Genomic DNA, 57,671 nt, shown 5'->3' with positions numbered 1-57,671 from the left:
CGGCTTAGCTGCATCACATGGCGGGTAATGGAGGCTGTGACGTTCGGGTTACCGTCGCGGTCGCCACCCATCCATGAGGTGAACTGAACCGGCACGAAATCAACCGGCAGCTTAATGCCAAAGGCCTCTTCGACCTGCTCATTCAGCTCACGCAGGAAGGCGGGAACGCCTTCCCACAGGCTGTTTTCCACGACGGCGAAGCCCCATTTGGCTTCGTCGACGGGGGTCGGACGATATTTGCGGATCTCATCGGTGTGCCACGCCTGTGCCACCAGCTGACGCAGACGGCGCATAATCTGGTTACGCTCGTAGTCGGAGACGTCGCTGTGGTCGAGCTGTTTCAGACAGCTGTTCACTTCAACCAGCTTGTGAATCAGCGTACGACGGGTGATTTCGGTCGGGTGCGCAGTCAGCACCAGCTCCAGCGACAGCGACTCAATGGCCGCCAGAATGTCGGTTTCGCTGATATCTTTCTGCTGCTTCAGGGTATTAAAGGTCTTTTTCAGCAGTTCAGGATGGTTTTCACCTTCGCCGCTCTGCGAGATGGTCTGATACTGCTCCGCCACGTTGGTGAGGTTCAGAAACTGACTGAATGCGCGTGCAACCGGCAGAAGCTCCTCGTTGGAGAGGTTCTGCAGCGTATTGAGCAGCTCTTTACGATGAGTATCATTGCCTGCACGGGATGACTTGGAGAGCTTACGGATGGTTTCCACCTGGTCGAGGATATTCTCTCCCAGTGCATCCTTAATCGTATCCCCGAGCAGTTTGCCGAGCATACTGACATTACTTCGCATTGCGGAATATTGTTCGTTCATTGGACCCTGACACCCTTATCGTCTTTAAAAACTTCTACACCCGACCTTTCAGGCAGCAAAAAATCAGCAACATCGTGTTCCCGATAATCTACAGGGAACCGCCTCCGTTGCCGCCTGTCCGCATTCTGAAACGTTCTGGATAATCACCCGGTGGGCATAACATCGTCTTTTATCTAGCCACGTAATGTTGCGTTCGTCAAATGCGTTAAAGTGTGCTGAAGATGGCGCTAACTAACGGAAATTCACAGAATTTATCGGGAAGGAAGCGGGATAAGTTATTCTTATTGTTAAATCCCGCAGAATGAGGGGGCATTTTGCTGTTAATACAGTGAAATGCCCCATTTACTGTCAATCAGTGACAAAAATGCTGCACAACCTGACTGATAAGTGCCCGCGTCGGCTTAATAAATGCCGTATCGATAAATTCATCTGGCTGGTGTGCCTGATTAATCGAACCCGGACCCAGGACCAGCGTCGGGCAGAGCTGCTGAATAAACGGCGCTTCGGTGCAGTAGTTCACTATCTCCGTTGGCGTACCCAGCAATTTCTCTACCACGCTCACCAGCTCATGATTAGCCGGACACTCATAGCCTGGAATCGGCGGATGCAGTTCGGCCACCGTGACACGGCCCGGCCAGCGGGCGCTCACTGGTGCCAGCGCCTCGTTCAGTAACCCATCCAGCTCGCTCAGCGACAGGCCCGGCAGCGGTCGGATATCCATATGCAGTTCACAACAGGCGCAGATACGGTTAGCAGCGTCGCCGCCATGAATATGACCGAAATTCATGGTGGGATAGGGGATGGCAAAGCCGTCATGGTGATAACGTTCCTGCAGCGTGTTGCGCAGTTGCATCAGGTGGGTGATCGACTCATGCATGAGTTCAATGGCGTTGACGCCACGCGCCGGATCGCTGGAATGGCCCGATTTCCCTTCAATACGAATCACATTCGACAGATGGCCTTTATGTGCACGCACCGGTTTCAGCGAGGTCGGTTCACCGATGATGGCGCAGTCGGGACGCAGTTGCGTTGATTCCGAGAAATATTTGGCACCCGCCATGGTGGTTTCTTCATCGGCCGTGGCGAGGATATAGAGCGGCTTACTCAGCGTACTGACATCCACATCGCGCAGCGTATCGAGAATAAAGGCGAAAAAGCCTTTCATGTCTGCCGTGCCCAGACCATAGAGCTTGTTGTCGTGCTCGGTCAGGGTAAAGGGATCGCGCGTCCAGCGGCCATCGTCAAAGGGAACGGTATCCGTATGACCCGCTAACAGCAGGCCGCCCGCTCCACTGCCGGTTCGCGCCAGCATGTTAAATTTATTGCGGGTGCCGGGCACCGGCTGCACTTCAACGCTAAAGCCAAGGTCGCGGAACCAGCCGGCCAGCAAATTGATTAAAGTTTCATTACTCTGATCCAGCGCGGCATCGGTTGCACTGATCGACGGTGTGGCGATTAACTGGCTGTACAGTTCAATAAAAGGCGGTAATTTTGTCTTCACTGTTGGCGGTCCTTGGGTTAGGATGTATCCATATTCATGCAGTAATAGTGAATAAAAATACATTAACGTCCTCTGCAAGGGAACCTTAAATCACTGCAGATGACAGGGTGGGTAACGGGGCAAGGCCGCGACCCGGAACGTGCGACTGTAAAAAGGGTTACAGCCTGATGTTGAATACGCTGATCGTTGGTGCCAGTGGTTACGCTGGTGTTGAGCTTGCCACCTTCCTGAATCGCCATCCACATATCAACATAACCGCTTTGGCGGTTTCGGCGCAAAGCCCTGATGCCGGCAAGCGCCTGTCCGATCTCCATCCGCAGCTGAAAGGCGTGGTGGATTTACCGCTGCAGCCGCTGAGCAGCGCGGCGGAGTGGGCAGACAAAGTGGATGTCGTGTTCCTGGCGACGGCCCACGAAGTCAGCCACGATCTGGCCCCGGAATTTCTCAAGGCTGGCTGTGTGGTATTCGACCTGTCGGGTGCGTTCCGCGTGAACGACGCTGATTTTTACACCCGTTTCTACGGTTTCACGCATCAGCATGGCGACTGGCTCGATAAAGCCGTTTACGGCCTGGCGGAATATCAGCATGAGAAAATTCAGCAGGCGCAACTGGTGGCGGTACCCGGTTGCTACCCGACCGCTGCTCAGCTGGCTCTGAAACCTCTGGTGGATGCAGGACTGTTAAACGATGCGCAGTGGCCGGTTATCAACGCCACCAGCGGCGTGAGCGGTGCCGGACGTAAAGCGAATGTCGGCACCAGCTTCTGCGAAGTGAGCCTGCAGCCTTACGGGCTGTTCAATCATCGTCACCACCCGGAAATTGTCGCGCACCTCGGTACGCCAGTAATCTTCACTCCGCACCTGGGGAGCTTCCCGCGCGGTATCCTGGCCACCATCACCTGCCGTCTGAAAGCGGGTGTCAGCCGCGAAGATATCGCTGCCGTCTTCCATCGTGCCTATGACGACAAGCCGCTGGTACGCCTCTACGATAAGGGCGTACCGGCGCTGAAAGCCGTTGTCGGCCTGCCTTACTGCGATATCGGTTTTGAAGTGCAGGACGAGCATCTGATTGTTGTAGCAGCCGAAGATAATCTGCTGAAAGGGGCGGCATCGCAGGCAGTACAGTGCCTGAACATCCGGTTCGGCTTCCCTGAAACGCAGTCACTGATTTAACGGATAACTAAACCATGACCAATCCATTGATTATTAAGCTGGGCGGTGTGCTGTTAGACAGCGAAGAAGCGCTGTCGCGCTTGTTTGAAGCATTGCTTAACTATCGTAGCGCTCATCAGCGTCCGCTGATCATCGTCCACGGCGGCGGCTGCCTGGTTGATGAACTGATGAAAAAGCTGGCGCTGCCGGTGATGAAGAAAAATGGCCTGCGCGTCACCCCGGCCGATCAGATCGACATCATCACGGGTGCGCTGGCGGGAACCGCGAATAAAACGCTGCTGGCCTGGGCAAAAAAATCGGGCATTAACGCGGTAGGCCTTTGCCTGGGCGATGCAGGCATCGTCAATGTCGCCCCGTTTGATGAAGAACTCGGCCATGTTGGCCACGCAACGCCGGGCGATCCGGCGCTGCTGAACGCCCTGCTGGCGGCCGGTTATATGCCAGTAGTCAGCTCGATTGGTATTACTGACAGCGGCGACCTGATGAACGTCAACGCGGATCAGGCAGCGACCGCACTGGCCTCGACGCTGGGCGCTGATCTGGTTCTGTTGTCAGACGTTAGTGGTATTCTCGACGGCAAAGGTCAGCGCATCGAAGAGATGACCGCCGATAAAGCCGAGCAGCTGATTACCCAGGGCATTATTACCGACGGCATGATTGTGAAAGTACACGCTGCGCTGGATGCGGCACGTACGCTGGGCCGCCCGGTGGATATTGCCAGCTGGCGTCACGCTGAGCGGCTGCCTGACCTGTTTAACGGCGTGTCGATTGGCACCCGGATTCTCGCTTAACGACTCTGATTCAAGGATTACGAAATGCAAACGCAAAACATCAAAAAAATCGTTCTGGCTTACTCCGGTGGTCTTGATACGTCAGCCATCATTCCATGGCTGAAAGAGAACTACGGCGGCTGTGAAGTGGTCGCTTTCGTGGCAGACATCGGTCAGGAGCGTGGCGATCTGGAAGGTGTGGAGAAGAAAGCGCTGCAGTCTGGCGCATCTGAATGTCACGTGGTTGACCTGCGTGAAGAGTTCATCAGCGACTACGTTTATCCGGTGCTGCAGACCGGTGCGCTGTATGAAGGCACCTATCTGCTGGGCACCTCAATGGCGCGTCCTATCATCGCTAAAGCGCAGGTTGAGCTGGCGCTGAAAGTGGGCGCGGATGCGCTGTGTCATGGCGCAACCGGTAAAGGGAATGACCAGGTGCGTTTCGAAACTACCTACACCGCGCTGGCACCGCAGCTGAAAGTGGTGGCACCGTGGCGTGAATGGAACCTGCGTTCACGTGAAGCACTGCTGGACTACCTGAAAGAGCGCAACATTCCGACCACTGCGTCGCTGGAAAAAATCTACAGCCGCGACGAAAACGCCTGGCACATCTCCACCGAAGGCGGCGTGCTGGAAAGCCCGGCCAACGCACCGAACAAAGATTGCTGGGTCTGGACTGTCGATCCGCTGGAAGCACCTGACCAGCCGGAAGAAGTGACCGTGACCGTTGAGAAAGGTCGGGTTGTGGCGGTTAACGGTGAAAAACTGAGTCCGTTCCAGTGTCTGGAAAAACTCAACGTGCTGGGCGCAAAACATGGCGTTGGCCGTATCGATATTGTTGAAAACCGTCTGGTGGGCATTAAATCCCGTGGCTGCTACGAAACCCCGGGCGGCACCATCATGGTGAATGCACTGCGTGCGGTTGAACAGCTGGTACTGGATCGCGATAGCTTCAAATGGCGTGAGCAGCTGGGCCACGAGATGTCTTACGTGGTTTATGACGGCCGCTGGTTCGCCCCGCTGCGTAAGTCGATTCAGGCTGCTGCCGAATCGCTGGCGGAAGAGGTTAACGGTGAAGTGGTGCTGCAGCTTTACAAAGGTCAGGCGACAGCCACCCAGAAGCGTTCCGCGAACAGCCTTTACTCAGAAGAGTTCGCTACCTTCGGTGAAGATGAAGTCTACGATCACCGTCACGCGGGCGGCTTTATCCGTCTGTTCTCGCTCTCTTCACGCATTCGCGCCCTGAACGAGCAGAAGAAGTAATTTTCAGGCGGGGTGCGCCTCGCCTCACCGTTTTAATTCAGAGGCGGCATTTATGCCGCCTCTTGTTTAACGATTCAGAGGAGTTTTCACATGGCACTTTGGGGTGGACGGTTTACTCAGGCAGCGGATCAGCGTTTTAAACAGTTCAATGACTCGCTGCGCTTCGATTACCGCCTGGCAGAGCAGGACATTATTGGCTCTGTTGCCTGGTCCAAAGCGCTGGTGACGGTCAACGTTCTGACTCAGGATGAGCAGCAGCAGCTGGAAGCCGCGCTGAATGCGTTACTGGATGACGTGCGTGAGAATCCTGAGCAGATCCTGCAGAGCGACGCCGAAGATATCCACAGCTGGGTTGAAGGCAAGCTGATCGACAAAGTCGGTGCGCTGGGCAAAAAACTGCACACTGGTCGTAGCCGTAACGATCAGGTCGCGACCGATCTGAAACTGTGGTGCAAGGTGCAGATTGAGGCGTTACTGGGTGCGACCCGCGAACTGCAGCAGGCGCTGGTGGTGACGGCAGAAGCGAATCAGGATGCGGTGATGCCGGGCTACACCCACCTGCAACGCGCGCAGCCGGTGACGTTTGCGCACTGGTGTCTGGCCTACGTTGAAATGCTGGCGCGTGACGAGAGCCGACTGCAGGATACCCTGAAGCGGCTTGATGTCAGCCCGCTGGGCTGTGGCGCTCTGGCTGGTACCGCTTACGAGATCGATCGCCAGCAGCTGGCTGGCTGGCTGGGCTTTGCTTCTGCCACACGTAACAGTCTGGATACCGTATCAGATCGCGATCACGTGCTGGAGCTGCTCTCTGATGCGGCCATTGGCATGGTGCATCTGTCGCGCTTTGCCGAAGATATGATCTTCTTCAATACCGGCGAAGCGGGCTTTATTGAGCTGTCAGATAAAGTCACCTCTGGCTCCTCGCTGATGCCGCAGAAGAAAAACCCGGATGCGCTGGAGCTGATTCGCGGCAAGTGTGGTCGGGTGCAGGGCGCACTGACCGGCATGATGATGACGCTGAAAGGTCTGCCGCTGGCCTACAACAAAGATATGCAGGAAGACAAAGAGGGGCTGTTTGACGCGCTCGACACCTGGCTCGACTGTCTGCATATGTCCGTACTGGTGCTGGATGGCCTGCAGGTTAAACGTCCGCGCTGCCAGGAAGCCGCTGAACAGGGTTACGCAAACTCCACCGAACTGGCTGACTATCTGGTCGCTAAAGGCGTGCCGTTCCGTGAAGCACACCATATCGTCGGGGAAGTGGTGGTGGCTGCCATCGGGCAGGGCGTGGCGCTGGAAGCGCTGTCGCTGGCGCAGTTGCAGCAGTTCAGTACGGTAATTGGCGAGGATGTTTATCCGATCCTGGCGCTGCAATCCTGTTTGGATAAGCGTAATGCGCAGGGCGGTGTTTCGCCGCAGCAGGTTGCGCGTGCCATTGGTGACGCAAAGCAACGTCTGGCGTGATTGAGAAGCGGGCAGAGTTAATGCTTTGCCCGTTATTTTAATGTCAGGTAAAAGGCATTACTTTTGCGAAATTATTAACAGCTGGGTGCGCTGATTATTCAACCGCACTAAGATTTTGGGCGAAAACCAACATCAGTTGCTATTACCGGTAGTCTTTATTTTTTTGAAAAAAAATTAATCCGTGCCAAACTTTTCCCGATAATCATTCAGTAACAGCCCTGTCGCCTCGTAACCTATCGTAATGCTGGATACCATGCCCAATATGCCGCCCATTATTGCGGGGACAATAAGACCAACCAGTTGAGATATAGCGCCAAATATGATGCCACCTGCGCCACCCCATTTTCCACCAATCGCCATGCCAGTAGATGCCCCATCTAAGGTATTACTCAGCACCTGATCCATATAAGCCCAGGTTTCAGTATTAATAACGGACGCACCACTGACATATTGAAATTCATTGATCGATAATGCTCTCATGCACGATACCTTTTTATTTTTCAATAGGAAACAAAAAAGGGCGAAGAAATAAATTAATCAGACCCGGCTTCGCCCTGAAGAGTTAACAGGCGCGCGGATTAGCCGATCGTGCCGCCGTGATCAACGTTACCTGGACCGAAAGTGGAACGATAATCTGCAAGCAGGCTTTGCACTGAAGCGGTATCGGTGGCAGCGCCGATAACTAAGCCTGCGACACCACCCATGATGGTTGGAATAATCAGACCAAAAAGCTGTGATATACCACCAACGATGAAGCCACCTGCACCACCCCATTTACCCCCAATTGCCATACCTGTTGCTGCGCCATCTACCATGCCGATAACTGCACCTTGCAGGTCAGCACCACTCACTGCATTTGTTTCTTCATAAGACAAAGTACGCATAATTATATCCCTCAAAAAGTTATTTCTAAATAGAATAGGGTTTATGTCCGAACATATAAAGTTGTCCGACGAAGTCAAAAATAACCGAATGATGGATGGTGGTATATAGCATAATTTCCATTTTACGCACTGGCGGTATTTTATCTTTATTTTAGTGGTTTTCAGTCTGAATAAGTGAAAATTATATTCACTGTGCGTATTTTTACATGAGTTGCAGTATGGTAATTTTAGTGAGTCAACTTTATTTATATTATTTCGTGGGTGAGGTTTTTTCTAAAGGGAATTTCCCAGAGATTTGGGTACGTGTAAGTTGCGGGTTCTTACCTATTATCTGGCATTATTATGGAGCATCCAGTTAATCTGACTATTTTCCGTGTGATAATTGCGGGATCTGAAAAAGTGCATGTCAGCTGCTAAGCAGGTAAAAAAAGCGGGCACATTAAATGCCCGCCAACCTCTAGCTTCAGAATTACTACTTTTTTTATAGGCACATCATCAAAGCGCCTGCTCTCCCGGCCGACGCTCAGATTCTTTACGCTGACAGCAGGTAGTGTTGCAGCTCCTCACTGCCGCCAATATGACGACCACCCATGAAGATCTGCGGCACCGTCGCCCGGCCTGAAACGGCACGCAGACTCACGGTTGTCGCATCCTGCCCCAGCACAATCTCTTCGTACTGAATACCATGATCCATCAGCATCTGTTTTGCCTGAGTGCAGAAGGTGCAGCCAGGTTTAGTAAAGATGGAGACCGACTCCTGGGCTTTACACTCCGGCGCCAGATAGCGCAGCATGGTGTCAGCATCGGAGACCTCAAACGGGTCGCCAGGTTTGTTCGGCTCGACAAACATTTTCTCTACCACGCCGTTACGCACCAGCATCGAGTAGCGCCATGACCGCGGACCAAAACCGAGATCGGCTTTCTCAACCAGCATCTCCATGCCACGCGTGAACTCGCCGTTGCCATCAGGAATAAAAGTAATGTTGTCTGCGCGCTGTTCGGCTTTCCAGGCGTTCATCACAAAGGTGTCATTCACCGAGACGCACAGAATGCTGTCCACGCCCTGTTGGGCAAACAGACCCGCTAATTCGTTATAACGCGGCAGATGGCTGGAGGAGCAGGTCGGTGTAAATGCACCCGGCAGTGAAAAAACGATTACCGTTTTGTCTTTAAACAACGCTTCTGTGGTGACATCTACCCAGCGATCGCCCTGACGCGTGTGAAAAGTGACTGATGGAATCGCTTTACCTTCCTGACTTGCAAACATTTTTTGCTCCTGACCTGCCGTGTTCCATTTGATGCGCGCATTATTCCTAACCACCCTTGATAGGGCCAATCGTTCATTGCTATTCTATCTATCGCCACGGGCTATCGTGGTTTGGAGGGTAATAATGAATATTCGTGATCTTGAATATCTGGTTTCGCTTGCTGAACACCGTCATTTCCGCCGTGCCGCGGATGCGTGTCATGTCAGTCAGCCAACATTAAGCGGGCAGATCCGTAAGCTGGAAGATGAGCTGGGTGTGATGCTGCTGGAGCGCACCAGCCGTAAAGTGCTGTTCACACAGGCAGGTCTGCTGCTGGTGGATCAGGCGCGAACGGTGCTGCGTGAAGTGAAAGTGCTGAAAGAGATGGCCAGTCAGCAAGGGGAAGCGATGTCAGGTCCGCTGCATATCGGCCTCATCCCGACCACCGCGCCTTACTTATTGCCACAGATTATCCCGACGCTGCACCAGACATTCCCGAAACTGGAGATGTACCTGCACGAAGCGCAGACGCAGCAGCTGCTGTCTCAGCTCGACAGCGGCAAGCTGGACTGCGCGATTATCGCGCTGGTCAAAGAGAGTCAGGCCTTTATCGAAGTGCCGCTGTTTGATGAGCCGATGAAGCTGGCCGTCTATGCCGATCATCCGTGGTGCGATCGCGATCGCGTACCGATGTCCGATCTGGCTGGCGAGAAGTTGCTGATGCTGGAAGACGGGCACTGTCTGCGTGACCAGGCGATGGGTTTCTGCTTTGAGGCGGGTGCGGATGAAGATACCCACTTCCGCGCGACCAGTCTTGAGACGCTGCGTAATATGGTGGCGGCTGGCAGCGGAATTACGCTGTTACCAGCGCTGGCAGTCCCGCCGGAACGCGTCCGCGATGGCGTCTGCTATCTTCCCTGCTACAAACCGGTGCCACAGCGTACGATTGCGCTGGTCTATCGTCCGGGGTCACCTCTGCGCAGCCGTTATGAACAGCTGGCAGAGGCGATTAAAACCCACATGGCCCACTATTTCGACGCTACGTTAAAACAGGCGGTTTAAGCCGTTTAACGCGGCAACGCGATAAGCTTCAGCCATGGTCGGATAGTTAAAGGTGGTATTCACGAAGTACTCAATCGTGTTGCCACCATTTTTCTGCTCCATGATCGCCTGACCGATGTGAATAATCTCGGCGGCACGCTCACCAAAACAGTGGATCCCCAGAATCTCTTTCGTTTCGCGATGGAACAGAATCTTCAGGCTGCCCACGTTCATGCCGACGATCTGCGCACGCGCCAGATGTTTGAACTGCGCGCGACCCACTTCGTAAGGCACCTTCATCGCCGTCAGCTGCTGCTCGGTTTTACCTACAGAGCTGATTTCCGGAATGGTGTAGATGCCGGTCGGGATATCTTCAATCAGGTGCGCTGACGCTTCTCCTTTGATAATTGCCTGCGCGGCAATACGGCCCTGATCGTAGGCGGCAGAGGCCAGGCTTGGATAGCCAATCACGTCACCCACGGCATAGATGTGCGGCTGAGCCGTCTGATACATGCTGTTTACTTTCAACAGGCCACGCCCATCCGCTTCCAGACCGACATTTTCCAGCGACAGTGAATCGGTGTTACCGGTACGGCCGTTGGCGTAAAGCAGGCAGTCTGCTTTCACTTTCTTGCCGGACTTCAGATGCATGATCACGCCATCTTCCACGCCTTCGATCTTCTCAAACTCTTCGTTGTGACGAATGACTACGCCGCTGTTCCAGAAGTGATAAGAAAGGGAGTCAGACATCTCCTGATCGAGAAACGCCAGCAGGCGATCGCGGGTGTTAATCAGGTCAACTTTGACGTTCAGGCCACGGAAAATAGACGCATATTCACAGCCAATTACACCCGCACCATAAATAATGACGTGGCCCGGTTCATGGTGCAGGTTGAGGATAGAGTCAGAGTCATAAACGCGGGGATGGGTAAAGTCGACATCGTCAGGATGATAAGGTCGTGAACCGCAGGCGATAACAAACTTCTCTGCCGTCAGCGTCTCACGCGTGCCATCGGGTTGCTCAATCTCAATGGTATTGGCATCAACAAAATGCGCATCACCCTGATAAAGTTCACAGCGGTTACGCTCGTAGAAGCCCTGACGCATGGCTGTCTGCTGGCTGATCACATTTTCAGTGTGATTGAGAATGTCGGCGAAAGAGGAGCGAAGCAGTCGGGTATGGTCGCTGTAGAGCGGGTTCTGGTTGAATTCAATAATGCGACTGACGGCATGGCGAAGGGCTTTAGAAGGGATAGTGCCCCAGTGCGTACAACCGCCGCCGATGTTGTGGTAGCGTTCGATCACGGCGATGCGCGCTCCCTGTTTTACCAGCCCCATCGCCGCCCCTTCACCGCCGGGCCCTGAGCCAATCACAATGGCATCGTAATCGTAAGACTTTTGCATACCGATACGTCCTATTATTTATACATTTTTACAACGAGATTCTAACATCTCGTCGCGCACTTCTGAATTCTATCAGTGATTTTCACCACATTTTGACAAAGAGTGAGGTTCACAGGCGGTGACAAAGATTGCCAATCTGTACGCTGAAAATTTTGTTATAGTGCCCACTCAATACCGCTAAAGGCAGAGAGCATGGGCGTCAGAGCGCAACAAAAAGAACGTACACGACGTACACTGATTGAAGCAGCTTTCAGTCAGCTCAGCGCCGAACGCAGTTTTACCAGTCTGAGTTTGCGGGAAGTTGCCCGTGAAGCGGGAATAGCACCTACCTCTTTTTATCGTCATTTTAAGGATGTTGATGAGCTTGGTCTGACGATGGTGGATGAAAGCGGGCTGATGCTGCGACAGCTGATGCGTCAGGCGCGCCAGCGTATCGCCAAAGGTGGCAGCATCATTAAAACGTCGGTGGCGACCTTTATGGAGTTCATCGGCAACAACCCCAACGCTTTTCGCCTGTTACTGCGTGAACGTTCCGGTACCTCTGCCGCTTTTCGTGCCGCCGTGGCGCGTGAAATTCAGCACTTTATCGCTGAACTGGCCGATTATCTTGAGGTCGAAAATCGCATGCCGCGTAGTTTTACCGAAGCGCAGGCTGAAGCGATGGTGACCATTGTTTTCAGCGCCGGTGCAGAAGCACTGGATGTTGATGCTGAGCAGCGACGTAAGCTTGAGGATCGGTTGGTGCTGCAGCTGCGTATGATCGCCAAAGGTGCTTATTACTGGTATCGCCGTGAGCAGGAACGACTGGCGGTCACCCTGGAAAAACCCGAAGAGCAATGAGTAAGGATCCGTCCATGACCCACCCAGGTATCCGCGATAAAAGCACTCTGGCACTGGCTTTTATTACCGGTTTAGCGATTAACGGCTCGTTTTCTGTGCTGTTCAGCGCTTTTGTTCCCTTTTCGATTTTTCCGCTGATTGCGCTGGGTCTGGCGGCCTGGTGTCTGCATCAGCGTTATCTCAACACCAACATGCCGGACGGCATGCCAGGTCTGGCGGCGGCGTTTTTCCTGCTGGGGATTCTGGTGTATAGCGCGCTGGTGCGGGCGGAATACCCGGACATTGGCTCCAACTTTGTCCCTACCGTTCTGATGGTTGCGCTGGTGTTCTGGATTGCGACGCGATTTAAGCGCAAGCGTAATCAGTAGGGATATCATCAGGAATATATGAAAACGGGAACCTCAGGGTTCCCGTTTTTGTTTACGCTTTACGCGTCAGCAGAACGCCGCATTCCATATGGTGGGTATAGGGGAACTGATCAAACAGCGCCAGCCGCGTTACCTCATGCGTTTCTGACAGCGTCTGCAGATTGTCGCTCAGGGTTTGCGGATTGCAGGAGATGTAAAGGATGCGCGGATAGGCCTGCACCATTTTCACCGTCTCTTCATCCAGGCCGCTGCGCGGCGGATCGACAAAAATCGTCTCGCATTCGTAGCTGGTCAGGTCAATCCCTTCCAGACGATTAAAGCTGCGTACGCCATTCATCGCCTGCGTAAACTCTTCCGCTGCCATGCGAATGATCTGCACGTTATCAATCTGGTTCACGGCAATGTTGTATTGCGCCGACGCAACAGAGGGTTTGGCAATTTCTGTCGCCAGCACGCGGCGGAAATTACGCGCCAGCGCCAGCGAGAAGTTACCATTGCCGCAATAAAGCTCCAGCAGGTCGCCCTGTGAATCCTGCGTCACATCCAGCGCCCACTCCAGCATCTGAATATTCATCGCCGCATTAGGCTGGGTAAAACTGTTCTCGACCTGACGATAGATAATCTCACGACCCGCCACGGGCAGACATTCGTCTACAAAGTCGCGATCCAGACAGATTTTGGTTTTGGTCGCACGGCCAATCAGCTGCACATCCAGCCCTTCCGCGCGCAGCTGGTCACGCAGCGCCGCAGCTGCCTGCTGCCACTCATCATCCAGCTTGCGGTGATAGAGCAAGGAAATCACAATCTGATTGCTCATGGTCGACAGATAATCGATCTGGAAGAGTTTATGACGCAGGGTCCGGTTATCACGGATCGCGGCGATCATCTTTGGCATCAGCTGGTTGATCAACTGGCTGGCCGCCGGGAACTGATCAACCCGGATTCGCTCCCGTGTCTGCTGGTCAAAGATGATGTGATAGATATCATCGCCGTCGTGCCACAGGCGAAATTCAGCGCGCATCCGATAGTGGCTGACCGGCGAACGGAACACCTCCACGTCGGGCGCAGCAAACGGCGTCATCATCGTCTCTAAACGACTGACTTTTTCCGCCAGCTGTGCGTCATACTCTTCAATGGGGAGATGTTCGGGTGTCATGAGCAATCCTGATTAATAGCTTACCAGCGGGCGATTGTAGGCATTCACTTGCTGATGTCCAGTCCTGCAGCGAGAAGATATTTAGCAGTCTGGACTTCCGTATCTCCACTCCGTAGACTGCAAGCGCCGGCCTCAAGCCCGAGTTACCAGGGAATCCAGTGTGAATCTGGAGCTGACGCGCAGCGGTAAGGAATGTCGTGATGTGTGCAAGTGCAGACACTGTCCTGCGGGATGGGAAGTCATCATCACCTATGGTTCCCAGCCCGAAGACCTGCCGGTGTAACGTCGCTACTCGTTCAATCATCGCGTTCTATTGATTGTCGGCCCGCGGCATCCTGCTTCGTCTTATGGATGCGATTAAAAATGACTAAAAAAACCGCATCGCTGTTCGCGCTGAGCGCAACGGCGATTTCCCTCTGGGCGCAAAACGGTTTTGCGCAGGGCAATGATGATACGCAAATCGTCACTGCCAACCGTTTTGCTGAACCCGTTTCAGGTGTGCTGGCACCGACCACCGTCGTCACGCGTGATGAGATTGATCGCTGGCAGGCCAAAAGCCTGACGGATGTGATGCGGCGTCTGCCGGGTGTCGATGTCGCACAGTATGGCGGACTGGGGCAGCAGAGTTCACTGTTTATTCGGGGAACCGAGTCCCGACATGTGCTGATCCTGATTGATGGTATCCGGCTTAATCAGGCGGGTATCAGCGGTTCATCTGACCTCAGCCAGATCCCTCTGTCGCTGGTGCAGCGCATCGAATATGTTCGCGGCGCGCGGTCTGCGGTTTACGGTTCTGATGCGATTGGCGGCGTGGTGAATATCATTACAGGTCGATCGCAACCGGGCACCACGCTGACGGCGGGCATGGGGTCAAATGGTTATCAGACATACGATGGTTCCACCCAGCAGAAACTGAGTGATGCGACAAAGCTGACCCTGGCTGGCAACTACACCTATACCAAAGGGTATGACGTGGTGGCGGGCTATCCCAATGACTATGGTCCGGCGCAGCACGATCGCGACGGCTTCATGAGCAAAACGTTGTATGGCAACCTTGAGCATCAGTTCAGCAATGAACTCAGCGGTTTTGTGCGCGGCTATGGGTTTGATAACCGTACCGCCTACGACGGATCATACACTTATAATGACAGCTTCACTAATATCATCGGTCTGGCGGATACCCGTCAGCTCTATAGCCAGACCTGGGATACCGGGTTACGCTTCAACCGTGACATTTACTCTACCCAGCTCATCGCCAGTTACGGCCATACTAAAGATATTAACTACGATCCGCGCAATGGCCGCTATGGCGCTGCATCCACCTTTGATGATGTCACCCAGTACAACCTGCAGTGGGGCAACACGGTGCAGGTGGGGCAGGGCGCCGTCAGCGCCGGTGTTGACTGGCAGAAAGAGACGACTGAGCCGGGCACGAACACTTTGTCAGAGGGCTATGAGCAGCGTAACACCGGCCTCTACCTGACCGGCCAGCAGCAGGTTGGCAGTGTCACCCTTGAAGGTGCGGTACGCGGTGACGATAACAATCAGTTCGGCTGGCATAACACCTGGCAGACGGCGGCGTCATGGGAGTTCATCTCTGGTTACCGCGCATTCGCCTCTTATGGCACGGCTTTTAAAGCACCGAATCTGTCGCAGGTTTACAGTCCGTTTTATGGTAATCGCGACCTCGACCCGGAAAAAAGTAAGCAGTGGGAAGGCGGTTTTGAAGGCCTTAGCGGGCCGGTGAACTGGCGCGTGTCGGGCTATCGCAATGACATTGATAATCTGATTGAAGGCGATCCGCAGACCTTCCGCTACTACAACGTTGAGCAGGCGCGTATTAAAGGCGTTGAAGCCACCGCCGGATTTGATACCGGGCCGCTGACGCATCAGTTCTCTTATGATTATGTTGATGCGCGGGATGGCAGCACCGATCAGCCCCTCATTCGCCGGGCTAAGCAGCAGGTGAAGTATCAGCTCGACTGGACGCTGTATGAGTTTGACTGGTCAGTCACCTACCATTATCTGGGCGACCGTTATGATACCGACTTTAACAGTTCACCCAGCCGACGCGTGAAGGTAGGAGGAGTGAGCCTGTGGGATCTCGCCGTCTCATATCCGGTCACTTCACAACTCACGGTTCGTGGTAGAATTGCCAACCTGTTCGATAAAGATTACGAGACAGTGTATGGCTATCAGACCCCAGGACGAGAGTATTACCTCAGCGGCAGCTACAACTTCTGATTTGCGCCCTACCGTGCTGGTGTTTGATTCCGGCGTCGGTGGGCTTTCTGTCTATGACGAGGTCCGTCAGCTATTGCCGGACCTGCATTATCTCTATGCCTTCGATAACGCGGGCTTCCCCTACGGTGAGAAAAGCGAGACCTTCATCGTGGAGCGGGTGGTCGCTATCGTTGAGGCTATTACGCAGCGCTACCCTCTCTCATTGGTCATCATCGCCTGTAATACGGCCAGCACAGTTTCATTACCCGCTTTACGTGAACGTTTTGCATTTCCTGTGGTGGGAGTGGTGCCGGCAATTAAACCGGCCGCGCGCCTGACGCGTAATGGCGTGGTGGGATTACTGGCAACGCGTGCTACGGTGCGCCGTCCTTATACCCATGAGCTGGTGTCGCAGTTTGCCGGTTCCTGCAACATTGAGATGCTGGGATCGGCAGAGCTGGTGGAACTTGCCGAAGCGAAGCTCCACGGTGCGGAGGTTGCACTGGATGAAGTGCGCCGTATTGTTCAGCCGTGGCTGAGGATGGCTGAGCCACCGGACACGGTCGTCTTAGGCTGTACGCATTTTCCTTTACTGCGCGAAGAGCTGCAGCAGGTGTTGCCTGAAGGAACGCGTCTGATTGATTCCGGTGCGGCAATCGCCCGACGTACCGTCTGGCTGCTGGAGCATGAAGCGCCAGAAGTGCACTCCTCGCAGCAGAATGTCGCATTCTGTACGGCGCTGGATGGCGAAGCGGGTCAGTTATCACCCGTTTTGCAGCGTTATGGCTTCCCGTTGCTCGAAAAACTGGCGCTTTAGCGACTTTTAGCTGAAAAAATCAGCACTCGGAATTTTATTTGAAATTAGCACTTGTCAGCCTCCGAGAACTCCCTATAATGCGCCTCCACTGACACGGCACAACGGCTTACGAAGCGCCGGGTTGAGTAGGTTCGAAATCATACGAACCAGTGAGTTAAGCGAAAATAAATGCTTGACTGACAATGCGGAAAGCGTAATATACGCAGCCCGCGCCGCAGTAAATCGCGGCATGCTCTTTAACAATTTATCAGACAATCTGTGTGGGCACTCGCAGGATTGATATCAGCGTCTTAGGACGCATCAAAATATCAAAGCCTCACGAGTGAACACATAATGAAATTCATTATGACGTTTTACAGATGAGCACCGCTTAACTTGTTTAAGCAAATCAAACTTAAATTGAAGAGTTTGATCATGGCTCAGATTGAACGCTGGCGGCAGGCCTAACACATGCAAGTCGGACGGTAGCACAGAGAGCTTGCTCTCGGGTGACGAGTGGCGGACGGGTGAGTAATGTCTGGGGATCTGCCCGATAGAGGGGGATAACCACTGGAAACGGTGGCTAATACCGCATAACGTCGCAAGACCAAAGAGGGGGACCTTCGGGCCTCTCACTATCGGATGAACCCAGATGGGATTAGCTAGTAGGCGGGGTAATGGCCCACCTAGGCGACGATCCCTAGCTGGTCTGAGAGGATGACCAGCCACACTGGAACTGAGACACGGTCCAGACTCCTACGGGAGGCAGCAGTGGGGAATATTGCACAATGGGCGCAAGCCTGATGCAGCCATGCCGCGTGTATGAAGAAGGCCTTCGGGTTGTAAAGTACTTTCAGCGGGGAGGAAGGCGGTGCGGTTAATAACCGCGTCGATTGACGTTACCCGCAGAAGAAGCACCGGCTAACTCCGTGCCAGCAGCCGCGGTAATACGGAGGGTGCAAGCGTTAATCGGAATTACTGGGCGTAAAGCGCACGCAGGCGGTCTGTTAAGTCAGATGTGAAATCCCCGGGCTTAACCTGGGAACTGCATTTGAAACTGGCAGGCTTGAGTCTTGTAGAGGGGGGTAGAATTCCAGGTGTAGCGGTGAAATGCGTAGAGATCTGGAGGAATACCGGTGGCGAAGGCGGCCCCCTGGACAAAGACTGACGCTCAGGTGCGAAAGCGTGGGGAGCAAACAGGATTAGATACCCTGGTAGTCCACGCCGTAAACGATGTCGACTTGGAGGTTGTTCCCTTGAGGAGTGGCTTCCGGAGCTAACGCGTTAAGTCGACCGCCTGGGGAGTACGGCCGCAAGGTTAAAACTCAAATGAATTGACGGGGGCCCGCACAAGCGGTGGAGCATGTGGTTTAATTCGATGCAACGCGAAGAACCTTACCTACTCTTGACATCCACGGAATTCGGCAGAGATGCCTTAGTGCCTTCGGGAACCGTGAGACAGGTGCTGCATGGCTGTCGTCAGCTCGTGTTGTGAAATGTTGGGTTAAGTCCCGCAACGAGCGCAACCCTTATCCTTTGTTGCCAGCGATTCGGTCGGGAACTCAAAGGAGACTGCCGGTGATAAACCGGAGGAAGGTGGGGATGACGTCAAGTCATCATGGCCCTTACGAGTAGGGCTACACACGTGCTACAATGGCGCATACAAAGAGAAGCGACCTCGCGAGAGCAAGCGGACCTCACAAAGTGCGTCGTAGTCCGGATCGGAGTCTGCAACTCGACTCCGTGAAGTCGGAATCGCTAGTAATCGTGGATCAGAATGCCACGGTGAATACGTTCCCGGGCCTTGTACACACCGCCCGTCACACCATGGGAGTGGGTTGCAAAAGAAGTAGGTAGCTTAACCTTCGGGAGGGCGCTTACCACTTTGTGATTCATGACTGGGGTGAAGTCGTAACAAGGTAACCGTAGGGGAACCTGCGGTTGGATCACCTCCTTACCTGAAGATACCTTCCCGCGCAGTGCTCACACAGATTGTCTGATAAAAAGTAACGAGCAGAAAAAACCTCTACAGGCTTGTAGCTCAGGTGGTTAGAGCGCACCCCTGATAAGGGTGAGGTCGGTGGTTCAAGTCCACTCAGGCCTACCAAATTCGCACTCACGCTGCGTTATGTTCCCGGCTCGCATAGTTCACTATGCTTCGCGGAAACATGCCTTGCCTGAGCACGAATTGCATTTCTCACGAAGTGTACTCGGTTGAGTGGTAGTAGTGGTCTCTGCAGTAACTGTATGGGGCTATAGCTCAGCTGGGAGAGCGCCTGCCTTGCACGCAGGAGGTCAGCGGTTCGATCCCGCTTAGCTCCACCATACCGTTTTAACTGTTTTTCTGAATACTTCAGAGCGTACCGGCAACGGTGTGCTGCGAAGTATTATGCTCTTTAACAATCCGGAACAAGCTGAAAATTGAAACGACGTGTCGTTTTCATTCTCCGTAATAAGAATGAAAAATACGACACGTTCGAGTCTCTCAAATGCTTGCAGTCTGCAGCGTTGAAAAACGCCTGTGGGTTGTGAGGTTAAGCGACTAAGCGTACACGGTGGATGCCCAGGCAGTCAGAGGCGATGAAGGACGTGCTAATCTGCGTAAAGCGACGGTAAGGTGATATGAACCGCTACAGCCGTCGATGTCCGAATGGGGAAACCCGGTGCACTCTGTGCATCATTGCAGCATGAATACATAGTGCTGCAAGGCGAACCGGGGGAACTGAAACATCTAAGTACCCCGAGGAAAAGAAATCAACCGAGATTCCCCCAGTAGCGGCGAGCGAACGGGGAGCAGCCCAGAGCCTGAATCAGCATGTGTGTTAGTGGAAGCGTCTGGAAAGTCGCAGGGTACAGGGTGATACTCCCGTACACAAAAGCACATGTGCTGTGAGCTCGATGAGTAAGGCGGGACACGTGGTATCCTGTCTGAATATGGGGGGACCATCCTCCAAGGCTAAATACTCCTGACTGACCGATAGTGAACCAGTACCGTGAGGGAAAGGCGAAAAGAACCCCGGCGAGGGGAGTGAAACAGAACCTGAAACCGTGTACGTACAAGCAGTGGGAGCCTTCTTTATGGGGGTGACTGCGTACCTTTTGTATAATGGGTCAGCGACTTATATTCTGTAGCAAGGTTAACCGTATAGGGGAGCCGCAGGGAAACCGAGTCTTAACTGGGCGTTAAGTTGCAGGGTATAGACCCGAAACCCGGTGATCTAGCCATGGGCAGGTTGAAGGTTGGGTAACACTAACTGGAGGACCGAACCGACTAATGTTGAAAAATTAGCGGATGACCTGTGGCTGGGGGTGAAAGGCCAATCAAACCGGGAGATAGCTGGTTCTCCCCGAAAGCTATTTAGGTAGCGCCTCGTGAACTCATCTTCGGGGGTAGAGCACTGTTTCGGCTAGGGGGCCATCCCGGCTTACCAACCCGATGCAAACTGCGAATACCGAAGAATGTTATCACGGGAGACACACGGCGGGTGCTAACGTCCGTCGTGAAGAGGGAAACAACCCAGACCGCCAGCTAAGGTCCCAAAGTCATGGTTAAGTGGGAAACGATGTGGGAAGGCACAGACAGCCAGGATGTTGGCTTAGAAGCAGCCATCATTTAAAGAAAGCGTAATAGCTCACTGGTCGAGTCGGCCTGCGCGGAAGATGTAACGGGGCTAAACCATGCACCGAAGCTGCGGCAGCGACACTATGTGTTGTTGGGTAGGGGAGCGTTCTGTAAGCCGTTGAAGGTGTGCTGTGAGGCATGCTGGAGGTATCAGAAGTGCGAATGCTGACATAAGTAACGATAAAGCGGGTGAAAAGCCCGCTCGCCGGAAGACCAAGGGTTCCTGTTCAACGTTAATCGGAGCAGGGTGAGTCGACCCCTAAGGCGAGGCCGAAAGGCGTAGTCGATGGGAAACAGGTTAATATTCCTGTACTCGGTGTTACTGCGAAGGGGGGACGGAGAAGGCTATATCAGCCGGGCGACGGTTGTCCCGGTTTAAGCGTGTAGGCGGAGGGTCCAGGTAAATCCGGTCCCTTATTAACGCTGAGGCGTGACGACGAGGCACTACGGTGCTGAAGTGATAAATGCCCTGCTTCCAGGAAAAGCCTCTAAGCATCAGGTAACACAGAATCGTACCCCAAACCGACACAGGTGGTCAGGTAGAGAATACCAAGGCGCTTGAGAGAACTCGGGTGAAGGAACTAGGCAAAATGGTGCCGTAACTTCGGGAGAAGGCACGCTGGCGCGTAGGTGGAGGGATTTACTCCCCGAGCCGAAGCCAGTCGAAGATACCAGCTGGCTGCAACTGTTTATTAAAAACACAGCACTGTGCAAACACGAAAGTGGACGTATACGGTGTGACGCCTGCCCGGTGCCGGAAGGTTAATTGATGGGGTTATCCGCAAGGAGAAGCTCTTGATCGAAGCCCCGGTAAACGGCGGCCGTAACTATAACGGTCCTAAGGTAGCGAAATTCCTTGTCGGGTAAGTTCCGACCTGCACGAATGGCGTAATGATGGCCAGGCTGTCTCCACCCGAGACTCAGTGAAATTGAACTCGCTGTGAAGATGCAGTGTACCCGCGGCAAGACGGAAAGACCCCGTGAACCTTTACTACAGCTTGACACTGAACATTGAGCCTTGATGTGTAGGATAGGTGGGAGGCTTTGAAGCGCGGACGCCAGTCTGCGTGGAGCCAACCTTGAAATACCACCCTTTAATGTTTGATGTTCTAACGTAGGCCCGTGATCCGGGCTGCGGACAGTGTCTGGTGGGTAGTTTGACTGGGGCGGTCTCCTCCTAAAGAGTAACGGAGGAGCACGAAGGTCAGCTAATCACGGTCGGACATCGTGAGGTTAGTGCAATGGCATAAGCTGGCTTGACTGCGAGAGTGACGGCTCGAGCAGGTGCGAAAGCAGGTCATAGTGATCCGGTGGTTCTGAATGGAAGGGCCATCGCTCAACGGATAAAAGGTACTCCGGGGATAACAGGCTGATACCGCCCAAGAGTTCATATCGACGGCGGTGTTTGGCACCTCGATGTCGGCTCATCACATCCTGGGGCTGAAGTAGGTCCCAAGGGTACGGCTGTTCGCCGTTTAAAGTGGTACGCGAGCTGGGTTTAGAACGTCGTGAGACAGTTCGGTCCCTATCTGCCGTGGGCGCTGGAGAATTGAGGGGGGTTGCTCCTAGTACGAGAGGACCGGAGTGAACGCACCACTGGTGTTCGGGTTGTCATGCCAATGGCATTGCCCGGTAGCTAAGTGCGGAAAAGATAAGTGCTGAAAGCATCTAAGCACGAAACTTGCCCCGAGATGAGTTCTCCCTGACCCCTTGAGGGTCCTGAAGGGACGTTGAAGACTACGACGTTGATAGGCCGGGTGTGTAAGCGCAGCGATGCGTTGAGCTAACCGGTACTAATGACCCGTGAGGCTTAACCTTACAACGCCAGAGGCGTTTTTGAGAGACACGATTTTCAGCCTTGTACCGGATATTCTGCGCGGCCCCCGGCGGCGGCGCGGAGACAGAATTTGCCTGGCGGCTTTAGCGCGGTGGTCCCACCTGACCCCATGCCGAACTCAGAAGTGAAACGCCGTAGCGCCGATGGTAGTGTGGGGTCTCCCCATGCGAGAGTAGGGAACTGCCAGGCATCAAATTTGTTCCTTTTCCTCTGACAGGGAAAATAACGGGAACAGACGGTTATCAGCCGGTTGCTGATAAGCGTGAAAGAATCGGTGGAGCGGTAGTTCAGTTGGTTAGAATACCTGCCTGTCACGCAGGGGGTCGCGGGTTCGAGCCCCGTCCGTTCCGCCACCCTATTAGGGGCGTAGTTCAATTGGTAGAGCACCGGTCTCCAAAACCGGGTGTTGGGGGTTCGAGTCCCTCCGCCCCTGCCAGAAAACGATCCTTTGCTTCGGCAAAGGATTTTTTTTTTGCCTTCAGAAAGGCAAAAAAGAAGAACCAGCTAAATCTAACTGGTCTCATCTCTTCCCTGCTTGCTTCTCTACCTGCCGATCTTTAGCTGTTTTGCCTGACCAGAATCGGGAATTTAAGCAACTGCCGGATATGCGCCTGCTGATCGCTGTTCTGCAACCAGACAGCATAGAGCGGACGAACGGCGACGGGCGTATCCGGGATCACCATCAACTCACTGTAAACGCTTTGCCAGAAGTCAGGCAGGAACGCGCACGCGCCGGTGGTATGCAGCAGTTCACGGGTAACATGCGCCGACGTTGTGGTCAGTACTGGCACATCATCCGCCCCGGAAAGGTAGCTCTGATGCTGATGAAAATCTGCTCCCCATTCCAGTTTAATGTAATCATATTTTTCGCGTTTCTCGCTCTGCCGGGCGCAGAACAGCGCCAGCGAGATATGACCAATCTGCTGACTGGTTAACTCATCCATTTTAGGCGCTTCAGTGGTGATCAACAGATCCAGCTGGCGTTCATGGAGCTGCTTAACCAGCAGGTGTCGTTGTGCCACGCGCGCTTCTAAATGCAGGCTTTCACGATTCTCATACAGCGTCTGTAGCCACGGCGTCAGATAAGCCTCCCATAGCGATGCACTGGCACCGATCGAAAGCTCATGGTGCTGCTGAGTGTGGGAAACCTCCTTCTTTGCCATCATCCAGGTGCTCATCAGGCTTTCAGCATAGGGAAGCAGGCGCTCTCCGGCCGCTGTCAGACGTATGTTATTGCGATGCCGTGTAAAAAGGTTAACGCCAAGTTGATTCTCTAACTGGCGGATGCGAAAACTGACAGCAGATTGCGTAAGGTAAAGTGCTTCTGCAGCACGCCCGAAATGGCGTGTTCTGCTCACTTCCAGGAAAGTTTTCAGTAATTCCGTATCCACAGCGTTCTCCCAAAAAATGTTTGTCGTATAGATTTAAATGTTTTGTTTTACACTCTGTCAAGCCTATCTAATACTCCGCGCCATTAACAGCACGGCATTAGAAAATCAGGAGCGTGTAACATGGCGGAAAGCTTCTCAACAGAGAATCGTTTCTTTGATAACAAACATTACCCGCGTGGTTTCTCACGCCACGGTGACTTTACTATTAAAGAAGCTCAGCTTCTTGAACGCCACGGTTTCGCCTTTAATGAGCTGGATTTATCAAAGCGTGAGCCTGCAACAGAAGAAGAACGTCTGTTTATTGAAGTATGTCGTGGCGTGCGTGAGCCGCAAACGGAAGCCGAACGTGTATGGTCTAAATATATGACCCGCATTAAGCGTCCTAAGCGTTTTCATACGCTTTCCGGCGGTAAACCGCAGATGGACACCGTCGAAGACTTTACCGACAGCGACGATTAACAGAGAAGGGGCGAAAGCCCCTTTTTTATTGCAGGCTGTTATGCAGATGAATCATTAAACGATCAATCGTGCGATAACTGACAGCTTCCTGCAGATGATGCCGGCTGATCTCTGCCTCTCCCGCCAGATCGGCCACGGTACGCGCCACCTTCAAAATCCGCTGCCATGCCCGTACAGATAAACCCAGTTTCTCCAGTACTGACTCCAGCCACTCCGCATCCTCCTTAGCCGGCTGACACCAGCGCATAATCTCCGCATTGTTTAAATGCGCATTAATTTTTCCTGCACGGGTCAGCTGAATCTCCCGCGCCGCGACCACCCGATGACGAACCCGTTCAGACGTTTCTGCTGCAGGGCGTTGACCGCTAAGCATTCCACCTGGAAGTAGCGGCACCTCCAGCGAAAGATCAAAACGATCGAGAAAAGGGCCGGACAGCTTGCTGAGATAACGCAGCACCTGCTGAGGTGAGGTGCGGTTATGCTGTCCCTGATAATGTCCGGTTGGACTTGGGTTCATAGCAGCAATCAGCTGAAATCGTGCCGGATAGGTGACTTTTGCGCGGGCACGCGAAATAGCGATGACACCCGACTCTAATGGCTCGCGCAGAGAGTCCAGCACCTTGCGATCAAATTCCGGCAACTCATCCAGAAATAGCACGCCGTTATGCGCCAGTGAGATCTCGCCGGGGCGTGGCAGCGATCCACCACCAATCAAAGCATAGAGAGATGCGCTATGGTGAGGCGACCTGAAAGGCCGGGTACGCCATTGTCGGTGCAGAGTACTGCTATTGTTCACCAGGCTGGCGATTGCCGCGCATTCCAGTGCTTCCTGGTCGGTTAAAGAAGGCATGATGCCGGGCAGCCGGGTGGCAAGCATGGTTTTACCGGTGCCAGGCGGGCCAATCAGTAACAGGTTATGCCCGCCAGCCGCCGTGATCTCCAGCGCTCTGCGTCCCTGTTCCTGACCAATAATATCTGCGAGGTCGTCAGCAGGTGGATTGCCCTGATGCTCAGGAGACTGCGCTGTCGGTAACGTGAGTTCATTGCGCAGAAAAGTGCATACGTCGCTGAGGTTAGAGGCGACCAGCGATGATCCCTGACGGATAAGTCCGGCATCCGCCTGATTTTCAGCAGAGAGAACCAGCTGTCGTCCAGCCTGAATTGCTACCATGGCTGCCGGAATCGCGCCCTGAACACCGCACAGCGCGCCGTCGAGTGCCAGTTCACCCAGAAACTCATAGTGCATCAGCTTGTCGGCAGGAAGCTGCTCAGAGGCGACCAGAATGGCGATTGCCATAGGTAAGTCATACCTTCCGCCCTCTTTGGGTAAGTCCGCTGGAGCCAGATTGATGGTGACCCGCTTTGCCGGAAAGGTGAAACCGCTGTTGATAATGGCGCTGCGTACCCGCTCACGCGCTTCTTTGACCGTGGTTTCCGGCAGGCCTACCAGGGTCAAGGCAGGCAGGCCGTTACTGATATGTGCCTCAATGGTCACCAGCGGGGCTTCCACCCCCAGTGCTGCCCGGGTCAGAACTTTTGACAATGACATACTCGCTCCTTGTTGCCGTCAGTCTGGTGACTGCATCAAAGAAAAGCGAGCACAGCATCAGCACAGTTCGGGACATCGCACACCCCATCGAAAGTTGTTTCATGGCGTTTTAAAACGCTGCGCGACAGTACGCAAATTCATCGAAATATTATTACGTCCCTGAAGTGATGAATAATTATCATTATATAATTATTTCTTGTATTACAGATTGATAGGCCTTGATTCTGCGCAACAAGCTAAAATAAATCTGTAAAAAAAGTTGTGTCATGCCCCCTGACTATGATAACTCTGTAGGCATTACTTCGAACACGAAAAAGAATTGAACAACACATGAAAGCCCTTCTACAAGTGATTAGCCTGGTCGTGATTAGCGTGGTGGTGGTTATTAACCTACCGTGCGGGGCAACGCTTGGAGAAAGAAAGGCTTAAAAATCAAGCCTCGAATCCGAAAAACCCCCGCACCGAAAGGTCCGGGGGTTTTTTTTCGACCCGAGGAAATATCAGTAAATCCACAAGGAACAAACAATGAACAGTAGCATAAAATTCTGTTGTTCCGGTCAGGACACAGGAGAATAGCGATGACAGGTGCACAGTGGGTAGTTCAGGCTTTACGCGCGCAGGGTGTTGATACCGTATTTGGTTACCCGGGCGGCGCCATCATGCCGGTATACGACGCGCTCTATGATGGCGGCGTGGAACACCTACTGTGTCGTCACGAGCAGGGCGCTGTGATGGCGGCAATCGGCTATGCCCGTTCAACCGGCAAAACCGGCGTCTGTATCGCCACTTCCGGCCCCGGCGCGACAAACCTGATCACCGGTCTGGCGGATGCCATGATGGATTCAGTGCCGGTTGTGGCGGTAACGGGTCAGGTCACCTCGGCCTTCATCGGCACCGATGCCTTTCAGGAGATTGACGTACTGGGACTCTCTCTGGCCTGCACCAAGCACAGCTTCCTGGTGGAATCGCTGGATGAGCTGCCCGCCATCATGGCGGAAGCTTTTGCGCTGGCGCAGTCAGGCCGTCCTGGCCCGGTACTGATTGATATCCCGAAAGACATTCAGATTGCACAGGGTGAACCCGCGCCGCATCTGGTTCCGGTTGAAGAAGGAAATGCGCTGCCGCATCAGGCGATTGACCAGGCACGTGCACTGATGGCGCAGGCCAGAAAGCCCATGCTCTACGTTGGCGGCGGTGTTGGTCTGGCGCAGGCGGTTCCGGCACTGCGTGCGCTGGCAGAAGAGACCGGCATTCCGGCGGTCGCTACCCTGAAGGGACTGGGCAGTGTGGACCCACACAGTGACGTTTACCTTGGCATGCTGGGGATGCATGGTACCAAAGCCGCTAACCTGGCCGTACAGGCGTGTGACCTGCTGATCGCGGTCGGTGCCCGTTTCGACGACCGCGTCACCGGCAAGCTGGATACCTTCGCACCGCACGCCAGCGTCATTCATCTCGATATCGACCCCGCTGAATTAAACAAATTACGTCGCGCTCATGTCTCTCTGCAGGGCGATCTTAACGAACTGCTGCCCGCCCTGAGTCAGCCTTTATCTATCAACGCCTGGCGCGATGAGGTGCAGGCACTGAAAGCCAGCCATACATGGCGCTATGACCATCCGGGCGACGCGATCTATGCGCCGCTGCTGCTGAAGCAGCTTTCCGATCGCAAACCGGCGAATGCCGTCGTCACCACTGATGTTGGTCAGCACCAGATGTGGACAGCGCAACATATGGATTTCAGCGCGCCGGAGAACTTCATCACCTCCAGCGGCTTAGGCACTATGGGCTTTGGCTTACCGGCTGCCATCGGTGCGCAGGTTGCACGTCCGGACGATACAGTGATCTGTGTCTCGGGCGATGGCTCCATCATGATGAACATCCAGGAGCTGGGCACCATCAAGCGCGGCAGGCTGCCGGTCAAAATCGTACTGATGGATAACCAGCGTCTGGGCATGGTGCGCCAGTGGCAGCAGCTGTTTTTCGATGGTCGCTACAGTGAAACTAACCTGTCCGACAATCCCGACTTCCTCACGCTGGCCAGCGCGTTCAACATTCCCGGCCAGCGCATTACCCGTAAAGATCAGGTCGACGCCGCCCTTGATGCTCTGCTGAACAGCGAAGGTCCTTACTTCCTGCATGTTGCAATAGATGAGCATGAAAACGTCTGGCCACTGGTACCGCCGGGTGCCAGCAATGCAAACATGATGGAGAAAACCGTATGAACCAGCATCAATTGTCTATCGAAGCCCGTTTCCGCCCTGAAATATTAGAGCGCATTTTACGCGTCGTGCGTCACCGCGGTTTTCAGGTCTGTTCTATGAACATGGCCTCAGTCGCCAACGCAGAAAACATTAATATTGAAATGACCGTTGCCAGCCAGCGCTCCGTCGATTTACTGTCTTCGCAGTTAAGTAAATTGATCGACGTTGCATGCGTTCAGATTCAACAACAGACAACACAACAAATCCGCGCGTAGCCGCGAGAGGGAATAACAATGAGCACGAAGAAAGCAGACTTTATTTGGTTCAATGGCGAGATGGTTAAGTGGGAAGAAGCGAAGGTCAGCGTCATGTCCCACGCCTTGCACTACGGTACGTCGGTATTTGAAGGCGTCCGCTGCTACGACTCTCACAAAGGACCGGTTGTGTTCCGTCATCGTGAACACATGCAACGTCTGCACGACTCCGCCAAAATCTACCGTTTCCCGATTAAAAGCAGCGTTGATGAGCTGATGGAAGCGTGCCGCGAAGTCATCCGCGTAAACAAACTGAAAAGTGCTTATATCCGTCCGCTGGCCTTCGTCGGCGATGTGGGCCTGGGCGTCAACCCGCCAGATGGCTTCACGACTGACGTGATCATTGCCGCCTTCCCGTGGGGCGCTTACCTGGGCGCTGAAGCGCTGGAAAACGGCATCGATGCCATGGTCTCTTCATGGAACCGCGTGGCGCCAAACACTCTGCCAACCGCCGCTAAAGCGGGTGGTAACTACCTCTCCTCACTGCTGGTGGGCAGCGAAGCCCGTCGTCATGGCTATCAGGAAGGCATTGCGCTGGATACTAATGGCCTGATCTCAGAAGGTGCTGGCGAAAACCTGTTTGAAGTTAAAGATGGCGTGCTCTATACCCCGCCATTTACCTCTTCGGCACTGCCGGGCATTACCCGCGATGCGATCATTACGCTGGCACGTGATATGGGCATTGAAGTGCGTGAGCAGACTCTGTCGCGTGAATCCCTCTATCTGGCTGATGAAGTCTTTATGTCTGGCACCGCGGCAGAAATCACACCGGTGCGCAGCGTTGACCGCATTCAGGTGGGCGAAGGCAAATGTGGTCCGGTCACCAAACGTGTCCAGCAGGCCTTCTTTGGTCTGTTCACGGGCGAAACAGAAGACAAATGGGGCTGGTTAGATCCGGTTAACCCATAATCAGATACAGCGCGGGCGTCATCTGACGTCCGCGAGCTAATTCTTACTGGAGTAAATAGAGCATGCCTAAGTACCGTTCCGCCACTACCACCCATGGCCGCAATATGGCGGGTGCCCGTGCCTTATGGCGCGCGACAGGAATGACCGACGACGATTTCGGCAAGCCGATTATCGCTGTGGTTAACTCATTCACCCAATTTGTCCCTGGCCACGTTCACCTCCGCGACCTGGGTAAACTCGTCGCTGAGCAGATCGAAGCGGCGGGCGGTGTGGCTAAAGAGTTCAACACCATCGCGGTGGATGACGGTATTGCCATGGGTCATGGCGGCATGCTGTATTCACTGCCTTCGCGTGAGCTGATTGCTGACTCGGTCGAGTACATGGTTAACGCGCACTGCGCCGACGCCATGGTCTGTATTTCTAACTGCGACAAAATCACCCCAGGTATGCTGATGGCGTCTCTGCGCCTCAATATTCCGGTGATTTTCGTTTCAGGCGGCCCGATGGAAGCGGGTAAAACTAAGCTTTCTGACCAGATCATCAAGCTGGACCTGGTTGATGCGATGATTCAGGGTGCCAACCCGAACGTCAGCGATGCCGACAGCGATCAGATCGAACGCTCTGCCTGTCCGACCTGCGGCTCCTGTTCCGGTATGTTCACCGCCAACTCGATGAACTGCCTGACCGAAGCACTCGGCCTGTCGCAGCCTGGTAATGGTTCACTGCTGGCCACGCACGCCGATCGCAAAGAGCTGTTCATTAATGCCGGTAAGCGTATCGTCAGCCTGACTAAGCGCTACTATGAGCAGGATGACGTCAACATGCTGCCGCGTAACATCGCGAACAAGGCCGCTTTCGAGAACGCTATGATGCTGGATATCGCCATGGGCGGCTCCACCAACACTGTGCTGCACCTGCTGGCGGCGGCACAGGAAGGCGACATCGACTTCAACATCTCCGACATCGATCGCCTGTCACGTAAAGTGCCTCAGCTTTGTAAAGTCGCACCAAGTACCCCGAAATACCACATGGAAGACGTGCATCGCGCAGGTGGCGTTTTCGCGATTCTGGGCGAGCTGGATCGCGCAGGTCTGTTCGACAGCAGCGCGCGCAACATCCTGCAGCAGACGATGCGTGAAACGCTGGATCAGTACGACATCATGCTGACCAAAGATCAGGCGGTAAAAGATATGTTCCGCGCGGGCCCGGCGGGCATACGTACTACCCAGGCATTCTCGCAGAACTGCCGCTGGGACACGCTGGATGATGACCGTGCCGAAGGCTGTATCCGCACCCGCGAAAACGCTTACTCTCAGGATGGCGGTCTGGCCGTGCTCTACGGCAACATTGCCGAAGATGGCTGTATCGTTAAAACCGCGGGCGTAGACAAAGAGATCCTGACCTTCACCGGTCCGGCCAAAGTCTATGAAAGCCAGGATGACGCGGTAGAAGCGATTCTGGGCGGCAAAGTAGTCGCAGGCGACGTGGTCGTCATCCGCTACGAAGGGCCAAAAGGCGGGCCGGGCATGCAGGAAATGCTCTATCCGACCACCTATCTGAAATCGATGGGCCTGGGCAAAAGCTGCGCACTGATCACCGACGGTCGTTTCTCCGGTGGTACATCAGGCCTCTCTATCGGCCACGCTTCGCCTGAAGCGGCCAACGGCGGCACTATTGCGCTGGTCAAAGATGGCGACATCATTGAAATTGATATCCCTAACCGCGGCATCAAACTCGCTGTGCCGGATAACGAACTGCACGCCCGCCGTGAAGAGCAGCAGGCACGTGGCGATGCGGCGTATACGCCGGTCAATCGTCAGCGTGAAGTCTCCTTTGCGCTGCGTGCTTACGCATTACTCGCGACCAGTGCTGACAAAGGCGCCGTCCGCGATAAGAGCAAGCTGGGAGGCTAACCATGGCCGAGTCTCAACCGCTACCCGACGCGCCATGCGGCGCGGAGTATCTGCGCGCAGTGCTGCGTTCACCGGTGTATGAAGTGGCACAGGTGACGCCGCTGCAGGTTATGGAAAAAATTTCATCGCGTCTTGGCAATACCATTCTGGTGAAGCGGGAGGATCGCCAGCCGGTACACAGTTTCAAGCTGCGCGGTGCCTACGCGATGATTGCCGGTCTGAACGAAGAGCAGAAAGCGCGCGGCGTGGTGACAGCATCAGCCGGTAATCATGCGCAGGGCGTGGCGCTCTCCGCGACGAAGCTGGGCATCAAGTCACTGATTGTGATGCCGCTGGCGACCGCAGACATCAAGGTTGATGCGGTGCGCGCATTTGGCGGTGAGGCTTTTCTGTTTGGGGCCAATTTTGACGAGGCGAAAGCCAAAGCGATAGAACTCGCTGAACAGCGTGGCTATACCTTCGTGCCGCCGTTTGACCATCCGGCTGTGATTGCCGGACAGGGCACGCTGGCGATGGAGTTGTTGCAGCAGGATGCGCACCTCGACCGGGTCTTTGTCCCGGTGGGTGGCGGCGGTCTGGCTGCGGGCGTTGCGGTGCTGATCAAGCAGCTGATGCCGCAGATTAAAGTCATCGCGGTGGAGTCAGAAGATTCAGCCTGCCTTAAAGCGGCGCTGGACGCCGGTCATCCGGTCGATCTGCCACGCGTCGGGCTGTTTGCCGAAGGCGTCGCGGTTAAGCGGATTGGCAGTGAAACCTTCCGGCTCTGTCAGGCCTACATTGATGACATCATCACCGTCGACAGCGATGCCATTTGCGCTGCGATGAAAGACCTGTTCGAAGATGTTCGTGCCGTGGCGGAGCCGTCTGGCGCGCTGGCGCTGGCGGGCATGAAGAAGTATATCCAGCAGCACGAGATCAAAGGCGAGCGGCTGGCGCACGTCTTGTCCGGGGCCAACGTTAACTTCCACGGTCTGCGTTACGTCTCCGAGCGTTGCGAGCTGGGTGAACAGCGTGAAGCGCTGCTGGCCGTCACCATCCCGGAACAGCAGGGCAGCTTCCTGCGTTTCTGCCAGACGCTGGGCGGACGTTCAATCACCGAGTTCAACTACCGCTACGCGGACGCGGACAAAGCCTGCATCTTTGTTGGTGTACGTCTGACGCGTGGCGTGGAAGAGCGCAGCGAGATCATCAGTGAACTCACCCGCGGTGGTTATCAGGTGGTCGATCTGTCAGATGATGAGATGGCAAAACTGCATGTGCGTTACATGGTGGGCGGACGCCCTTCCAAGCCGCTGCGTGAACGGCTCTTCAGCTTTGAATTCCCGGAGGCACCTGGCGCGTTGCTGAAGTTCCTGCAAACGCTGGGCACCCACTGGAATATCTCGCTGTTTCATTACCGCAGCCATGGCACCGACTACGGTCGTGTGCTGGCGGCTTTTGAACTCGGCAGCGATGAGCCACGTTTCGAGGAGCATCTCACCGACCTGGGTTACGACTTTCATGACGAAAGCCAGAACCCGGCGTTCCGCTTCTTCCTGTCAGGCCACTGATTACAGCTGGCTCCAGAAAGCACTAATCAGCGGCTCTCCGAGCCGCTTTTTTTGCACGCAGATGCCGAGTTCGAACGGCGCAACCGAGTCAATATTCTCCAGCAACAGCACGCGGTTCCGCACCGGATCCGGACTGTTCTCCAGCACCACATCCGGCAACAGTGTAATACCGCAACCCAGCGCCACCATCGAGACAATCGCTTCATGGCCCGATACCGTGGCGTAAATCACCGGATTCGGGATGCGCTGGCGGCGAAACCAGAGATCGATACGCCGCCGTGCCGGTCCCTGCACCGGCAGGATAAACGGAATTTTTGACCAGTCGGGCTGCGGCTGGGTGGCCTGGGTGCGGACGGCACAGGGCAGTGCGGGCGCAATCAGCACCAGCGGGATCAGCCCCAGTGGCATAAAATCAATGCTGGCGGGCAGGGTTTCAGGCCGTCCGGCAATCGCCAGATCGGCATCGCCGGAGTGCACTTTTTCTACCGCATCCGCAGCATCGCCAGTATCCAGTTTGATTTCGACCTGCGGATGTTCCGCGCGAAAGCGATCGAGAATCGGCGGCAGATGACTGTAGGCCGCCGTCACAGAACAGAACAGTCGCAGTTCGCCGCTAAGTGACGGGCCGTTAAGATCCATCACATGGCGCAGTTGCTGATACTGCAACAGCGTCTGCTGGGCAAACTGGCGCAGGCGTTCGCCCGCTTCCGTTAACGTCACGGTGCGGTTATCACGCAGAAAGAGCGCATGGCCGACATCGTCTTCAAGCCGCTGGATCTGGCGTGACAGTGTGGAAGGGCTGACGTGCATCGCACGCGCCGTGCGCCCGAAGTGGCAGCTTTCTGCCAGATGAAGAAACAGTTTCAGATCCCGTAAATCCATGCGCGCGTCGCCTCTGTTTAGTGTTGCATTTATTGCAATGTGACGTTGTTAATATATCAATTTAAGCAACAGAATTCCTGTCATATGATGGGGTCATTCGCGGCGTTGCATGACACGCCGTTCCTGAACAAAAAAAGCAAACACAACCTTATCGGAGTACCCATGGCTAACTATTTCAACACATTGAACCTGCGCAACCAGCTGGCGCAATTAGGCAAATGTCGTTTCATGGCGCGTGATGAATTCGCGGATGGTGCCAGTTTCCTGAAAGGCAAAAAAGTCGTTATCGTTGGCTGTGGCGCGCAGGGCCTGAACCAGGGTCTGAACATGCGTGATTCAGGTCTGGATGTCGCCTATGCACTGCGTGCCGAAGCGATTGCTGAGAAACGCCCTTCATGGCGCAAAGCGACCGATAACGGTTTCAAAGTGGGTACTTACGAAGATCTGATCCCGCAGGCGGACCTGGTGGTTAACCTGACGCCAGACAAGCAGCACTCTGCTGTCGTTCAGGCTGTTCAGCCGCTGATGAAAGATGGCGCTGCGCTGGGTTACTCGCACGGTTTCAACATCGTTGAAGTGGGCGAAAGCATCCGTAAAGACATCACCGTAGTCATGGTGGCACCGAAGTGCCCGGGTACAGAAGTCCGTGAAGAGTACAAACGCGGCTTTGGTGTTCCGACGCTGATCGCGGTTCACCCGGAAAACGATCCAAAAGGCGAAGGCATGGCGATTGCTAAAGCCTGGGCAGCAGCGACCGGCGGCGATCGTGCTGGCGTTCTGGAGTCCTCCTTCGTTGCAGAAGTGAAATCTGACCTGATGGGTGAGCAGACCATCCTGTGCGGCATGCTGCAGGCGGGTTCACTGCTCTGCTTCGACAAGCTGGTGGCTGAAGGTACGGACCCGGCTTACGCAGAAAAACTGATTCAGTTCGGCTGGGAAACCATTACCGAGTCACTGAAGTTTGGTGGCATCACCCTGATGATGGATCGTCTCTCTAACCCGGCGAAACTGCGCGCTTATGCGCTGTCAGAGCAGCTGAAAACCATCATGGCGCCGCTGTTCCAGAAGCACATGGATGACATCATCTCCGGCGAATTCTCTTCCGGCATGATGGCTGACTGGGCTAACGATGATAAAAACCTGCTGACCTGGCGTGAAGAGACCGGCCAGACCGCATTCGAAACTGCCTCACAGTATGAAGGCAAAATCGAAGAGCAGGAGTACTACGACAAAGGCGTAGTGATGGTTGCAATGGTTAAAGCGGGCGTTGAGCTGGCGTTTGAAACCATGGTCGATGCCGGCATCATCGAAGAGTCTGCTTACTACGAATCACTGCATGAGCTGCCGCTGATTGCGAACACCATCGCACGTAAGCGTCTTTATGAAATGAACGTAGTTATCTCTGATACCGCCGAATATGGTAACTACCTGTTCTCCTTCGCTGCGGTGCCGCTGCTGAAAGAGTTCATGACCACGCTGCAGCCAGGCGATCTGGGTAAAGCGGTTGAAGGCACGCAGGTCGACAACGCGCAACTGCGTGATGTCAACGAATCGGTTCGCCAGCATCCGATTGAAACTGTTGGCCGCAAACTGCGTGGCTACATGACCGATATGAAGCGTATCGCTGTCGCGGGCTAATAACCGGCAACACAGTATTCAGCAAAACAAACCCCGGCTCGTCGGGGTTTTTTGTTTGTGAACACTGCCTGCATTGCTATAAGACCGTGCCTGTGTCCTTAAGCTTCTTCATTGCTGCCAATATCACTACGCCTTTAAACGCGATTCAGCTTTTTCGAACAGACAACTAATCCACTTCAAGCGATGGGAGCATACGCCTGTAGCAAAGCATCGCGGGCCAGGGACAAAAACGCCGGGAGCGTTTTTGAACAACGCAAAGCGTTGGCCCGTTTACGGGCGCACCTCAGGGATGAGGTGCGTAATCGCCCGCGCTGAGCCCGCCAGGGATGGCGTCTTTTGCGTCTTTGCGAAAGGCGTATGCTCCCTGAGCCTGTCACCTGACCATAAGGCGATGCTTTTTTTAGCCCTTCAGAGCAGTTGTACTCTGTGAGCCCGCTCCATAAAAAAACCCGGCGGCTGCCGGGTTTCACTGACCTTCATCCAACAGGATTAAACGTCATACAATGTCTGGTGACGCGTCTCTTTACAGGCCAGCAACGCTATCAGCGTCAGCACCGCCATCGACGCCAGATACAGCCCCACTGCCTGCAGACCATAATTGGCATTCAGCCAGGTCGCGATGTACGGCGCAACCGAGGCACCCAGAATCGAGGAGAGATTATAGGAGAACGAGGCACCGGTATAACGCACTTCGGTCGGGAACAGCTCCGGCAGCAGCGCGCCCATCGGGCCAAACGTCAGCCCCATAATGCTCAGACCCAGCAGCAGAAACGCCATCACCAGCGCCTGTGAACCGGAACCCAGCATTGCCGGGAACAGGAACGAAAACGCGATAATCATCAGCGTAATGGTAATCATCGTCTTGCGACGACCAAAACGGTCGGCCAGCAAACCGGCAATCGGCACCATCACACCAAAACCAATCACCGCCAGCATCAGCATCCACAGCATACTGTTACGCGGAATGCCCAGACCCGCTGGTGCTGGCGTGGTGCCATAGCTCATCGAATAGACGGTCATGATATAGAACAGCGTATAGGTCGCCAGCATGATAAAGGTGCCGAGAATGGTGGCAGTCAGATGCTTGCCCAGCAGCGCCGCAATCGGCACGCGAACCTGCTTCTTCTCTTTCTGCACTTTGGCAAACACCGGGCTCTCATGCAGCGACACGCGCACATACAGGCCAATCAGCACTAGTACAGCGGAGAGAATAAACGGCACACGCCAGCCCCACTGCATAAACTGTTCATCGGTCAGCAGCCAGGAGAGCAGCAGGAAAGTCCCGTTCGCGAAGAAAAAGCCAATCGGCGCACCCAGTTGAGGGAAAGAGCCATAAAGCGCACGCTTCTTCGCCGGGGCGTTTTCCGTCGCCAGCAGCGCCGCGCCGCCCCATTCACCGCCCAGCCCCAGCCCCTGACCAAAACGCGCCAGCGCCAGCAGCAGCGGCGCCAGCACACCGATGGTTTCATAGCTCGGCAACAGGCCGATCACCACGGTAGAGATCCCCATGGTCAGCAGCGAGGCAACCAGCGTGGCTTTACGCCCGACGCGATCGCCAAAGTGACCAAACACCGCAGAGCCAATCGGGCGCGCGATAAAGGCGATAGCAAAAGTGGCCAGCGACTGTAGCGTCGCGACCGTGGCATCACCCTGCGGGAAGAAAATGTGCGGGAAAACAATGACCGCAGCAGTGGCATAAATATAGAAGTCAAAGAACTCGATGGCCGTGCCGACCAGCGAGGCAATCACCACTTTACTGCGTGAGTTAACCGGTGTGGGATCCTGCTGTTTGTCGAGTGTATCTGTGAGGGAGGCTTGCATAACTGTTTCTTATTTGTAAATACAGACAAAGAATCTTACGCATCTGCCAGAGCGCATTCAATGATGAAAACCCGCGCCGCGTCTGGCTTCAGAGGGCAAAAAGAGGATAATTTCTGTGGTGTGACGAATGCCGGGCGATACCGGGGTAAACCGGACGATATCTGGCGGGATACTCTAAGAAAGGGCTAAATAAAAGTGACCCCTTAGCTATTCATCCTGTTATCTGGTGAAAAAATAGCCGAAGGGTGACATTTTCCGCTGTTGTTAACGGATTACGATGCTTTGCGGCGGGATGCGCTGCCCGCTTCCGGCATCTGAGGGTCGTCTTTATATTTGGCCGTCGCGATCCACGCTGCACAGAACAGCGTCAGACGGGCGAAGAAATAGAAGAACGCCATCAGACCGAGTACAGAACCAAAGGCTGCACCGGAAGGTGAGGTCGCCAGCTTCGGCAGCGTCAGCGTCATCACAAACTTAATCACCTCAAAGCCGATTGCCGCTAGCAGGGTGCCGCGGAACAGTGCTTTCTTGCGCGGCTTATGACGCGGCAGGATCCAGAAAATCCAGAGGAACAACAGATAGTTCGCCAGAACGGAAATCGACGTGGCGATAATGGTCAGGGCAGGCCGTAACCACTCAATGCCATCCAGCCCCAGCGCACTCACAATGGTCGCCTGGGCAGAACCGGCCACCGAGGTCAGCGACAGCGTAATCACCAGCGCCAGCATCAGACCCGTCAGCGACAGGAAGTCGCGAATATAACGCTTCCAGATCTTCTCTTTGTCATCCGGTTTACGTTCCCACACGTCGCGCGACTGGGCGCGGATCGCTTCACGCAGATTACCCATCCAGTTAAGACCGGAGTAGAGCGCCAGCAGTAAACCGGTGATACCCACGGTGGCACGCTGCTGAATGGCGGTATTCACCGTATTCTTCAGCGTGGTTGCCAGCGTCGGGTCACTGATGCTGCTGACGATTTTGTTGATGATATCGGTCAGCAGATCCTGATTCGATGCCAGCACAAAACCCACGGCGGCAAACGACACCATCAGAATGGGGATCAGCGATAAAAATGAAAAATAAGTAATGGCTGCGCCAAACTGACTGCCGAGTCGGTCATTAAAGCGGTCGAGAGCGCGAATAAAATGCGCTACCGCCGGAATAGACTGGAACCAGGTGGCGAAGCGCGACACGCGAACAATCGACTCATCCACGGTGTGATTGCCGGTTTTAATATCGATAAGCGGCTTTTCTGGCTGCATATCCTGCGGGTTTTCCTGCTTGTCTGTCATAGACCTTCACTGTCCTGTTTATCATTAAAATCAAAGTATAGCCGCTCAGGTGACGTACTCCTGTAACACCTGACTCAGCCACTCCATAAATACCCTTACGCGGCGTGCCACATTGCGCCGGTGCGGATAGAGCAGATGGATCGGCATCGGTCTGGCGGGAAAGCGATGCAGCACTTCCACCAGCTCGCCCCTTTCCAGTAATGTCTGAATCCCGGCGGCGGGCACCTGAATAATCCCCAGCCCTGCCAGACAGGCGGCGCGGTAGGTTTCCGTGCTGTTCACCGTCACCACGCCACCGGTATGAACGTAATGGCACTGCCTGCCATCAAAATATTCAAAGCCGGGTGAGGCCTGGCCGAGCTGCTGGCTGTAATGCACCATCGCATGCTGCGACAGCTCTTCCAGCCGGATTGGCATGCCGAACCGCGAAAGGTAGCCAGGGCTGGCGCAGTTGATCAAGGTATGAGTACCAATTTTTCGCGCAATCAGCCCCGAATCCTTCAGCTCACCGACCCGGATGACGCAGTCAAATCCTTCCCGGATCACATCCACCTGTCGGTCGCTGCTGCTCAGCTCAATTTCCACGCCCGGGTAGTGCTGCAAAAATTCCGGCAGCCTTGGCAGGATAAAGCCGGTGGCCATCGCCACTGACATATCGACCCGAAGTTTACCGCTGAGCGAAGCGGGCTCGTGCTGAAACAGGCTGTCCATATCGTCAATCATCGACAACAGATCCAGGCAGCGGTCGTAATAGACCAGGCCATCCTGGGTTAGTTGCACCCGGCGCGTGGTGCGATGCAGCAAACGTGTTGCCATTTGATTCTCCAGCGCCTGAATCTGTCGCGATACGCTGCCTTTAGGTATGCCCAAACTCTCTGCCGCGCGGGTAAAACTGCCCATTTCGGCCACCCGCACAAACACCTGCATTGCGTGAATTTTGTCCATGTTGTTCACCGATTGTTGTTTTTATTGAAACAGTGATGCGCGTTTAACCCTGTTTATAGATCAATAATTCGCGAATATCCTTAAACCGTGTTCAATTTTTCAACAGGTGTGTGAGATGAATCAGAAAGTGGCGTTAATTACCGGTGCAAACCGCGGTTTAGGCCGCAATGGAGCCTTAAAACTGGCTGCCAGAGGCACAGATATTATTCTGACTTACCGCAGCCATGCCGATGAGGCGCAGTCGGTTGTAAAGGAAATTGAAGCGCTGGGACAGCGCGCCGTGGCGCTGGCGCTGGATGTCGGCGAAACCGGGCAGTTTGATCGCTTTGTCGGCGAGGTGAAAGCGGTACTGCAACAGCAGTGGCAGCGTGAGCGCTTTGACTATTTAGTGAACAACGCCGGTCACGGACACTACAAGCCGTTTACCGACACCACCGAGGCGGAATTTGATGCACTGGTGAATGTGCATTTCAAAGGGCCTTACTTCCTGACCCAGAAGCTGCTGTCGCTGATTAACGACGGGGGTCGCATCCTGAATATCTCCAGCGGTCTGACCCGCCTGGTCTATCCTGGCTCCGCGACCTATGCGTCGATGAAAGGGGCGATGGAAGTCCTGACGCGTTATCAGGCGAAAGAGCTGGGTGAACGCCGCATTCGCGTCAATATTCTGGCACCTGGCGCGATAGAGACAGACTTTGGCGGAGGACGTGTGCGTGATACCCGCGAGATTAACGACCAGATTGCCGGGCTGACGGCGCTGGGTCGGGTCGGACTGCCGGATGATATCGGCGACGCTATCAGCGCGATCCTCAGTGACGAAACCGGCTGGATCACCGCCCAGCGCATTGAAGCGTCCGGCGGGCAGGGAATTTAACCCCGGGCGGCGTCGCGGAAAACACGACGCCGCCGCCTTTCACAGCGTAATGGTGCCATCGATGACGGTCACGGTATTGCCGCCAATCCAGATGGTCTCACCGGCAAAGGTCACATTCACCCGCCCCGCGCGCTGCAGGGCCGTGCCCTGGCGAACGCGATAGGGGGTGGTTTGCCCCGCCGCGGCAAAGTAACGCGCCAGACAGGCGTTGGCGCTGCCGGTCACCGGATCTTCGGTCAGGCTGCCATTCTCCACCAGCAGACCGCGCACTTCATACTGTTCAGGCTCGCCAGTGGGCAGGCGGCCAAAGGGCATGATGCCCGAGACACCCGCATGCTGAATCAGATGCTGCAATTCACTGACATCGGGCTGCAGCGCCAGTACCGCTTCAGCGCTGATCATCGGTATGAGCAGCCAGCGAATCCCCATGTCCACTACCGTCGGACTTTGCGTCAGATCGAACGCATCGCTGTTTAAGGCGTTACTCATCCGCGCATCCTGCCAGGGCATCAGCGTGGCAGCCGGCGCGGCAAATGCCAGGCCCGCGTCACCAATCTTCACCGTCACGTTACCGACGCCGCACTCCTGCACGATTTCACCCGGCGTGCGGGTTGGCCATCCCGCCTCCAGCAGCGCATGGGCGGTGCCCAGCGTCGGATGACCGGCAAATGGCAGTTCCCCTTCAACGGTAAAAATCCGCACCCGATAGTCCGCCTCTTCATGCTGAGGCGGCAGGACAAAGGTGGTTTCCGACAGGTTTGTCCAGCGGGCAATCGCCGCCAGCTGGCTGTCGCTTAACCCCTGAGCATCCATGATCACCGCCAGCGGATTGCCGTTAAAGGCTGATGAGGTAAACACATCGACTTGCTTAAACGCGACCTTCATTGTGACTCCTTGCTCTGGGCTCAGTGTGGCCTTTTCTCTGCCGGATGATTGCTTATAACAGCTAACAGCGTTATCAATAAGTTAAAGATTTTACCGGAGACTGTGAATGCTGACGATCCTGGGACGCGCCTCCTCAATCAACGTGCGCAAAGTATTATGGCTGTGTGACGAGCTGGACCTTGATTACCAGCGCGAAGAGTGGGGCGACGGCTTCCGTTCAACGCACCTGCCCGAATTTATGGCACTCAACCCGAATGCGATGGTGCCGGTACTGAAAGATGATGACTTTGTGATGTGGGAATCCAACGCCATTCTGCGCTATCTGGCGAACGCCTATGGCGGTGAATGGCTTTATCCTCTGCATCCGCAGACGCGTGCGCCTGTTGATCAGTGGATGGACTGGCAATCCACCGAACTCAACACCTCATGGCGCTACGCCTTTATGTCGCTGGTTCGAAACTCACCGGCCCATCAGGACCCGCGACTGCTGGCTGCAGCCAGCAAAGGCTGGGCGCACACCATGAGCATTCTCAATCAGCAACTGGAAAAAACCGGCCGCTACGTCGCCGGACGCAATTTTACCCTGGCAGACATTCCGATTGGCCTGGCAGTGAACCGCTGGTTTGAAACCCCGCTCGATCATCCCGACTATCCGGCGGTGCGCACCTATTATGAGCGTCTGACTGAACGTCGCGGCTATACCGTCTGGGGTCGCAACGGTACACCCTGAGCTTCGCCGCACGGCACGCCCGCCAGTTCACAGGCGATTTCGCCCGCGTGCTGAATCGCCCGGGTGTAGCGGGCATCAAACGGATAGCAGCAGGAGAGACGCAGCGCATGGTTGTAGCGCTCACTCAATGAATAGAGCGCGCCAGGCGTGACGCAAATCTGCTCCTGCAGCAGCCGATCAAACATCTCGGTGGTATTCACGCCGCCCGGTAACTCGACCCAGAAAACAAATCCACCGCGCGGCAGCGTCGCGCGGGTTCCTACCGGAAAGTAGCGTGCGATCAGACCGCGCGCCTCATCCAGATTGGCCGCATAGCGACGACGCAGCGTGCGCAGATGATGGTCGTAACCGCCGGACGCAAGAAACTCCGCCAGCGTTTCCGAGAGCAGGGCGGATTCGGCCATCGACGATACTGCTTTCAGTCGGGCAATCGCGTCATGAAAACGGCCTGCGGCGGTCCAGCCAAGTCGAAAGTCGGGTGCCACGGTTTTGGTAAAGCTGGTGCAGTAAATCACCCAGCCATCGCGATCAAAGGCTTTCACGGCGGGCGAGAGTGGCCAGTCGAACTGCAACTCGTCATACAGCCCGTCTTCTATCAGCGGAACGTGGTAAGTATTCACTAACTTCGCCAGCCGCTTCTTATTCTCCAGCGACATGCCACAGCCCAGCGGGTTCTGCACGCTGGGCATTGCAATCAGTGCCTTAATACGCTGCTCCTGCAGCAGCATCTCAAGCGCATCCAGCGACAGGCCATGTTGCGGATCGGTAGGGATTTCCAGCGCCTTCAGGCCCAGCGACGCCAGCAGCGGGAAGAGGAAGAAGTAAGTCGGCGACTCCAGCCCGACACAGTCGCCGGGCTGCGTCACCGCCCGCAGCGCCAGCTGTAATGCCTCCATGCAGCCGTGGGTCAGGGTGATCTCATCGGCGGTGAGCGTTTGCCCGGCGTGTAGCGCCCGTCGCGCAATCTCCTCCCGTAAGCGCTCACTACCGGGCGGAAGTGCATAGCGCCCGATAATGTTGGGATGACGGCGCAGCAGTGAGGCGGTAATCCGGGCGATGCGCGCCGCCGGAAACAGCTCGCTGTCCTGCGGGCAGGCCAGCGAGATATTGGTGTAGTCGGGATGGTTCTGCGCTGCAAACACCTTATCAATCAGGTCGAGCTTGCCGCTGCTGGGGTCGCGTACCCGGGCTTTATGCTGACCGTGACGGGTGACGGCGGGCAATACGCCACGCACGTAATAGCCCGACTGCGGACGCGCCTCAATCAGCCCGCGATCTTCCAGCAGCTGCCAGGCATTCAGCACCGTGTTGACGCTGACCTGGTGTGACTGAGAGACGCGGCGAATCGCCGGCAGGCGTTTACCGGGTTTCAGCGTGCCCTGATGGATGGCCTCAGCGAAGCTGTCTGCGAGCTGCTGATAGAGTGGCTGATCGGAAGTGGGAGCAAGGGACACAGAAGCCTCCGGCGTAGATGGGTACAATTGCTGTTAACGGGAACTGTAACCATAACAATAGTAATTTTGTGTCACTGTTACCATCTCTTTCTCCGTCGTAGCATAGAACTCTGTCCACTTTCAGGAGAGCCACTATGCTCGATCCCTCTTTCTTCAGTTACGTCACCGTGATGTCCATTACGCCAGGCCCGAACAATCTGTTGCTGGCGACCTCCGGCGTCAATTTTGGCATGCGGCGGACCCTGCCGATGGTGTTTGGCATTTTAGTGGGCTGCGCGTTACAGACGGTGATTGCCGGGATGGCGCTGGAAATATTGCTGCACTGGATGGCGGCGATTCGCCTGCCGCTGACGCTGGCAGGCTGTACCTATCTGATGTGGTTATCCTGGAAAATTTTTCGCGCCGGTGCACCGGAAGCGCGAACCCGACCACAGCCGATGACGCTGGTGGGCGGTGCCTGCTTCCAGGCGATCAACCCCAAAGCCTGGCTGATGGCCACTAACGTCGCGCTGCTCTACACCGGCAGCAGCGGCGTGCTGACGGTGATGATCGGCTTTATGCTGCTCAATCTGCCCTGCATCCTGATCTGGGCTGCGCTGGGCGATCGCCTGCGCAGCCATCTGCAGATTGCCTGGAAGCGTCAGCTGTTTAACAGCCTGATGGCGCTGTCATTGGTGGCGACCACCGTCTGGATGCTGACCGACGCGCTGCTGGCCGCTTAATCGGGCGCACCGGGTGCGGTGGCCGACGGCCATTTCCAGTTCTGCACCTCCGGCAAATCTTCGCCATGTTCACGGACATAGCGGTGATGTTCCGCCAGACGCTGCTGTAAATCCTCCAGCAGCTCGGGATGGGCGTCGGCCAGACCCGGCACCCGCAGAATCACCTCCTGCGCCAGATGATAACGGTCAAGCTCGTTCAGCACCGTCATATCAAATGGCGTGGTGGTGGTTCCCTCTTCATTGAAGCCGCGCACATGGAAGTTGCGATGATTGGTACGCGCATAGGTCAGCCGATGTATCAGCGCCGGATAGCCGTGGAAGGCAAAAATCACCGGCTTATCCTGGGTAAACAGGGCGTCGAATTCCGCATCAGATTTGCCATGCGGATGCTTATCCTGTGGCTGCAGCGCCAGTAAATCGACCACGTTCACCACCCGGATGCGCAGTTCGGGCAGCATCTCGCGCAGCAGATCCACCGCCGCCATTGTCTCCATGGTCGGCACATCACCGGCACAGGCCATCACCACATCCGGCTGTTCATTCTCCGGCATGGTGCCTGCCCAGCGCCACTCACCCATCCCCGCTTCGCAATGCGTCACGGCGCTGGCCATATCCAGCCACTGCGGTGCTGGCTGTTTGCCCGCGACAATCACATTGATCCGGTTCCAGGTGCGCAGGCAGTGATCGCCAACCCACAGCAGCGTATTGGCATCGGGCGGCAGATAGATGCGCACGATATCCGCTTTCTTGTTGGCGACGTGATCCATAAAGCCCGGATCCTGATGGCTGTAGCCGTTGTGGTCCTGTCGCCATACATGGGAAGAGAGCAGGTAGTTCAGCGATGAAATCGGCTTACGCCAGCCCAGCTTACGCGACACTTTCAGCCACTTGGCATGCTGGTTAAACATCGAATCGACAATGTGGATAAAGGCTTCATAGCAGTTGAACAGCCCGTGACGGCCGGTCAGCAGATAACCTTCCAGCCAGCCCTGACACTGATGCTCACTGAGGATTTCCATCACCCGGCCATCCCGCGCCAGCTGCTCATCATAAGGCTCGGTTCGTTCCAGCCAGGTGCGGCTGGTCACGTCGAACACTGGCGTCAGGCGGTTAGAGGCGGTTTCATCCGGGCCAAACAGTCGGAAATTATCGCGGTTGCGCTGGAACAGCACGCTGAGATAGCGGCCCAGATGCTCCGTGGCCTGCGCCATCTCTGTGCCTGGCTCGCTGACATCGCAGGCAAACTCCGCCAGCGCAGGCGTATCCAGCTCGCGGCGCAGCAGGCCGCCATTGGCATAGGGTGATGCGCCCATGCGTTTATCGCCTTCCGGTGCCAGCGCCTGCAGTTCCGGTTTTAAGCGACCCTGTTCATCAAACAGGTCATCGGGCTGGTAGCGGCGCATCCACGTCTCAAGGATTTGACGATGACCGTCATCTTCACGACAGGCCGCAACCGGCACCTGATGCGCCCGCCAGAAGTCCTCCACTTTCTTACCGTCGACCGTTTTGGGGCCGGTCCAGCCTTTGGGACTGCGCAGAATAATCATCGGCCAGCGCGGCACATCGTCACTGGCGTTGCCGCTGCGGGCTTCACGCTGATACGCGGCGATTTTACTGAAGGCGTTATCCAGCGCCTCCGCCATCAGCGGATGCATTTTTTCCGGGTCATGCCCGCTGACAAACAGCGGTTCATAACCGTAGCCGCTGAATAGCTGGTGGAGATCGTCGTCGCTGCTGCGACCCAGCAATGTCGGGTTGGCAATCTTATAACCGTTGAGATGCAGAATCGGCAGCACCGCGCCGTCACGTTCAGGATTGAGGAATTTGATGCCGTGCCAGCTGGAGGCCAGCGGGCCGGTCTCGGCTTCACCGTCGCCAATCACGCACGGCACCACCAGATCGGGATTATCGAAAGCGGCACCAAAGGCATGGGAGAGCGAATAGCCCAGCTCACCGCCTTCATTAATCGAGCCGGGGGTTTCCGGTGCTGCGTGGCTGGGAATGCCGCCCGGAAACGAGAACTGCTTAAACAGGCGCTGCATGCCCGCTGCATCCGGGGAGATGTGCGGATAAATTTCGCTGTAGCTGCCCTCCAGCCAGGTATTTGCCACCATGCCGGGGCCGCCGTGTCCGGGCCCGCAGATGTAGATCATATTCAGGTTCTGTTTGCGGATAACACGGTTGAGATGGGCATAGATAAAATTCAGCCCTGGCGTGGTGCCCCAGTGGCCCAGCAGACGCGGTTTGATGTGCTCCGGTTTGAGCGGTTCGCGTAACAGTGGGTTATCCATCAGGTAAATCTGTCCGACGGAGAGGTAATTTGCTGCCCGCCAGTAGCGGTCGATCAGCGTGAATTCCGGTAACGCAGGGGAGTAAGACATGCCGGTTCCTCTTGAGCGTTCAGCTAAAAGATGCCTTAACCCTAATAGAGAATACCCGGTACGACCAGGCAACCGGCCAATAAAAAAGGCCCCGCAGTGCGGAGCCTCTTTATCAATGGCGCTGAATTACTTGCCGACGACGAATGCGGTTTCCCGTCCTTCATCGTTGGCCGCCATCGGGGTGACCGGCGAGTAATCGAGATGCAGAATGCGGCTGGTTTCAGCTAACACTTTCTCTGTCAGCGCCACGTCACCGTTCAGTTTGCGACCCCAGGAAGGGATCACCGCACGGATTTTGTTCTGCCATTCCGGCGAAGCCATCTGCTCAGGACAGACCTTGTGCAGCAGCTCCAGCATGATCGGTGCCGCGGTAGAGGCACCTGGCGACGCACCCAGCAGCGCTGAAATCGTACCATCCTGTGAGGCAACCACTTCGGTGCCCAGACGCAATACCGCGCCTTCTTTCTCATCTTTCTTGATGATCTGCACACGCTGACCGGCAGTGACTAAACGCCAGTCCTCCTGCTTCGCCTGCGGCACATAGGCGCGCAGGGCGTCCATCCGGTCGCGATCGCTTTGCAGCACCTGATCCATCAGGTATTTCACCAGGTCAAAACTTTTCAGCCCCACTTTCACCATCGGCAGCATATTGCTGCTGTTCAGCGAGGTGAACATATCCATCAGCGAACCCTGCTTCAGGAACTTGGTTGAGAAGGTGGCGAACGGGCCAAACAGCAATACCTGCTTGCCATCCAGCACGCGGGTGTCGACGTGCGGTACGGACATCGGCGGTGCGCCGACGCTGGCTTTACCGTAGACCTTCGCCATGTGCTGCGCGACGACCTGCGGATTTTCAGTGACCAGGAACGAACCGCCCACCGGGAAGCCGGCGTAGCCGTTGGCTTCCGGGATACCGGCTTTCTGCAACAGCGGTAACGCCGCGCCGCCCGCACCGATAAAGATTTTACCTGCCGTCAGTGTACGACGCGTGCCGCTGTTCAGACACTGCAGGGTGACCTGCCAGCGACCATCAGCGAGCTGCTTCAGCTCACGCACTTCCTGGCGCAGACGCAGCTGGAAATTCGCTTTCTTCTCTAATGCGGCGATCAGCTGACGGGTGATTTCACCGAAGTTCACATCGGTGCCCATCTCTGTCCAGGTCGCGGCCACTTTCTGGCTGCGGTCGCGGCCATTCATTACCAGCGGGATCCAGCGGGCAATCTGCTTCGGATCTTCGGAGTAGGCCATGCCACGGAACAGGGTGCTTTTCTGCAACGCACTGAAACGCTTGCGCAGGAACTCGACATTGTCGTCGCCCCAGACGAAGCTCATGTGTGGCGTGCTGTGAATAAAGCTTTCAGGGTTGCGCAGGTTGCCTTTCTGGACCTGATAAGCCCAGAACTGGCGGGAAATCTGGAACGATTCGTTGATCGTTACCGCTTTGGAGATGTCGATGCTGCCATCCGCCTGCTGAGGCGTATAGTTCAGCTCCGCCAGCGCCGCATGACCGGTGCCCGCGTTATTCCAGCCGTTGGACGACTCTTCGGCCACGCTGTCGAGCCGCTCCACCATTTCGATGGACCAGTCCGGCTCTAAGTCCTGCAGCCATGCACCGAGGGTAGCGCTCATCACACCTGCGCCAATCAGCAGCACGTCAACGTCTTTGCGCTCCTGCGCGGTAGTAGTGGTGTCCTTTGCCATGGCACTCATCGCGAGCGCAAGGTTTATAGCTGAATTGCACATGAGGCGACATATCCTCTTCTGTTGACCTGAAGCCCAACAGTTTCGCAGGCGAAATAGTCACGCTTCTTTCGAGCGCGTTGCGCTATTTCTCAAAGGTTAAGTCTCAGGTATAGGGTTAAAGCGGTGATAACGCGTTAACTGCACGTTATGCTTTGTCATCCGAATATAACATTCTCGCATCTGAATTAAACATTTGTTTATTTTTTAAATGCAGAAATGATTCAGCATAAGAATTAATCATCACGGGCAGTGGCGTATTAGCGGTTTTTTAGAGTGAAGTCAGTAGGTTAACTGAAAAGAGTTGTTGCGTAAAAGCCCTATGCTGGTGCAACGCAGAAATGGGTGCAAACGGTGCGGAATTATTTAATTCGCTGAAATTTAGCGATTTATTATGCAATAAGGAATAACAGGAATCAGGTGAAGAGAGCCTGAATAGCTGCTTGTGTAAAAATAATGTTACATTTTTGTGAGTCTGAAAATGCGTGCACGCCGGTGCACGCATCGGATTCACTTATGACTGATTCGCACTGGCAGGCAGCTTTTTCAGACTTATCGCCATGCGGTTATAGGTGTTCATCAGGCCAATGGCGATGTTCAGATCGACAATCTCTTTCTCGCTAAACTGCGCTTTTAATGTGTCATAGCAGGCATCCGGCGCGCCCTGTTGAGCAATCAGCGTCAGGCATTCAGCCCAGTGCAGGGCCGCCTTCTCTTTATCGCTGAACAGCGTGCCGGATTCGTGCCAGACCTGGGTCAATACGATCTTATCCCAGCCCATACCCGATTTATTCAGCGCTTTAGTATGTAAATCAATGCAGTAAGCGCAGCCGTTAATCTGCGATATGCGCAGGAACAGCAGTTCCAGTAAAGTGAGCGGCAGATCGGTTTGCGCCAGATAACTATACACGCCGCCCAGCGCTTTCATGCCTGCTGGTGCCGCACTGTGAAAATCGATACGTTCGCTCATCTTATTGCCTCCTGGGGTTGATGGGGCGATTCTCGGCCTTTCAATGGAGCAGATAAAGTGCCAAAAAATGAGAGTCTGACTGGTCCATCGCCGCTTTCGACGCTGACGCTCCAGCGCGGCACGTCACGTGGCTTCAGCGAACAGCTACGCCAGCTGATTGAGCAGGCGATTGGGGAAGGACGCTTGCCGCCCGGTGCGCGTCTGCCTTCCTGTCGCGATCTGGCGGCACAGCTCGGCGTGGCGCGCGGCACCGTTCGCGCCAGCTATGACATGCTGGTCGATGGTCAGTTTCTGCAGGCCAGAGGTGCGGCGGGCACCTTCGTCAGCGCACTACCGCCGTTAAAACCGGCCATCGCCAGTCCTGAACGCCAGCTGCTGGCGGGCACAGAAGCGGCTGAAGCGCCTCCGCTGACCTTTCAGATGGGCATTCCGGCCAGTGATGCGTTCCCGGTTAAAGTCTGGCTGCGCATTCTGCAGCGTCAGGCGCGCATGCAGGTCAGCAGACCGGCCTGTTATCCCGATCCACGCGGCAGCTTAACGCTGCGCCAGGCGCTGGTGGCCTATCTGGCAGTGGCGCGTGGCCTGCGCTGTCAGGCGGACCAGATCATTATTACCAGCGGCTATGCGGGTGCGATGGGCCTGATTGGCCTGGCGATGGATTTTCAGGGCAAAACGGCCTGGCTGGAAGATCCCGGATTCTGGGTGGCGCGTCGTGCGGTTGACGCGCTGCGCGTTACGCCGGTTGCTGTGCCGGTGGATGCTGAAGGGTTACAGGTGGAGGCGGGGATGGCCCGCGCGCCGGATGCCGCTTTCGCGCTGGTCACGCCGGGACAGCAGGCGCCGCTTGGCATAACGATGAGTCTGGCGCGCCGCCATGCATTACTGAACTGGGCCAGCCGCGAGCAGCGCTGGATTATCGAAGATGACTATCTCGGCGAGCTTCAGCCCGGCAATCGCGCGGCACCGGCACTGGCTGCGCTCGACAGCGAAGGGCGGGTATTGCACATCGGCACCTTCAGTAAGACGCTGACGCCGCAACTGAGGCTCGGTTTTATCGTGGTTCCGCCGGCGCTGACGACCCGGTTCGGCGAAGTGTGTGCATTGCTTGCGCCAGCCTCTTCGGGATTGCTGCACAATGCGGTAGCGGAGTTTCTGCGTGAAGGTCACTTTATGCGGCATCTGCGGCGCATGAAGCGCGTCTATCAGGAGCGGCTGGAGCAGATGATCGCGGCGCTCCATCCTTACTTTCCCGACCTGCAACGCGCCGGGCTGGCGGTGATTGTCCGCTTACCCGCCGGTACGCCGGATGAGGTGATTGCGCAGCAGGCAGCAGAGTGGGGCATGGCCCCGTCGCCGCTGTCGATCTGGTATCAGCAGGCCGATCAACACGCTGCGGGCCTGATACTGGGTGCGGCACATCTGCCGCGTGAGGGTTATGCGCGTAGCGCCGAACGGCTAAAAGCGCTGGTCGATGCGCAGGCGGTCAGCTCCTGAACCAGCGACGCCAGACAAAGCGAATCACAAAAAACTCCAGTGCGCCGAGCACTAAAAACCAGACGCAAAACACCACTGTGTAGAGCTGATTCAGATCCTGCAAATGGAACATCTGCAACAGATGCTGCGCCACCGTCACGCTAAAAGCGGGCGCGGGCAGCAGCAGCGCCGAGAGAAAGCCCAGCAGCAAAATGCCACCCGGCACGATCAACGTCTCAAAAGGGTTATTCATAACCGGTTTCCCATATTTATCAGCCCGGCATTTTCCGGTAATCGGCGACAGGGTTCAATGGTGGCGTGCGGCAAAGCGCCACCCCGCAGCCTGAACCGGTCAGGTCAGCACGGAGAAAATGCTTTGCCACCATCGACTTAGCGCCATTCATAGCGAATGATAAGAGTTATAGCCTTTGCTATACTTAAATCCCTGATTTTACTGTCTTTTTATCTTTGAGTTTGCGTGGTAGACTGCGCCCACTTTTTCATAACTGAACACTTTGTGTGGTGAATTCAGCGTGAATTGCCGCTTTTTCGCCCCAGGTGAATAAATCATGACCTTTATTGCCACTTTAATTCTTGCACTGGGTATGTCGATGGACGCGTTTGCTGCTGCGCTGGGCAAAGGTGCCACGCTGCATCGTCCTGGTTTTAAAGAAGCGCTGCGTACCGGTCTGATCTTTGGCTCTATTGAAGCGCTGACTCCACTGATTGGCTGGGCGCTTGGCCTGGCCGCCAGCCGTTACATTATGGCGTGGGATCACTGGGTTGCCTTCAGCCTGCTGGCGTTTCTGGGTGGCCGTATGATGATGGAAGGTTTCCGTCAGACGGCCGTTGCAGAACCCTGCGAAGCGCCGCAAAGTCATGGTTTTATGGTGCTGGCAACCACCGCCGTCGCCACCAGCCTGGATGCGCTGGCGGTCGGTGTCGGTCTGGCTTTCCTGCAGGTGAATATCATCACCACCGCGCTGACCATTGGTGCTGCTACCACGGTAATGGCGACGACAGGCGTACTGGTCGGGCGCTTTATCGGTCCGGTGCTGGGCAAGTGGGCGGAAGTGCTGGGCGGCGTCGTCTTAATCGCCGTTGGCTCCACCATTCTGTTACAACATCTTGGCTATATGGGCTAGGGCTTTTGCCTGAAAAAGCCCCATTTTTGTGATCTGGTTCAAATTTATTTGCTGTTAAAACGCACAGAGGCTATACTTTTTCAGTATATCTTCAACTAAATTTGAAACAGGTATTCTATGAAACGCATCATTAAACACGTGTTCCGCGCTTACGTTGAGACGTTCAAACACGTACCGCCGGGTGCCATGTATTAAGCACCCCGCAAGAAACCCTCGATAATCGCGGTCAGGGATCGACCTGTGATTATCACCTTCTCTGTTTTTTGCTGCTCTTGCTTCTCACTGATTTAAAACCGCGTTTTGGTACTTCTGGTGAATCTTTTCTGCTCCTCCTCTCCCCATTCAGCCATCTAAGCATTTAAATGGTTAAAATAAATAAGCATATACGTTGCTAAATTATTATTGCTATGTCTTAATGCGTCATCGGTTTGGAACACAGACCTTATGAAAGCAGTTTTAGTAAAGTAGTCTTCAGTTCAAGTGTTATCCACAGATATCCTTCTTCGAAAGCCTCCTCCTAAGTGCCCAATAAGTAAATCTCGAACTACAGGCCATCTTCGCCGCTCTTAGTGGCTAATCGATTAAGGAAATATCTATGTCTAACAAAATGACTGGTTTAGTAAAATGGTTTAATTCAGATAAAGGTTTTGGCTTTATCACTCCCGATGATGGCAGCAAAGATGTATTCGTGCATTTCTCTGCTATCCAGGGTGATAACTACAAAACGCTTGATGAAGGTCAGAAAGTCTCCTTCACCATTGAAAATGGCGCTAAAGGCCCTGCAGCTGGCAACGTCACAGCGCTGTAAGCCGCGCTCATTATCAGCGACGTTTACAATAGCGATGAAGACATAAGTCTGAGCAGATAAGCTCTGCTGATAATAAAATAAACCCGCCCAGTGCGGGTTTTTTATTGCCTGAAATTCGTATTGTCTCTTGCCTTCCCGCTTACACCAGACAGTTTCCCCGCCAGAGTTCATCACCCGCAACGCCCGCTTCTTCTTATGCGAAACCCCATACTTTTTCACACCATCACGCGGATAACCCGCCCCCAACCCGATCCCGTCCTACACTGAATTATTCCTCCCAAATCAGGAGCAGCGGATGATCCGGAAGCATCGACGAAAACAGGCAGCGATTGTGGCAGGCGTGGGATTAGGTGTGGCAGCTACGCTTTGGGGCATGAAACGCTGGCAGGCGCTGAAGCAGACACCGCCGGTGTCGCCGCGCAGTCATCACGCCGGGCTGGCGGGTTATTTTCAGCAGGTGGGCGACTGGCGCATGTTTACCCGCGTCACGCCCAATGAAGATCGGGGACTGCCGGTAGTGCTGGTTCACGGTCTGGTGATGTCGGGCCGGGCGATGGAGCCGCTGGCGCTGGCGCTGGGTCGCGACTATCACGTACTGGTACCGGATCTGCCAGGGTTTGGGGCCAGTGCGCTGCCGGCTTCTGCGCCGATCATGTCCGTGGATGAGCAGGCTGACGCACTCTGGCTCTGGCTGCAGCACAACGGGTTTCAGCGTGCCATCTGGGTCGGCAACTCGTTTGGCTGTCAGATTCTGGCGGCACTGGCGGTGAAATATCCGCAGGCCGTGGCGGGGCTTGTGTTGCAGGGGCCGACGGTCGATCGTCATGCCCGCAGCCTGCCGCGTCAGCTGTGGCGCAGCTGGCGTAATGGCCGCCTGGAAACGCGTCGTCCGCCGGGGCCGCTGGCCCGCATCGATTACGCTAAAGCGGGGCTCTGGCGCGCCTTTGGCACGATGCGCGCCATGCTGCGTGACCGCATCGAGCATCGTCTGACTTACATTACTGCGCCGACGCTGCTGCTGCGCGGTTCGCGCGATCCGATCTGTCGGGCGCGCTGGCTGGATGAGCTTGCTGCTCTGATGCCGCACAGTGAACGCCTGACGCTGCGCGACGGCACGCACACGCTGCACTACGTCTATCCGTGGAGTTTCTGCAACGCCATTCGCCCGTTCCTGGCGCGCATTCAGCAGGAGAATCAGCATGAGTAAACCGCCCAAAGGCATCGCCCGTTTTGACTCGGCCGCCGCCATGCTGCTGGCGCTGGCCAATGCGCTCCACGATCGTCCCTTTGCCAGTCCGAGCCAGTCACCGACACTTGACCGGCTGCTACCCTCACTGAACCGTCTGCCGACCGGGCTGCGTGAGTGGGGCTATGCGTTGGGCGGCATGGCAGAAGGTATCAGCCTGCGTCAGGCGGGCGAGCTGGATGTGGAAGGCATCGCAGAATGGATGGTCAGCGAGTACCCGCAGCAGGATTATCCGGCGGCGTTTATTGGCTCGTCGAACGGCGCGCTGGTGCATCTGGCGTCGGCGATGGGCGTGCCCTGGCTGCCGCAGACCTTTCTCTGTCCGGTGCGGGCGACCAACAGCGATCCCGATGATGCGATGGCGAGCTTTGAGCAGGGCAAAGAGATCGCTGCTGCACTGCTGGCCGCCTGGCCGAGGCTGGCGGTGCACCATATGCATGACCCGAATCAGGATCGGCTGATGCTTGACCAGATGCGCTATTTCCGGCTGAAACTGCGCGAACTGCCGCTGGCTTTCAATGAATTCCTGATGGGGAGCCTGCCCGCGGGTTCAACGCTGTTTATCAACCACTGCACCCGCCAGTGGCCGGTGACACGCACCAGCGATCGCTCGTTCTTTCAGTTTGGCGCGCTCGGTGGCGCAACCGAAAAAGAGTATTTGCAGGGCGGCCCGCGGGTAGCGGAATATCTGGCGCATTACGGTATTGACCGCGAGCGCTGGACGCCGCCTGACATCACTGACCACGTGCCGGAAGCGGAGTGGGGCCTGGATGGTTATCTGATTTCCCCGCTGAAAAAACTGGCGGCGGCGCAGAACTGGAAGCTGATGGAGATTCGTTACGAAGACCCGGAAGCAATGAGTTTTGTGGTGGCGGAGATTTATCGCGACTGGTATCTGGCAGCGGGCATTTTATCGACCCGGCTGACGGTGGACAGTTTCCTGCTGATGGATCCCTGGTGTACCCAGCAGCAGCAGGCGATTCCGTTCTGGCTGGTGTTCTGTACCGAACCGTCCGCGGCGGCGCTGCAACGCTTCCTCGAAAAACAGCCACCGTTCCGCAACATCGACATGATGCTCTTTTCTCACGGCACCGACAGCATCGGGCTGGCGGAGATTGATCGCTGGCAGGCACTGTTATCCCATGCGCGTGATGAGGGGGCATTGATTGGGGTGGATGAAGCGCGGTTCCCGCGTGATTTCGCGACGTTTGCCCGCTTCGACTCGGCGCTGCGTGAACGGGCACCGCTGTTGCCACCACCCCCTCCACTCAGTACAGAGAAGGTGATGGCGGGCATTAAACGCTACGGTGCAAAATATGGCGTCACCCTGACGGCGCTGACGTAGCCGCCGTCAGCCGTGCTTATTCGCCGTCGGTGATCGGCTGGCGCACCAGCAGCAGGTAGGCGAGTGCGCCAACCAGCGTCACACAGGCGCAAATCATCAGCGCCAGGCTGAACGATTTGGTGGTGTCGAGCACCCAGCCAGTGATGACGGGCGCGAACGAGGCGAAGATAAAGCTGGCGAAGTTCTGGATGCTGCCGACCGAGGCGGTCATGCGGGCGGTGACGTTGGCGTGGATAAGCCCCCAGCATGACGTTCCGGCAAAGTGGATACAGAACAGCGCCATCCCAATCAGCGTCACGGCGCTGGTGGTATCGGTCGCGCGGGTCACCACCGCGGTAAACCCGGCGGACAGCAGCATTCCGCTGACGATGCAGACTTTGCGGGTTTTCACCGCGTTAAAGCCGCGACGCACCAGCGAATCAACCACATAGCCATTCAGCAGCATGCCCGCCGCACCAAACAGGAATGGAATCGCCGCCAGCAGGCCGGTACTTTTCAGATCGAGATGATAGGTCGATTGCAGATAGCCCGGCAGCCAGGCGATATAGAGCCACGCAGTGTAGTTGATGCCGCTGAAGCCAATCATCATGCCCCACATGGTGCGCTGCTTAAACAGGCCGCGCCACTCTCTGAAGCTGATCGGCTCTTTACGCGATGCCACGCTGCCCGCCTGCAGATAGTGGATCTCTTCGGCGTTCAGAGTGTTGTTATCGCGGTCGCGGTAAATCATATACCAGCCGATCGCGAGGAACATGCCGAGGATACCGATGGTGACAAACATGCCGCGCCAGCCCATCACCAGCATCATCGCCGCCAGAATCGGCGGGGCTACGGACAGCCCAATCATCGAGGCGGCATTAAACATCCCCATCGGCATGCCGCGATCTTTAATGTTGAACCAGTCGTTGATGACTTTCACGCCGCATGGGTTCATCGGCGCTTCGCCAATGCCGAGACCGATGCGCACCAGCACGAACTGGGTGAAGTTATGCACCAGACCAGAGGCCGCCTGGAACAGCGACCAGATGAACATGCCGATACCGAGCATAATGCGCGGGCCTTTACGATCCAGCAGCGCACCGCACGGCAACTGCGCCAGGCCATACGCCAGCGAAAAAGCAGAGAGCAGGAGGCCGATTTCGGTGGCGCTCAGCCCCATCTCGTCGCGGATGGTCATATTCGCCACCGACAGCGAGCTGCGATCCAGATAGTTGATGATGGCGGCGAACAGCAGCAGCAACATTGCCGTGATCTGCACTTTGCGGATGCGCGGTGAACGCACCACGTCGCTGCGCATCGGCACGAAATCCTGGCCTGGTGGCGTGTCGCCGGTCACGCTGTCGCGGCCGGTTACTGAAGTCTTTTCCATTGCACTCTCCCGAAACTGGGTACTTATCGTTATGGTGAGAAGGGGTCTGCGCGCAGCGGCAAAAGGCCGCCGTGACGTTGCAGTCGAGACTAAGAGCAAAGGGTTAAGGATGTTGCAAAGATGTTTCTGAATCGTGCGGGAGCTAATGCTTTGTGGTTTTTAATCGGTTTTTAATTGTACTGACCGATTGAGCGCACCATCGAGGTTTTGGCGGTCGCCAGATGGTTATGCAGGGCGCAGAGTGCGTCGATATCCTGACGGCCAATCAGCGCGGTGAGAATCGCCATATGCTCCTCCAGCGCCACAATATTTCGCTGCTTGAGATCGCTCTCATCCCACTGATAATGCGAATGAAAAATCACCGAGATAATCTCCAGCGACTGATTGAAAAATGGGTTGTTAGCGGCGGATAAAATCAGCGAATGCATCTGGCGGTCCAGCGCGGCAAAGTGGCGATAGTTGCTGGCAATGGTGTCGCGCATCGATCGGTGACGATCCAGCAGATCCCGCGCCTGGACCCAGCGTTCATCGCTGGCGGGCAGATTGAGGAAGCGGCTCAGGGCGTGGGTTTCCAGCATCTCGCGCAGCTCAAACAGCTTCTCGGCGTAATCCTGCGTGAACTTCTTCATCCGCCACTGACCACGTTTCACCGGCTCCAGCAGATCATAGCGCATAAAGCGCAGCAGAAACTCGCGTACCACTACCGGACTGACCTTCACCTGCTGCGCCAGTTGCAGCTCGCTGAAGGTGTCGCCCGGCACCAGCTGCCGCTGATTAATCATATTAAAAAACATCTGCTCGAAGTGGCTGGCCTGCTGCTCAATCGGCGGCGTTAAGGCGCTAAAGCCGTCTTCTTCACGCGGATCGCGCACGATAACGTAAGTCTGATCGACTTTATCCAGCACGCCGCACTGATGCAGATAGTGCAGGGTATGACGCACCGTGGTCCGGCTGATATTGAACATCTCGGCCAGCGCAGCCTGCGGCGGCAGGGGTGAACAGATGTGACGCTGAGCAATACTTTCCAGCATCTGGTTGATAACGTTCTGACGCAAATTCTGGCTGCGGCTCATCTTACTCTCCGGTTTTTTATGCATTAAAAACCATTCAAAGCCCAAAAAAATCGCCGTGCTTCACATTTCCCGCAAACGAACGCCTCGCGACGAGCAGGATTCGCCATAACTGCCAGCAGGACAACCGGAGAATCACCATGACAACAATGAAAGCACTGGTCATCGCTGAACCACGTAAGATGGTCT

Annotated in this window: 48 protein-coding genes, 4 tRNA genes, 3 rRNA genes and 1 riboswitch (2 of these 56 only partly in view); of the genes, 34 read left to right on the top strand and 21 right to left on the bottom strand. The window is 55.5% G+C overall.

Annotated elements, in window-relative coordinates; all coding sequences use genetic code 11:
• Positions 1 to 815: the beginning of a phosphoenolpyruvate carboxylase gene (gene ppc, locus AC6I8E_RS17930; RefSeq protein WP_497824277.1), read on the bottom strand. 1,837 nt of this gene lie to the left of the window's left edge; the window shows 815 of its 2,652 coding nt (coding positions 1-815); the start codon lies at positions 813 to 815; the stop codon falls past the left edge of the window.
• Positions 816 to 1,167: 352 nt separating this feature from the next.
• On the bottom strand, positions 1,168 to 2,316 hold the full coding sequence (gene argE, locus AC6I8E_RS17925) for an acetylornithine deacetylase (protein ID WP_147789964.1): 1,149 nt from the start codon (positions 2,314 to 2,316) through the stop codon (positions 1,168 to 1,170).
• Between the two features lie 167 nt (positions 2,317 to 2,483).
• On the opposite strand from argE, the gene argC reads away from it, so the two are divergent.
• From argC to argH, 4 genes are all read left to right on the top strand, one after another.
• A complete protein-coding gene (gene argC / locus AC6I8E_RS17920) occupies positions 2,484 to 3,488 on the top strand; it encodes an N-acetyl-gamma-glutamyl-phosphate reductase (RefSeq protein ID WP_013359457.1) in 1,005 nt (334 codons plus the stop codon).
• 14 nt (positions 3,489 to 3,502) lie between these two features.
• Positions 3,503 to 4,279, top strand: a complete 777-nt coding sequence (gene argB / locus AC6I8E_RS17915) for an acetylglutamate kinase (protein WP_147789965.1) — start codon at positions 3,503 to 3,505, stop codon at positions 4,277 to 4,279.
• 24 nt (positions 4,280 to 4,303) lie between these two features.
• Positions 4,304 to 5,521, top strand: coding sequence for an argininosuccinate synthase (locus tag AC6I8E_RS17910; protein WP_022624925.1), 1,218 nt, complete (start codon positions 4,304 to 4,306; stop codon positions 5,519 to 5,521).
• A 90-nt stretch (positions 5,522 to 5,611) separates the two neighbouring features.
• A complete protein-coding gene (gene argH / locus AC6I8E_RS17905; protein ID WP_147789966.1) occupies positions 5,612 to 6,985 on the top strand; it encodes an argininosuccinate lyase in 1,374 nt (457 codons plus the stop codon).
• A gap of 174 nt (positions 6,986 to 7,159) precedes the next feature.
• Here the strand turns inward: argH and AC6I8E_RS17900 are convergent, their stop codons facing one another.
• The 3 genes from AC6I8E_RS17900 to AC6I8E_RS17890 all read right to left on the bottom strand — a co-directional run bounded on the left by AC6I8E_RS17900 (position 7,160) and on the right by AC6I8E_RS17890 (position 9,136).
• The gene (locus AC6I8E_RS17900) at positions 7,160 to 7,465 is read right to left on the bottom strand and encodes a DUF5862 family protein (protein WP_049788880.1); all 306 of its coding nucleotides are present in this window, start codon (positions 7,463 to 7,465) and stop codon (positions 7,160 to 7,162) included.
• Positions 7,466 to 7,563: 98 nt separating this feature from the next.
• The gene (locus tag AC6I8E_RS17895) at positions 7,564 to 7,869 is read right to left on the bottom strand and encodes a DUF5862 family protein (protein WP_013359453.1); all 306 of its coding nucleotides are present in this window, start codon (positions 7,867 to 7,869) and stop codon (positions 7,564 to 7,566) included.
• Between the two features lie 532 nt (positions 7,870 to 8,401).
• The gene (locus AC6I8E_RS17890) at positions 8,402 to 9,136 is read right to left on the bottom strand and encodes a glutathione peroxidase (protein WP_033734438.1); all 735 of its coding nucleotides are present in this window, start codon (positions 9,134 to 9,136) and stop codon (positions 8,402 to 8,404) included.
• Positions 9,137 to 9,260: 124 nt separating this feature from the next.
• On the opposite strand from AC6I8E_RS17890, the gene oxyR reads away from it, so the two are divergent.
• Positions 9,261 to 10,178 carry a DNA-binding transcriptional regulator OxyR gene (gene oxyR, locus AC6I8E_RS17885; RefSeq protein WP_013359451.1) on the top strand — a complete coding sequence of 306 codons (918 nt, stop codon included), beginning with the start codon at positions 9,261 to 9,263 and terminating at the stop codon, positions 10,176 to 10,178.
• Here oxyR and sthA read toward each other — a convergent pair.
• Positions 10,161 to 11,561, bottom strand: coding sequence for a Si-specific NAD(P)(+) transhydrogenase (gene sthA / locus AC6I8E_RS17880; RefSeq protein WP_013359450.1), 1,401 nt, complete (start codon positions 11,559 to 11,561; stop codon positions 10,161 to 10,163). The two genes, oxyR and sthA, sit on opposite strands and share 18 nt — an antisense overlap.
• Before the next feature lie 192 nt (positions 11,562 to 11,753).
• On the opposite strand from sthA, the gene fabR reads away from it, so the two are divergent.
• Both fabR and AC6I8E_RS17870 read left to right on the top strand, forming a co-directional pair.
• On the top strand, positions 11,754 to 12,401 hold the full coding sequence (fabR, locus tag AC6I8E_RS17875) for an HTH-type transcriptional repressor FabR (RefSeq protein ID WP_013359449.1): 648 nt from the start codon (positions 11,754 to 11,756) through the stop codon (positions 12,399 to 12,401).
• 14 nt (positions 12,402 to 12,415) lie between these two features.
• Entirely contained in the window at positions 12,416 to 12,769 is a 354-nt protein-coding gene (locus tag AC6I8E_RS17870) for a YijD family membrane protein (RefSeq protein WP_013359448.1), read from the top strand.
• A gap of 52 nt (positions 12,770 to 12,821) precedes the next feature.
• Here the strand turns inward: AC6I8E_RS17870 and trmA are convergent, their stop codons facing one another.
• Positions 12,822 to 13,925 carry a tRNA (uridine(54)-C5)-methyltransferase TrmA gene (trmA, locus tag AC6I8E_RS17865; protein ID WP_033784273.1) on the bottom strand — a complete coding sequence of 368 codons (1,104 nt, stop codon included), beginning with the start codon at positions 13,923 to 13,925 and terminating at the stop codon, positions 12,822 to 12,824.
• Positions 13,926 to 14,035: 110 nt separating this feature from the next.
• Positions 14,036 to 14,218, top strand: a riboswitch (cobalamin riboswitch).
• 70 nt (positions 14,219 to 14,288) lie between these two features.
• On the opposite strand from trmA, the gene btuB reads away from it, so the two are divergent.
• From btuB to AC6I8E_RS17820, 9 genes are all read left to right on the top strand, one after another.
• Positions 14,289 to 16,169: a TonB-dependent vitamin B12 receptor BtuB gene (gene btuB / locus AC6I8E_RS17860; RefSeq protein WP_497824276.1), complete on the top strand. Its 1,881-nt coding sequence runs from the start codon at positions 14,289 to 14,291 to the stop codon at positions 16,167 to 16,169.
• Positions 16,114 to 16,965: a glutamate racemase gene (murI, locus tag AC6I8E_RS17855; RefSeq protein WP_061061088.1), complete on the top strand. Its 852-nt coding sequence runs from the start codon at positions 16,114 to 16,116 to the stop codon at positions 16,963 to 16,965. Before btuB ends, murI begins: the two co-directional genes overlap by 56 nt.
• Before the next feature lie 396 nt (positions 16,966 to 17,361).
• Positions 17,362 to 18,901: ribosomal RNA gene (locus AC6I8E_RS17850) — 16S ribosomal RNA — on the top strand.
• Between the two features lie 73 nt (positions 18,902 to 18,974).
• Positions 18,975 to 19,051 (top strand) — tRNA-Ile (locus AC6I8E_RS17845).
• Between the two features lie 142 nt (positions 19,052 to 19,193).
• Positions 19,194 to 19,269: transfer RNA gene (locus tag AC6I8E_RS17840), tRNA-Ala, on the top strand.
• Between the two features lie 207 nt (positions 19,270 to 19,476).
• A 23S ribosomal RNA gene (locus AC6I8E_RS17835) occupies positions 19,477 to 22,384 on the top strand.
• 92 nt (positions 22,385 to 22,476) lie between these two features.
• Positions 22,477 to 22,592: ribosomal RNA gene (gene rrf, locus AC6I8E_RS17830) — 5S ribosomal RNA — on the top strand.
• Together the 16S, 23S and 5S rRNA genes with 4 tRNA genes alongside form the textbook arrangement of a ribosomal RNA operon.
• An 87-nt stretch (positions 22,593 to 22,679) precedes the next feature.
• Positions 22,680 to 22,756: transfer RNA gene (locus AC6I8E_RS17825), tRNA-Asp, on the top strand.
• 7 nt (positions 22,757 to 22,763) lie between these two features.
• Positions 22,764 to 22,839, top strand: a tRNA-Trp gene (locus AC6I8E_RS17820).
• A gap of 121 nt (positions 22,840 to 22,960) precedes the next feature.
• Here AC6I8E_RS17820 and hdfR read toward each other — a convergent pair.
• Positions 22,961 to 23,794, bottom strand: a complete 834-nt coding sequence (gene hdfR / locus AC6I8E_RS17815; RefSeq protein WP_010253571.1) for an HTH-type transcriptional regulator HdfR — start codon at positions 23,792 to 23,794, stop codon at positions 22,961 to 22,963.
• A 120-nt stretch (positions 23,795 to 23,914) separates the two neighbouring features.
• Between hdfR and AC6I8E_RS17810 the strand changes: the two genes are divergently transcribed.
• On the top strand, positions 23,915 to 24,253 hold the full coding sequence (locus AC6I8E_RS17810) for a MaoP family protein (protein WP_010253568.1): 339 nt from the start codon (positions 23,915 to 23,917) through the stop codon (positions 24,251 to 24,253).
• A gap of 25 nt (positions 24,254 to 24,278) precedes the next feature.
• Here AC6I8E_RS17810 and AC6I8E_RS17805 read toward each other — a convergent pair whose 3' ends face one another.
• A complete protein-coding gene (locus AC6I8E_RS17805; protein ID WP_497824275.1) occupies positions 24,279 to 25,802 on the bottom strand; it encodes a YifB family Mg chelatase-like AAA ATPase in 1,524 nt (507 codons plus the stop codon).
• A 330-nt stretch (positions 25,803 to 26,132) separates the two neighbouring features.
• Between AC6I8E_RS17805 and ilvL the strand changes: the two genes are divergently transcribed.
• The 6 genes from ilvL (at position 26,133) to ilvA (ending at position 32,692) form a co-directional block, all read left to right on the top strand.
• The gene (ilvL, locus tag AC6I8E_RS17800; protein WP_072101316.1) at positions 26,133 to 26,231 is read left to right on the top strand and encodes an ilv operon leader peptide; all 99 of its coding nucleotides are present in this window, start codon (positions 26,133 to 26,135) and stop codon (positions 26,229 to 26,231) included.
• A 149-nt stretch (positions 26,232 to 26,380) separates the two neighbouring features.
• Positions 26,381 to 28,027 (top strand): acetolactate synthase 2 catalytic subunit, encoded by a 1,647-nt coding sequence (gene ilvG, locus AC6I8E_RS17795; RefSeq protein ID WP_201252207.1) that lies wholly within the window; start codon positions 26,381 to 26,383, stop codon positions 28,025 to 28,027.
• Positions 28,024 to 28,281 carry an acetolactate synthase 2 small subunit gene (gene ilvM, locus AC6I8E_RS17790; RefSeq protein ID WP_008926359.1) on the top strand — a complete coding sequence of 86 codons (258 nt, stop codon included), beginning with the start codon at positions 28,024 to 28,026 and terminating at the stop codon, positions 28,279 to 28,281. Before ilvG ends, ilvM begins: the two co-directional genes overlap by 4 nt.
• A gap of 18 nt (positions 28,282 to 28,299) precedes the next feature.
• Positions 28,300 to 29,229 (top strand): branched-chain amino acid transaminase, encoded by a 930-nt coding sequence (locus tag AC6I8E_RS17785; RefSeq protein WP_013359441.1) that lies wholly within the window; start codon positions 28,300 to 28,302, stop codon positions 29,227 to 29,229.
• Between the two features lie 62 nt (positions 29,230 to 29,291).
• Positions 29,292 to 31,142 carry a dihydroxy-acid dehydratase gene (ilvD, locus tag AC6I8E_RS17780; protein WP_195857577.1) on the top strand — a complete coding sequence of 617 codons (1,851 nt, stop codon included), beginning with the start codon at positions 29,292 to 29,294 and terminating at the stop codon, positions 31,140 to 31,142.
• Between the two features lie 2 nt (positions 31,143 to 31,144).
• Entirely contained in the window at positions 31,145 to 32,692 is a 1,548-nt protein-coding gene (ilvA, locus tag AC6I8E_RS17775) for a threonine ammonia-lyase, biosynthetic (RefSeq protein ID WP_033734421.1), read from the top strand.
• Here the strand turns inward: ilvA and ilvY are convergent, their stop codons facing one another.
• The gene (gene ilvY / locus AC6I8E_RS17770) at positions 32,693 to 33,574 is read right to left on the bottom strand and encodes an HTH-type transcriptional activator IlvY (RefSeq protein ID WP_497824274.1); all 882 of its coding nucleotides are present in this window, start codon (positions 33,572 to 33,574) and stop codon (positions 32,693 to 32,695) included. It abuts the gene before it with no gap.
• 162 nt (positions 33,575 to 33,736) lie between these two features.
• Between ilvY and ilvC the strand changes: the two genes are divergently transcribed.
• The gene (gene ilvC, locus AC6I8E_RS17765) at positions 33,737 to 35,212 is read left to right on the top strand and encodes a ketol-acid reductoisomerase (RefSeq protein ID WP_095707684.1); all 1,476 of its coding nucleotides are present in this window, start codon (positions 33,737 to 33,739) and stop codon (positions 35,210 to 35,212) included.
• A 489-nt stretch (positions 35,213 to 35,701) separates the two neighbouring features.
• On the opposite strand, the gene AC6I8E_RS17760 is transcribed toward ilvC, so the two are convergent.
• The 3 genes from AC6I8E_RS17760 to AC6I8E_RS17750 form a co-directional block, all read right to left on the bottom strand.
• Positions 35,702 to 37,033 (bottom strand): MFS transporter, encoded by a 1,332-nt coding sequence (locus AC6I8E_RS17760; RefSeq protein WP_033784267.1) that lies wholly within the window; start codon positions 37,031 to 37,033, stop codon positions 35,702 to 35,704.
• A 272-nt stretch (positions 37,034 to 37,305) separates the two neighbouring features.
• Entirely contained in the window at positions 37,306 to 38,325 is a 1,020-nt protein-coding gene (yhjD, locus tag AC6I8E_RS17755; RefSeq protein WP_033784266.1) for an inner membrane protein YhjD, read from the bottom strand.
• 45 nt (positions 38,326 to 38,370) lie between these two features.
• A complete protein-coding gene (locus AC6I8E_RS17750; protein ID WP_013359435.1) occupies positions 38,371 to 39,270 on the bottom strand; it encodes a LysR family transcriptional regulator in 900 nt (299 codons plus the stop codon).
• A gap of 115 nt (positions 39,271 to 39,385) precedes the next feature.
• Between AC6I8E_RS17750 and AC6I8E_RS17745 the strand changes: the two genes are divergently transcribed.
• The gene (locus AC6I8E_RS17745) at positions 39,386 to 40,144 is read left to right on the top strand and encodes an SDR family NAD(P)-dependent oxidoreductase (protein WP_497824273.1); all 759 of its coding nucleotides are present in this window, start codon (positions 39,386 to 39,388) and stop codon (positions 40,142 to 40,144) included.
• 39 nt (positions 40,145 to 40,183) lie between these two features.
• On the opposite strand, the gene AC6I8E_RS17740 is transcribed toward AC6I8E_RS17745, so the two are convergent.
• A complete protein-coding gene (locus AC6I8E_RS17740; protein WP_497824272.1) occupies positions 40,184 to 41,029 on the bottom strand; it encodes a PhzF family phenazine biosynthesis protein in 846 nt (281 codons plus the stop codon).
• Between the two features lie 106 nt (positions 41,030 to 41,135).
• On the opposite strand from AC6I8E_RS17740, the gene AC6I8E_RS17735 reads away from it, so the two are divergent.
• On the top strand, positions 41,136 to 41,759 hold the full coding sequence (locus tag AC6I8E_RS17735; RefSeq protein WP_033734411.1) for a glutathione S-transferase family protein: 624 nt from the start codon (positions 41,136 to 41,138) through the stop codon (positions 41,757 to 41,759).
• On the opposite strand, the gene AC6I8E_RS17730 is transcribed toward AC6I8E_RS17735, so the two are convergent.
• Positions 41,726 to 43,213 (bottom strand): aminotransferase-like domain-containing protein, encoded by a 1,488-nt coding sequence (locus tag AC6I8E_RS17730; protein ID WP_497824271.1) that lies wholly within the window; start codon positions 43,211 to 43,213, stop codon positions 41,726 to 41,728. The two genes, AC6I8E_RS17735 and AC6I8E_RS17730, sit on opposite strands and share 34 nt — an antisense overlap.
• 134 nt (positions 43,214 to 43,347) lie before the next feature.
• On the opposite strand from AC6I8E_RS17730, the gene AC6I8E_RS17725 reads away from it, so the two are divergent.
• Positions 43,348 to 43,935 carry a LysE family translocator gene (locus tag AC6I8E_RS17725; protein WP_033784262.1) on the top strand — a complete coding sequence of 196 codons (588 nt, stop codon included), beginning with the start codon at positions 43,348 to 43,350 and terminating at the stop codon, positions 43,933 to 43,935.
• Here AC6I8E_RS17725 and AC6I8E_RS17720 read toward each other — a convergent pair.
• From AC6I8E_RS17720 to AC6I8E_RS17710, 3 genes are all read right to left on the bottom strand, one after another.
• Complete coding sequence (locus AC6I8E_RS17720; protein WP_497824270.1) at positions 43,932 to 46,316, bottom strand: phosphoketolase family protein; 2,385 nt, start codon at positions 46,314 to 46,316, stop codon at positions 43,932 to 43,934. The two genes, AC6I8E_RS17725 and AC6I8E_RS17720, sit on opposite strands and share 4 nt — an antisense overlap.
• 126 nt (positions 46,317 to 46,442) lie before the next feature.
• A complete protein-coding gene (gene mqo / locus AC6I8E_RS17715) occupies positions 46,443 to 48,059 on the bottom strand; it encodes a malate dehydrogenase (quinone) (protein WP_033784258.1) in 1,617 nt (538 codons plus the stop codon).
• A gap of 511 nt (positions 48,060 to 48,570) precedes the next feature.
• Positions 48,571 to 49,026 carry a carboxymuconolactone decarboxylase family protein gene (locus AC6I8E_RS17710; RefSeq protein WP_013359427.1) on the bottom strand — a complete coding sequence of 152 codons (456 nt, stop codon included), beginning with the start codon at positions 49,024 to 49,026 and terminating at the stop codon, positions 48,571 to 48,573.
• Between the two features lie 57 nt (positions 49,027 to 49,083).
• Between AC6I8E_RS17710 and pdxR the strand changes: the two genes are divergently transcribed.
• Positions 49,084 to 50,520, top strand: a complete 1,437-nt coding sequence (gene pdxR / locus AC6I8E_RS17705) for a MocR-like pyridoxine biosynthesis transcription factor PdxR (RefSeq protein WP_497824269.1) — start codon at positions 49,084 to 49,086, stop codon at positions 50,518 to 50,520.
• On the opposite strand, the gene AC6I8E_RS17700 is transcribed toward pdxR, so the two are convergent.
• Complete coding sequence (locus AC6I8E_RS17700; RefSeq protein ID WP_013359425.1) at positions 50,510 to 50,752, bottom strand: DUF1158 domain-containing protein; 243 nt, start codon at positions 50,750 to 50,752, stop codon at positions 50,510 to 50,512. The genes pdxR and AC6I8E_RS17700 overlap by 11 nt on opposite strands.
• Positions 50,753 to 51,068: 316 nt before the next feature.
• Between AC6I8E_RS17700 and mntP the strand changes: the two genes are divergently transcribed.
• The 5 genes from mntP (at position 51,069) to AC6I8E_RS17675 (ending at position 55,043) form a co-directional block, all read left to right on the top strand.
• Positions 51,069 to 51,644, top strand: a complete 576-nt coding sequence (mntP, locus tag AC6I8E_RS17695) for a manganese efflux pump MntP (RefSeq protein ID WP_013359423.1) — start codon at positions 51,069 to 51,071, stop codon at positions 51,642 to 51,644.
• 117 nt (positions 51,645 to 51,761) lie between these two features.
• A complete protein-coding gene (gene azuC, locus AC6I8E_RS17690; RefSeq protein ID WP_123809971.1) occupies positions 51,762 to 51,839 on the top strand; it encodes a stress response protein AzuC in 78 nt (25 codons plus the stop codon).
• 400 nt (positions 51,840 to 52,239) lie between these two features.
• Positions 52,240 to 52,452, top strand: coding sequence for a transcription antiterminator/RNA stability regulator CspE (cspE, locus tag AC6I8E_RS17685; protein WP_010253500.1), 213 nt, complete (start codon positions 52,240 to 52,242; stop codon positions 52,450 to 52,452).
• Positions 52,453 to 52,747: 295 nt separating this feature from the next.
• A complete protein-coding gene (locus tag AC6I8E_RS17680; protein WP_033784255.1) occupies positions 52,748 to 53,659 on the top strand; it encodes an alpha/beta fold hydrolase in 912 nt (303 codons plus the stop codon).
• Entirely contained in the window at positions 53,652 to 55,043 is a 1,392-nt protein-coding gene (locus AC6I8E_RS17675) for a hypothetical protein (RefSeq protein WP_497824268.1), read from the top strand. The genes AC6I8E_RS17680 and AC6I8E_RS17675 overlap by 8 nt, the downstream gene beginning before the upstream one ends.
• Positions 55,044 to 55,059: 16 nt before the next feature.
• Here the strand turns inward: AC6I8E_RS17675 and AC6I8E_RS17670 are convergent, their stop codons facing one another.
• Complete coding sequence (locus tag AC6I8E_RS17670) at positions 55,060 to 56,412, bottom strand: MFS transporter (protein ID WP_497824267.1); 1,353 nt, start codon at positions 56,410 to 56,412, stop codon at positions 55,060 to 55,062.
• A 170-nt stretch (positions 56,413 to 56,582) separates the two neighbouring features.
• Positions 56,583 to 57,485, bottom strand: a complete 903-nt coding sequence (locus AC6I8E_RS17665) for a GntR family transcriptional regulator (RefSeq protein ID WP_013359418.1) — start codon at positions 57,483 to 57,485, stop codon at positions 56,583 to 56,585.
• A 137-nt stretch (positions 57,486 to 57,622) separates the two neighbouring features.
• Between AC6I8E_RS17665 and AC6I8E_RS17660 the strand changes: the two genes are divergently transcribed.
• Positions 57,623 to 57,671: the start of a zinc-binding alcohol dehydrogenase family protein gene (locus AC6I8E_RS17660; protein WP_497824266.1), read on the top strand. It continues 980 nt past the right edge of the window; the window shows 49 of its 1,029 coding nt (coding positions 1-49); it begins with the start codon at positions 57,623 to 57,625; the stop codon falls past the right edge of the window.

The organism is Pantoea sp. X-Soil-YNGN-785, assembly GCF_059730585.1.
Note: the sequence above shows the minus strand (reverse complement) of the source record. Positions and strands in the feature narration are given on the sequence as shown.

Bases quoted from the DNA above. Each gene is read 5' to 3' on its own strand.
- argC (WP_013359457.1), top strand. From the start codon at position 2,484: ATGTTGAATACGCTGATCGTTGGTGCCAGTGGTTACGCTGGTGTTGAG.
- argB (WP_147789965.1), top strand. From the start codon at position 3,503: ATGACCAATCCATTGATTATTAAGCTGGGCGGTGTGCTGTTAGACAGC.
- AC6I8E_RS17910 (WP_022624925.1), top strand. From the start codon at position 4,304: ATGCAAACGCAAAACATCAAAAAAATCGTTCTGGCTTACTCCGGTGGT.
- argH (WP_147789966.1), top strand. From the start codon at position 5,612: ATGGCACTTTGGGGTGGACGGTTTACTCAGGCAGCGGATCAGCGTTTT.
- AC6I8E_RS17900 (WP_049788880.1), bottom strand. From the start codon at position 7,465: ATGAGAGCATTATCGATCAATGAATTTCAATATGTCAGTGGTGCGTCC.
- AC6I8E_RS17895 (WP_013359453.1), bottom strand. From the start codon at position 7,869: ATGCGTACTTTGTCTTATGAAGAAACAAATGCAGTGAGTGGTGCTGAC.
- AC6I8E_RS17890 (WP_033734438.1), bottom strand. From the start codon at position 9,136: ATGTTTGCAAGTCAGGAAGGTAAAGCGATTCCATCAGTCACTTTTCAC.
- oxyR (WP_013359451.1), top strand. From the start codon at position 9,261: ATGAATATTCGTGATCTTGAATATCTGGTTTCGCTTGCTGAACACCGT.
- sthA (WP_013359450.1), bottom strand. From the start codon at position 11,561: ATGCAAAAGTCTTACGATTACGATGCCATTGTGATTGGCTCAGGGCCC.
- fabR (WP_013359449.1), top strand. From the start codon at position 11,754: ATGGGCGTCAGAGCGCAACAAAAAGAACGTACACGACGTACACTGATT.
- AC6I8E_RS17870 (WP_013359448.1), top strand. From the start codon at position 12,416: ATGACCCACCCAGGTATCCGCGATAAAAGCACTCTGGCACTGGCTTTT.
- trmA (WP_033784273.1), bottom strand. From the start codon at position 13,925: ATGACACCCGAACATCTCCCCATTGAAGAGTATGACGCACAGCTGGCG.
- btuB (WP_497824276.1), top strand. From the start codon at position 14,289: ATGACTAAAAAAACCGCATCGCTGTTCGCGCTGAGCGCAACGGCGATT.
- murI (WP_061061088.1), top strand. From the start codon at position 16,114: ATGGCTATCAGACCCCAGGACGAGAGTATTACCTCAGCGGCAGCTACA.
- AC6I8E_RS17810 (WP_010253568.1), top strand. From the start codon at position 23,915: ATGGCGGAAAGCTTCTCAACAGAGAATCGTTTCTTTGATAACAAACAT.
- AC6I8E_RS17805 (WP_497824275.1), bottom strand. From the start codon at position 25,802: ATGTCATTGTCAAAAGTTCTGACCCGGGCAGCACTGGGGGTGGAAGCC.
- ilvL (WP_072101316.1), top strand. From the start codon at position 26,133: ATGAAAGCCCTTCTACAAGTGATTAGCCTGGTCGTGATTAGCGTGGTG.
- ilvG (WP_201252207.1), top strand. From the start codon at position 26,381: ATGACAGGTGCACAGTGGGTAGTTCAGGCTTTACGCGCGCAGGGTGTT.
- ilvM (WP_008926359.1), top strand. From the start codon at position 28,024: ATGAACCAGCATCAATTGTCTATCGAAGCCCGTTTCCGCCCTGAAATA.
- AC6I8E_RS17785 (WP_013359441.1), top strand. From the start codon at position 28,300: ATGAGCACGAAGAAAGCAGACTTTATTTGGTTCAATGGCGAGATGGTT.
- ilvD (WP_195857577.1), top strand. From the start codon at position 29,292: ATGCCTAAGTACCGTTCCGCCACTACCACCCATGGCCGCAATATGGCG.
- ilvA (WP_033734421.1), top strand. From the start codon at position 31,145: ATGGCCGAGTCTCAACCGCTACCCGACGCGCCATGCGGCGCGGAGTAT.
- ilvY (WP_497824274.1), bottom strand. From the start codon at position 33,574: ATGGATTTACGGGATCTGAAACTGTTTCTTCATCTGGCAGAAAGCTGC.
- ilvC (WP_095707684.1), top strand. From the start codon at position 33,737: ATGGCTAACTATTTCAACACATTGAACCTGCGCAACCAGCTGGCGCAA.
- AC6I8E_RS17760 (WP_033784267.1), bottom strand. From the start codon at position 37,033: ATGCAAGCCTCCCTCACAGATACACTCGACAAACAGCAGGATCCCACA.
- yhjD (WP_033784266.1), bottom strand. From the start codon at position 38,325: ATGACAGACAAGCAGGAAAACCCGCAGGATATGCAGCCAGAAAAGCCG.
- AC6I8E_RS17750 (WP_013359435.1), bottom strand. From the start codon at position 39,270: ATGGACAAAATTCACGCAATGCAGGTGTTTGTGCGGGTGGCCGAAATG.
- AC6I8E_RS17745 (WP_497824273.1), top strand. From the start codon at position 39,386: ATGAATCAGAAAGTGGCGTTAATTACCGGTGCAAACCGCGGTTTAGGC.
- AC6I8E_RS17740 (WP_497824272.1), bottom strand. From the start codon at position 41,029: ATGAAGGTCGCGTTTAAGCAAGTCGATGTGTTTACCTCATCAGCCTTT.
- AC6I8E_RS17735 (WP_033734411.1), top strand. From the start codon at position 41,136: ATGCTGACGATCCTGGGACGCGCCTCCTCAATCAACGTGCGCAAAGTA.
- AC6I8E_RS17725 (WP_033784262.1), top strand. From the start codon at position 43,348: ATGCTCGATCCCTCTTTCTTCAGTTACGTCACCGTGATGTCCATTACG.
- AC6I8E_RS17720 (WP_497824270.1), bottom strand. From the start codon at position 46,316: ATGTCTTACTCCCCTGCGTTACCGGAATTCACGCTGATCGACCGCTAC.
- mqo (WP_033784258.1), bottom strand. From the start codon at position 48,059: ATGTGCAATTCAGCTATAAACCTTGCGCTCGCGATGAGTGCCATGGCA.
- AC6I8E_RS17710 (WP_013359427.1), bottom strand. From the start codon at position 49,026: ATGAGCGAACGTATCGATTTTCACAGTGCGGCACCAGCAGGCATGAAA.
- AC6I8E_RS17700 (WP_013359425.1), bottom strand. From the start codon at position 50,752: ATGAATAACCCTTTTGAGACGTTGATCGTGCCGGGTGGCATTTTGCTG.
- mntP (WP_013359423.1), top strand. From the start codon at position 51,069: ATGACCTTTATTGCCACTTTAATTCTTGCACTGGGTATGTCGATGGAC.
- azuC (WP_123809971.1), top strand. From the start codon at position 51,762: ATGAAACGCATCATTAAACACGTGTTCCGCGCTTACGTTGAGACGTTC.
- cspE (WP_010253500.1), top strand. From the start codon at position 52,240: ATGTCTAACAAAATGACTGGTTTAGTAAAATGGTTTAATTCAGATAAA.
- AC6I8E_RS17680 (WP_033784255.1), top strand. From the start codon at position 52,748: ATGATCCGGAAGCATCGACGAAAACAGGCAGCGATTGTGGCAGGCGTG.
- AC6I8E_RS17675 (WP_497824268.1), top strand. From the start codon at position 53,652: ATGAGTAAACCGCCCAAAGGCATCGCCCGTTTTGACTCGGCCGCCGCC.
- AC6I8E_RS17670 (WP_497824267.1), bottom strand. From the start codon at position 56,412: ATGGAAAAGACTTCAGTAACCGGCCGCGACAGCGTGACCGGCGACACG.
- AC6I8E_RS17665 (WP_013359418.1), bottom strand. From the start codon at position 57,485: ATGAGCCGCAGCCAGAATTTGCGTCAGAACGTTATCAACCAGATGCTG.